Annotated in this window: 49 protein-coding genes (2 of these 49 running past the window's edge); 40 read left to right on the plus strand and 9 right to left on the minus strand. The window is 35.6% G+C overall.

The window, feature by feature from the left end:
* Together ACFSKV_RS16935 and ACFSKV_RS16940 are read right to left on the minus strand one after the other, a co-directional pair.
* Window positions 1–3866: the 5' portion of an AAA domain-containing protein gene (locus ACFSKV_RS16935; RefSeq protein ID WP_380805430.1), read on the minus strand. The gene continues 85 nt to the left of window position 1, outside the view; only the first 3866 of its 3951 coding nucleotides appear in the window; it begins with the start codon at window positions 3864–3866; the stop codon falls past the left edge of the window.
* 5 nt (window positions 3867–3871) lie between these two features.
* A complete protein-coding gene (locus ACFSKV_RS16940) occupies window positions 3872–4684 on the minus strand; it encodes an SDR family oxidoreductase (protein WP_380805432.1) in 813 nt (270 codons plus the stop codon).
* 168 nt (window positions 4685–4852) lie between these two features.
* On the opposite strand from ACFSKV_RS16940, the gene rlmD reads away from it, so the two are divergent.
* From rlmD to ACFSKV_RS17005, 13 genes are all read left to right on the plus strand, one after another.
* The gene (gene rlmD, locus ACFSKV_RS16945) at window positions 4853–6259 is read left to right on the plus strand and encodes a 23S rRNA (uracil(1939)-C(5))-methyltransferase RlmD (protein ID WP_380805434.1); all 1407 of its coding nucleotides are present in this window, start codon (window positions 4853–4855) and stop codon (window positions 6257–6259) included.
* Window positions 6256–6633, plus strand: a complete 378-nt coding sequence (locus ACFSKV_RS16950) for a hypothetical protein (RefSeq protein ID WP_380805436.1) — start codon at window positions 6256–6258, stop codon at window positions 6631–6633. Before rlmD ends, ACFSKV_RS16950 begins: the two co-directional genes overlap by 4 nt.
* A gap of 88 nt (window positions 6634–6721) precedes the next feature.
* Window positions 6722–7324 (plus strand): RNA polymerase sigma factor, encoded by a 603-nt coding sequence (locus ACFSKV_RS16955; protein WP_380805438.1) that lies wholly within the window; start codon window positions 6722–6724, stop codon window positions 7322–7324.
* Between the two features lie 119 nt (window positions 7325–7443).
* Complete coding sequence (locus ACFSKV_RS16960) at window positions 7444–8460, plus strand: FecR family protein (RefSeq protein WP_380805441.1); 1017 nt, start codon at window positions 7444–7446, stop codon at window positions 8458–8460.
* 166 nt (window positions 8461–8626) lie between these two features.
* The gene (locus ACFSKV_RS16965) at window positions 8627–12079 is read left to right on the plus strand and encodes a SusC/RagA family TonB-linked outer membrane protein (protein WP_380805444.1); all 3453 of its coding nucleotides are present in this window, start codon (window positions 8627–8629) and stop codon (window positions 12077–12079) included.
* Window positions 12080–12091: 12 nt separating this feature from the next.
* Window positions 12092–13612 carry a SusD/RagB family nutrient-binding outer membrane lipoprotein gene (locus ACFSKV_RS16970; protein WP_380805445.1) on the plus strand — a complete coding sequence of 507 codons (1521 nt, stop codon included), beginning with the start codon at window positions 12092–12094 and terminating at the stop codon, window positions 13610–13612.
* Window positions 13613–13690: 78 nt separating this feature from the next.
* The gene (locus tag ACFSKV_RS16975) at window positions 13691–14626 is read left to right on the plus strand and encodes an RraA family protein (protein ID WP_380805448.1); all 936 of its coding nucleotides are present in this window, start codon (window positions 13691–13693) and stop codon (window positions 14624–14626) included.
* Between the two features lie 18 nt (window positions 14627–14644).
* Entirely contained in the window at window positions 14645–15931 is a 1287-nt protein-coding gene (locus ACFSKV_RS16980) for a mandelate racemase/muconate lactonizing enzyme family protein (protein WP_380806419.1), read from the plus strand.
* 42 nt (window positions 15932–15973) lie between these two features.
* On the plus strand, window positions 15974–17251 hold the full coding sequence (locus tag ACFSKV_RS16985; protein ID WP_380805450.1) for a mandelate racemase/muconate lactonizing enzyme family protein: 1278 nt from the start codon (window positions 15974–15976) through the stop codon (window positions 17249–17251).
* 133 nt (window positions 17252–17384) lie between these two features.
* Window positions 17385–18317 carry an RraA family protein gene (locus ACFSKV_RS16990; protein WP_380805453.1) on the plus strand — a complete coding sequence of 311 codons (933 nt, stop codon included), beginning with the start codon at window positions 17385–17387 and terminating at the stop codon, window positions 18315–18317.
* A 61-nt stretch (window positions 18318–18378) separates the two neighbouring features.
* Complete coding sequence (locus ACFSKV_RS16995) at window positions 18379–19863, plus strand: mandelate racemase/muconate lactonizing enzyme family protein (RefSeq protein WP_380805456.1); 1485 nt, start codon at window positions 18379–18381, stop codon at window positions 19861–19863.
* A gap of 66 nt (window positions 19864–19929) precedes the next feature.
* Window positions 19930–20361 carry a nuclear transport factor 2 family protein gene (locus tag ACFSKV_RS17000; protein WP_380805458.1) on the plus strand — a complete coding sequence of 144 codons (432 nt, stop codon included), beginning with the start codon at window positions 19930–19932 and terminating at the stop codon, window positions 20359–20361.
* Window positions 20362–20447: 86 nt separating this feature from the next.
* On the plus strand, window positions 20448–21488 hold the full coding sequence (locus ACFSKV_RS17005) for a bile acid:sodium symporter family protein (RefSeq protein WP_380806421.1): 1041 nt from the start codon (window positions 20448–20450) through the stop codon (window positions 21486–21488).
* A 10-nt stretch (window positions 21489–21498) separates the two neighbouring features.
* Here ACFSKV_RS17005 and ACFSKV_RS17010 read toward each other — a convergent pair whose 3' ends face one another.
* The 5 genes from ACFSKV_RS17010 to mce all read right to left on the minus strand — a co-directional run bounded on the left by ACFSKV_RS17010 (window position 21499) and on the right by mce (window position 26079).
* Window positions 21499–22179 carry an ERCC4 domain-containing protein gene (locus ACFSKV_RS17010; protein WP_380805461.1) on the minus strand — a complete coding sequence of 227 codons (681 nt, stop codon included), beginning with the start codon at window positions 22177–22179 and terminating at the stop codon, window positions 21499–21501.
* Window positions 22180–22291: 112 nt separating this feature from the next.
* The gene (gene thiL, locus ACFSKV_RS17015; RefSeq protein WP_380805463.1) at window positions 22292–23320 is read right to left on the minus strand and encodes a thiamine-phosphate kinase; all 1029 of its coding nucleotides are present in this window, start codon (window positions 23318–23320) and stop codon (window positions 22292–22294) included.
* Between the two features lie 208 nt (window positions 23321–23528).
* Window positions 23529–24404, minus strand: coding sequence for an aldo-keto reductase family protein (locus tag ACFSKV_RS17020; protein WP_380805465.1), 876 nt, complete (start codon window positions 24402–24404; stop codon window positions 23529–23531).
* A complete protein-coding gene (locus ACFSKV_RS17025) occupies window positions 24404–25414 on the minus strand; it encodes a Gfo/Idh/MocA family protein (protein WP_380805466.1) in 1011 nt (336 codons plus the stop codon). The genes ACFSKV_RS17020 and ACFSKV_RS17025 overlap by 1 nt, the downstream gene beginning before the upstream one ends.
* Before the next feature lie 263 nt (window positions 25415–25677).
* Window positions 25678–26079: a methylmalonyl-CoA epimerase gene (mce, locus tag ACFSKV_RS17030; RefSeq protein WP_380805468.1), complete on the minus strand. Its 402-nt coding sequence runs from the start codon at window positions 26077–26079 to the stop codon at window positions 25678–25680.
* A gap of 93 nt (window positions 26080–26172) precedes the next feature.
* Between mce and ACFSKV_RS17035 the strand changes: the two genes are divergently transcribed.
* Together ACFSKV_RS17035 and gcvT are read left to right on the plus strand one after the other, a co-directional pair.
* Window positions 26173–26499 carry a HesB/IscA family protein gene (locus tag ACFSKV_RS17035; RefSeq protein WP_380805470.1) on the plus strand — a complete coding sequence of 109 codons (327 nt, stop codon included), beginning with the start codon at window positions 26173–26175 and terminating at the stop codon, window positions 26497–26499.
* A gap of 105 nt (window positions 26500–26604) precedes the next feature.
* A complete protein-coding gene (gene gcvT, locus ACFSKV_RS17040) occupies window positions 26605–27699 on the plus strand; it encodes a glycine cleavage system aminomethyltransferase GcvT (protein WP_380805472.1) in 1095 nt (364 codons plus the stop codon).
* Window positions 27700–27769: 70 nt separating this feature from the next.
* On the opposite strand, the gene ACFSKV_RS17045 is transcribed toward gcvT, so the two are convergent.
* Both ACFSKV_RS17045 and ACFSKV_RS17050 read right to left on the minus strand, forming a co-directional pair.
* Window positions 27770–28459, minus strand: a complete 690-nt coding sequence (locus tag ACFSKV_RS17045; RefSeq protein WP_380805475.1) for a sugar transferase — start codon at window positions 28457–28459, stop codon at window positions 27770–27772.
* A gap of 216 nt (window positions 28460–28675) precedes the next feature.
* A complete protein-coding gene (locus ACFSKV_RS17050; protein WP_380805478.1) occupies window positions 28676–29488 on the minus strand; it encodes a glycosyltransferase family protein in 813 nt (270 codons plus the stop codon).
* Window positions 29489–29771: 283 nt separating this feature from the next.
* Here ACFSKV_RS17050 and ACFSKV_RS17055 point away from each other — a divergent pair, with 283 nt between their 5' ends.
* The 25 genes from ACFSKV_RS17055 to cysN all read left to right on the plus strand — a co-directional run.
* The gene (locus ACFSKV_RS17055; protein ID WP_380805480.1) at window positions 29772–30485 is read left to right on the plus strand and encodes a 2-phosphosulfolactate phosphatase; all 714 of its coding nucleotides are present in this window, start codon (window positions 29772–29774) and stop codon (window positions 30483–30485) included.
* A 114-nt stretch (window positions 30486–30599) separates the two neighbouring features.
* Window positions 30600–31526, plus strand: coding sequence for a ribose-phosphate pyrophosphokinase (locus ACFSKV_RS17060; protein ID WP_380806423.1), 927 nt, complete (start codon window positions 30600–30602; stop codon window positions 31524–31526).
* Window positions 31527–32056: 530 nt separating this feature from the next.
* The gene (locus ACFSKV_RS17065; RefSeq protein WP_380805484.1) at window positions 32057–32842 is read left to right on the plus strand and encodes a polysaccharide biosynthesis/export family protein; all 786 of its coding nucleotides are present in this window, start codon (window positions 32057–32059) and stop codon (window positions 32840–32842) included.
* 21 nt (window positions 32843–32863) lie between these two features.
* The gene (locus tag ACFSKV_RS17070) at window positions 32864–35224 is read left to right on the plus strand and encodes a GumC family protein (protein ID WP_380805485.1); all 2361 of its coding nucleotides are present in this window, start codon (window positions 32864–32866) and stop codon (window positions 35222–35224) included.
* 22 nt (window positions 35225–35246) lie between these two features.
* Window positions 35247–36266, plus strand: a complete 1020-nt coding sequence (locus tag ACFSKV_RS17075; RefSeq protein ID WP_380805487.1) for a DUF354 domain-containing protein — start codon at window positions 35247–35249, stop codon at window positions 36264–36266.
* Window positions 36267–36309: 43 nt separating this feature from the next.
* A complete protein-coding gene (gene rfbF / locus ACFSKV_RS17080; RefSeq protein WP_380805489.1) occupies window positions 36310–37092 on the plus strand; it encodes a glucose-1-phosphate cytidylyltransferase in 783 nt (260 codons plus the stop codon).
* A gap of 28 nt (window positions 37093–37120) precedes the next feature.
* Complete coding sequence (locus ACFSKV_RS17085) at window positions 37121–38170, plus strand: NAD-dependent epimerase/dehydratase family protein (protein WP_380805492.1); 1050 nt, start codon at window positions 37121–37123, stop codon at window positions 38168–38170.
* Between the two features lie 7 nt (window positions 38171–38177).
* Window positions 38178–38705, plus strand: coding sequence for a dTDP-4-dehydrorhamnose 3,5-epimerase (gene rfbC / locus ACFSKV_RS17090; protein WP_380805494.1), 528 nt, complete (start codon window positions 38178–38180; stop codon window positions 38703–38705).
* An 11-nt stretch (window positions 38706–38716) separates the two neighbouring features.
* Window positions 38717–40012, plus strand: coding sequence for an NAD(P)H-dependent oxidoreductase (locus ACFSKV_RS17095; RefSeq protein WP_380805496.1), 1296 nt, complete (start codon window positions 38717–38719; stop codon window positions 40010–40012).
* 132 nt (window positions 40013–40144) lie between these two features.
* The gene (locus ACFSKV_RS17100; protein WP_380805498.1) at window positions 40145–41563 is read left to right on the plus strand and encodes a polysaccharide biosynthesis protein; all 1419 of its coding nucleotides are present in this window, start codon (window positions 40145–40147) and stop codon (window positions 41561–41563) included.
* A complete protein-coding gene (locus ACFSKV_RS17105; protein ID WP_380805501.1) occupies window positions 41560–41982 on the plus strand; it encodes a M67 family metallopeptidase in 423 nt (140 codons plus the stop codon). The genes ACFSKV_RS17100 and ACFSKV_RS17105 overlap by 4 nt, the downstream gene beginning before the upstream one ends.
* 4 nt (window positions 41983–41986) lie before the next feature.
* Window positions 41987–43408 carry a molybdopterin-synthase adenylyltransferase MoeB gene (moeB, locus tag ACFSKV_RS17110; RefSeq protein WP_380805503.1) on the plus strand — a complete coding sequence of 474 codons (1422 nt, stop codon included), beginning with the start codon at window positions 41987–41989 and terminating at the stop codon, window positions 43406–43408.
* 26 nt (window positions 43409–43434) lie between these two features.
* The gene (locus tag ACFSKV_RS17115) at window positions 43435–44346 is read left to right on the plus strand and encodes a glycosyltransferase (RefSeq protein WP_380805505.1); all 912 of its coding nucleotides are present in this window, start codon (window positions 43435–43437) and stop codon (window positions 44344–44346) included.
* Between the two features lie 27 nt (window positions 44347–44373).
* A complete protein-coding gene (locus tag ACFSKV_RS17120) occupies window positions 44374–45780 on the plus strand; it encodes an oligosaccharide flippase family protein (RefSeq protein WP_380805508.1) in 1407 nt (468 codons plus the stop codon).
* Window positions 45773–47050: a hypothetical protein gene (locus ACFSKV_RS17125; RefSeq protein ID WP_380805510.1), complete on the plus strand. Its 1278-nt coding sequence runs from the start codon at window positions 45773–45775 to the stop codon at window positions 47048–47050. The genes ACFSKV_RS17120 and ACFSKV_RS17125 overlap by 8 nt, the downstream gene beginning before the upstream one ends.
* Window positions 47051–47061: 11 nt before the next feature.
* A complete protein-coding gene (locus ACFSKV_RS17130; protein ID WP_380805512.1) occupies window positions 47062–48222 on the plus strand; it encodes a glycosyltransferase family 4 protein in 1161 nt (386 codons plus the stop codon).
* Window positions 48223–48230: 8 nt separating this feature from the next.
* Window positions 48231–49337, plus strand: a complete 1107-nt coding sequence (locus ACFSKV_RS17135; protein WP_380805515.1) for a glycosyltransferase — start codon at window positions 48231–48233, stop codon at window positions 49335–49337.
* 18 nt (window positions 49338–49355) lie between these two features.
* Window positions 49356–50438, plus strand: a complete 1083-nt coding sequence (locus ACFSKV_RS17140) for a glycosyltransferase family 4 protein (protein WP_380805518.1) — start codon at window positions 49356–49358, stop codon at window positions 50436–50438.
* 3 nt (window positions 50439–50441) lie between these two features.
* On the plus strand, window positions 50442–51494 hold the full coding sequence (locus ACFSKV_RS17145; RefSeq protein ID WP_380805520.1) for a polysaccharide deacetylase family protein: 1053 nt from the start codon (window positions 50442–50444) through the stop codon (window positions 51492–51494).
* Complete coding sequence (locus tag ACFSKV_RS17150; protein ID WP_380805522.1) at window positions 51472–52662, plus strand: delta-aminolevulinic acid dehydratase; 1191 nt, start codon at window positions 51472–51474, stop codon at window positions 52660–52662. The genes ACFSKV_RS17145 and ACFSKV_RS17150 overlap by 23 nt, the downstream gene beginning before the upstream one ends.
* A gap of 1 nt (window position 52663) precedes the next feature.
* Window positions 52664–53644: a sulfotransferase family protein gene (locus ACFSKV_RS17155; protein WP_380805523.1), complete on the plus strand. Its 981-nt coding sequence runs from the start codon at window positions 52664–52666 to the stop codon at window positions 53642–53644.
* A 68-nt stretch (window positions 53645–53712) separates the two neighbouring features.
* Entirely contained in the window at window positions 53713–55467 is a 1755-nt protein-coding gene (locus ACFSKV_RS17160; RefSeq protein ID WP_380805525.1) for an SLC13 family permease, read from the plus strand.
* Complete coding sequence (gene cysC, locus ACFSKV_RS17165; RefSeq protein ID WP_465270331.1) at window positions 55464–56063, plus strand: adenylyl-sulfate kinase; 600 nt, start codon at window positions 55464–55466, stop codon at window positions 56061–56063. The genes ACFSKV_RS17160 and cysC overlap by 4 nt, the downstream gene beginning before the upstream one ends.
* Window positions 56064–56082: 19 nt before the next feature.
* Complete coding sequence (gene cysD / locus ACFSKV_RS17170; protein WP_380805527.1) at window positions 56083–56985, plus strand: sulfate adenylyltransferase subunit CysD; 903 nt, start codon at window positions 56083–56085, stop codon at window positions 56983–56985.
* Window positions 56986–57048: 63 nt separating this feature from the next.
* Window positions 57049–57671 carry the start of a sulfate adenylyltransferase subunit CysN gene (gene cysN / locus ACFSKV_RS17175; protein ID WP_380805528.1) on the plus strand. The gene runs 637 nt beyond the window's last position, so 623 of the gene's 1260 nt are visible here — the first part of the coding sequence; it begins with the start codon at window positions 57049–57051; the stop codon falls past the right edge of the window.

The raw sequence follows: 57671 nt of genomic DNA on the forward strand, positions 1-57671 counted from the left end.
TGAATGGGGAGGTAGGCAAAAGCTTCTTTTGCCCCATCTGACATATAAAACCTTTTATCGTCAGTTAATATCGCTTTAAGAAAAAATCCTTTTTTCTTTTCTGCCAGGTCCATGCAACTCGAATCCTGAAATTTTTCGAATTCATGAGATGTCTTTTCCTTCAAAAGGATATTGTTCAAAAACCAAGACCATTCATAACCTGGTATTTTTCTTTCCAAAACATCCAAAGGTTTACCCTCGACCAGATTTTCCACAAAGGCGATATAGTCTCTCAACATCCTAACACCTTCATTTCGAAGCTGATCAGTTTTGAAATCTCTTGAATTCAAACTGGTAATAAGCGTAATGGTCTTTTTGGCTCGGGTAACCGCAACATTTAATCTGTTAATTCCACCATTTTTTGATAACAATCCAAAATTTGCAATCAATTTCCCCACTTTGTTTTTGGCATAACCTATTGAAAAGATTACCCTATCAAACTCATCTCCCTGAACATTTTCAATATTCTTTACAGCAACAGATTTCAAATTGACCTGATGGTCATTTTCAATCATTTCCCGGATTAATTCCATTTGGAAATAGTTAAAGGTAATTACTCCTATACTATCGTCCGGGAACTTCTCTTGGATTTTTATTATTTCCTCCACCACTTTCTCGGCCTCTGCCCTATTCATATGCTTTTCCCAAATACCATTCACTTTTATCAGAAAAAAGGGATTCACTTTATTGTTTTCCAAATGCATATCCGGCAACATACTCAACCTATTTTCATAAAAATGTTGATTTGAAAACTGAATCAAGGCCAATTGAGAGCTTCTATAATGACCCTCAAGCCAGAATTTTTGAAAAAATTTTGAAACAAAATCCAGCAAAGAATCTGTTTCTGTTTCAATCCCCTCCTCTTCCAAATCCAGACGAACCTGATAAAGGTCAAACGGCTGCAATTGTTGGGAATCACCTGCCACTACTACTTGTTTTCCTCTTAACATGGCAGGGAACCCCCTTTCCACATAACATTGAGAGGATTCATCGAAAATAACCAAATCAAAGGATTGCTTCAGCGGAAATAAAGCGGAGACAGTTTCCGGTGACGCCAGCCAACAAGGAACGAGCTTGAAAACTTCATGTTCAAACTCCTCTACAATTTTTTTGATACTCCATAATCTTCTTTGTTTATTGACTTGATGGGACAGCTCTCTATAGGTCAACATATTTCCCAATCTATTGTATTCAATATTTCTGAGCGCAATTTCCCTAACCCTTAGTTCTGAAATAAATTTCGACAATTTCATTTTCTCCTGAATGTTGCGCATCAGTTCACTTTGATAATTTAAAGCTTTCGGGGTACTGATTTCCTTTAGTATGGGATATTTTGTTTCAATATGTTCGATCCACGCAAATTTTAACCCTGTCAAAAATTGCTCTTGGATTTGCTCAAAGGGAACTGTTGCATTTTGATCAAAGAGCTTTTCCATAAGATCTCTATCCTCTAAAGAAAGCCTGTTTCTCAAAGTATCAAATGCCACAAGATCATCAAAAACAAATGGAATCTGAACTTTTATTTCATTGATTTCATTTGAAGTACACTTCATGAACAAATGTTGGATCTGAACTTTGGACAGATAAAGAGTCCATTTGGGCATCAACTCATCCAATTTTCTGATCTCTTGACTAAAAAATTCAACAATATCAAGCAAATTGTTCTTTTCCTTGGACTGCTCCAACAAAAAATCGCCCAGCACACCCCATTCATGAATGATCAATTTAGACTTTATGGCGTCCAAATGGGATTTGGCAAAATGGTTAAAATGAGTGAAATCAAAGGGTTTTGGAGGAAGATGAAGCCATTCCTTTGCAGAAAGCAAGGAATATTGATGATTCATATTCAACCTGTTATCCAGTTTCTGAATTAAAATCTTATTCCCATACTCATCCAAAGGGAGGCTGTTTTTGTCCAATGCCTCAAAAACCTGTTCAAATTTTTTCCTCTTGATCGGCCATGTCAATTTATCCCAAATTCCCTTTCCCCGATTTTGAAAAGCCAATGCTTTAGATAATAGTGGTTCTACTTCCGAATCTTGGGAAAACCATTCCACACCCTCCTCTGACAAAAGCCCTTTAACGGTTTCCATTTTTTGCTCCAACCACAACAGGTCGATTTTTCCTGCTTCCACCTCCCTTATATTCCCAAATATTTCTCTTGTTTCCTCTTTAAGTAAAAAGTGGTATAAGTGCTCTAATTTTTCCTTTTGTTCAAAAAGAATAAATAAGAATGAGCTGTCAAAACCAGCATTCTCTTTAAAACGTAATTCAATTTTTTGTTTGGAATTGTTGATTTCGTCCAAAATCCCCTGAATCCTTTTTGGAACGGAAGGTCCAAAAGAACTGAAATTAATTCTGTGGAGCCAAAATGATTCAGTTTTTTGAAATTTTTTATAATAGTAACTGTACTCTTTTAGGTCGTTCAAAAATCTCTCCACATCGGAAAAAGTGATTTTTTTATAATGTTGGGTCAGGTCAAAAAACTCATCTGACATTTTTGAACTTAGATAAAGTTCTTTTACAGGTACATCGCACTCCTCTGTATTAAATAAGGCTTTTTTATAATCATTAAAAAATTCCGCATGACTTTCTATTGCCCTGGAAACCTGCGAAAATTGCCGTTCAAGTTGGATAGTATCAATTGACCGGTTTAGGTCTTTGAAATTATCCAGGGACAAGATCTGATCATGTATTTTTTTGAAAAGATTTTTCTTATCTGCCCTGAAATCATGGACCAAGGCAGCGAAGGGACCAAAACCCTGTTCATCCAATCTTTTGAAAACCACATCCAAAGCAGCTCTTTTTTGGGAGACTACCAAGACTCTTTTTCCTCTGGAAATAAAATCCAAGGCAAGGTTACAGATCAGTTGGGATTTGCCGGTACCCGGAGGACCTTCCACAACAGCAGATTTTCCCGCTCTGACTGCCTTTAAGACTTGTTCTTGGGAAGCATCTAAAGGAAATGAAGTGTATAATTGGTCCTCTCTTACAATTTGGTATAAATCTTCCCCAGAATTAAAATAATTAAAAAAAAGAGATTCAAGGTCTTCATATTCGCCGTTTTCAATTAATTCTTCATAATCCTGGATCAAGAAACTTGTTTTTTGAGAGAACTGGCCCAAAACAGCATAAGATTTCAATTCAAGTTTTCCTGTTTTGAATGAATTTTCATCTAAGGATTTGGAGGAATCCGGGAAATTTTTTACTGTATTTTCATAAAGTTCAGCAGTAAAATTTACAGAAAATTCTTTTTTCAAATATTGATACAGATCATTTCTGAAACCAATAGAATCCTTGGAAAAGTCTTCCATGGGATTTTCATCATTTACACCTGGCAATTTTAGGCCATATGCTTGTGCATATGCCAATAAAAAAGTTTTGTTGAAAAAAGGCTGATCCCCAACATTTTTAACCAATTGCCAATGGTTTTTTTCTTTTTCCAATTCTACCGGAAAAAAGACCAAAGGACACCTGACTACCTGGCCGTTCAATAATTTACCCTCCACAAAAGGCCATGCTACATAGAGGTTTTTTTCACCTGTTTCAGATTCTGCTGTTTGGACAAAACCCTGCAATCTTCTTAATCTTTGAGATAGAAGGTTTATACTTTCATTTCTGGCATCTGCATAATCTATTAAGGGAAAATGCCTTTTTCTACTAAGAAGATTTTCTATATATTCAAAAGTAGGATGGTGGTTAAGAAAATTCAGATCATTTAAATCCACCATCTGAGAGGAAATCAACCGGGGTAAGTACAAAGACCTGTTCCTACTGGAAAGGTCAATTAGGCGGTTGAGGTAAATCTGAAAAATTTCCTTTGACATAGAATTTATTTAAATGGAGAATCTTTCTCTTTGGCCATATGGTTATAAACGATTCCATCCATCAATCCAGGTATCCATTTGTTTAAAAATACAGCTAATTTCCCTTCTCTTGTCAAAACCAAATCCCTTTTTCTTTTAATTGTTGCACGGAGTATGGCCTCAGCCACCTCAAGAGCAGTCATCATTTTACCCTCCTCTCTCGGTGATTCCCCTTGAACAGATCCATCCGCGGTAAGGGCATTGTTTCGAATATTGGAAGCAGTGAAACCTGGACAGGCTACTAGGATATGCACGCCACGTTTCATCACTTCAGTGCGTAAGGATTCGAAAAATCCGTTCATGGCATATTTGCTTGCGGTGTAAGCCGTTCTTGCAGGTGTTCCCCTATAGCCGTTAATAGAAGAAACACCAATAATTGAACCCTTATTTTTCAGAATTTCCGGAAGACAATATTTGGTTGCATATACTGTACCCCAGAAATTGGTTTCCATGACCTTATGAAAAACAGAAAGGTCCATTTCTTCGAAAAGTGCTCTCATTGAAATACCGGCATTATTGATCAGAATATCAATTTTCCCAAAACAATTCAATGTCTCATCAACAACCTTTCTATTATCTTCTTCTGATCCGGCATTTGCTACCACTCCAAGAGCCTCAATTCCGGATTGATGGAGCAACTGGAGCGTATTTTCAATTTTTTCCTGTGATCTACCCGTAATTACAATCTTAGCACCGGCTTTACCGAACACCAAAGCACAGGCCTCTCCGATCCCGGAAGTAGCTCCGGTTACAATCACCACTTTATCCTTTAATTTCATGAAATTTTATTTGAGATCTAAAGATAAAAATATGCTTGGGATGAAAGAAAAAAATCCTGTTTAGTTCAACATTGTAAGTTCATCTGATGATGAGGAATGATATTTTATTGAACATCTTTTGTATAGTCTTCAAAACCTAAAGTCCTTTTTTTCCTTATTTTTGCGCCCATGTCAAGGAAGATGAAAAATAAGGTTATTCCTAACCTGAGAATAGAAAGGATAGCTGCTGAAGGGAAATGTGTAGCGCATTATGAGGGGAAAGTTGTTTTTGTACAAAATGTGGCCCCTGGAGACCTTGTGGATGTAAGGGTTACCAAGGGGAAAAGTTCTTTTATGGAGGCTGAGGCCATAAATTTCCATGAATTCTCCAAAGACAGGATTGAACCATTTTGTTCCCATTTCGGCACCTGCGGAGGCTGTAAATGGCAACATATCAACTATGACCTACAAAAACAATATAAAAGACAGCAAGTAGTCGATCAATTTACAAGAATTGCCAAGGTAGAAATACCGGATGTGCTTCCGATTATTGGATCTGAAAAGACCCAATATTACCGCAACAAACTGGATTTCACTTTTTCCAATAACAGGTGGTTGACCAGAGAAGAAATCAATTCCGGTGAACAATTCGAGAGAAATGCCTTAGGGTTTCATATCCCTAAAATGTTTGACAAAATCATTGATATACAGCATTGCTATTTACAGGGTAACCTTTCTAATGATGTCCGCAACGAATTGAGAGAATTTGCTCTCAAGGAAGGTTTAACTTTCTTCGACCTCAGGAATCAGGCAGGTCTTCTAAGAAACCTTATTATCAGAACCACAAGTACCGGAGAGTCTATGGTAATTGTTCAGTTTGGAGAAGATAATTCTTTGGATATTGAAAAAGTAATGACCTTCTTAAATTCAAAATTCCCTCAGATAACTGCCCTCCTTTATATAGTAAATTTGAAAAAAAATGAAACCTTTCATGACCTTGATGTAATTACCTACAAAGGAAAGGATTACATAGAAGAAGAAATGGAAGGCCTGAGATTCCGCATAGGTCCTAAATCCTTTTATCAGACCAATTCTGAACAAGCATATGAATTGTACAAAATAGCAAGAGAATTTGCAGACCTTCAGGGAAATGAGGTGGTCTATGATTTATATACCGGAACCGGGACCATTGCCAATTTTGTTGCTAAAAATGCAAAGCAGGTAATAGGCATAGAATATGTTGAGGCTGCCATTGAAGATGCGAAATTGAATTCTTCAATCAATGGGATAAAAAACACCATATTCTATGCCGGAGATATGAAGGATCTTCTCAATGATGCCTTTATGGAAAGCCACGAAAAGCCTGAAGTGATCATCACTGATCCTCCAAGGGCTGGAATGCATGAGGATGTGGTCAGAATGTTGTTAAAATTAAAGGCTCCGAAAATTGTCTATGTAAGTTGTAATCCGGCTACCCAGGCAAGAGATGTGGCACTTTTGTCCGAACTATACATGGTGGTTAAAGTGCAACCTGTCGACATGTTCCCCCAGACTTATCATGTAGAAAATATTGTGCTTTTAACCTTAAAGAAATGATATCAGATTTCAATGACCCCGAATTAAACGGGAAATATTTAGGTACTATCACTAAAGATTTTATAAAAATCTCTGAAATTCTAAAAGAAGCTTCTTATCAAGTAAGGAGCAGAAAATTTTCAGAATACCCCATATTTCCCATCTCCAAAAAAGACCAACCAATTGGCCAATTACTTTTAGGTAAAGATGAAAAAAAATTGGATTGGAATTACTACATTACTTATCTGGATGAATTTTTACAAAGAAAACTAATTGCCGAAGAATTGCTAAATGATTTTATTGCAGCATACAAAGATCCTGATGAATTCTGCTGCTTATTTGTAATAGATGGAGAATTTACCAGCTTTGTTTATGTTCCTTATCCGGAGGATTGAATTTTTTTTCTGTAAATAGAAAAGTTTTTTTAATTGTATAATTAACAATTATTCTCTAAATTGATCGGGAAATTTGTTAATTAAAAAAATGGGAAAAGCCAATATTACCGACATTCCTTGTTTAGTTCTCCGGCTAAGTGATGGTGATGAAAAGGCCTTTTCTGAACTTTATGATTTTTTTAAACCAAAGATTTTTTTTACTGCAAAAAAAATGTGCCTGTGTTCAGAAGATGCAGAAGAAATTGTCCAGGAAGTATTTATGATCATATGGAAAACAAGAAAAAATTTAAATCATGAGTTATCTTTCAATGCATATTTACTCAGTATATTAAAATCTTTAATCATCAAAAAATCTAAAAAAGAAGCAAGGAAAATAGCCTATGAAGTTTATGCAATTTCCCATATGGAGAAAGCTGCCAATGAAACCGAGAGCCAGGTATATTTTAGAGAACTTGAAAAAATTTCCTATTCAGAAATTGAAAAACTCCCAAAGACCCAAAAGGAAATTTTTAAATTAAAAAATGTAGAAAATCTTTGTGCCAATGAAATTGCCGAAAAAATGGGCATCTCCAAAAGAACCGTGGAGAGTCATATTTATGTTGCTACAAAGACAATTAAACATGTCCTGCAAAATAAGTATGATATCTCCATAAAATCTTTGGCATTTTTCCTTTTTTGCCTATTATATTAACAAGCAACCTTACCCATTCATCTCAATATTTTTCCATTTTTATAAAAATGTAATTTTTTTTTCTGTTTAAACTAAGTAAATTCTAGTCGAGAAAGCTATATGACATAAACAGGGGATTAATGTCTTATAGCAAAAAAAATATTGAAGATTTTTTTAATGGCAGGCTCTCAAAAAGAGAGGCTGAAGAATTCATGGTTTGGATAAATTCTCCAAAAGGTCAGAAAGAATACGAAGCTATAATTGAAGAAGTATGGAAAGTTGAGAACCAAACAATGCAAGCAGATCCAGAAAAAAACATAGTTCAAAAGGAATTAAAGTTAAAGGGTGTTGCCAAATCCAAATCTTTATACCAAACCAAAAAGTCTATTCATTTGGGAATATGGTTTGGAATTGCTGCTTCTTTGCTATTGATTTTTACCCTGAGATTTATTTTTTACACGCCTATCCTTATCGAAAATGAAAAAGCAACCCCTATTGAAGAAGAAACTTTTGGTATAGTAAAATCAACGCCAAAAGGAAATAAAAAAATAATTAGTCTACCTGATGGTTCTTCAGTTGTTTTGAATTCAGATAGTAAATTAACCTTCAGTAGTGATTTCATTCATAATAGGATTGTCAGGTTGGAGGGAGAAGGTTTCTTCGATGTGATAAAAGATGAATCCCATCCATTTACAGTAATTACAGGAAATATCTCCACAACAGCATTAGGTACAAGTTTCAATATACGTTCCTATGAGGAAAGCTCAGGCATCCAAGTCAGCCTTGCTTCTGGGAAAGTAAGAGTAGAGAATACAAAAAATAAAAATCTAATCGAAATCAATCCTGGAGAAGCCGTTGATTATTCCCCTCAAAGTGAGACCCTACATAAAAAGCAAATAGACATTTCCAAAATACTCAATTGGAAAGAAGGAATTCTCCATTTTGACAAAGTCCCTTTCTATCAAGTAGTTTTAGAATTGGAGAGATGGTATGGGGTAAATATCAGTATAGCAGGAACAAATAAAATTCCTGATTACAAATGTACAGGAACTTTCAAACAACACGAATACCTCAGCAATGTTCTGAAAGTCCTTAGCTATTCCTTGGACTTTGAATATCAAATCAAAGAAGATAATGTAGAACTCAAATTTAATTAAACCTGCCTATGAAACATCAAACCTTCAAAATCCAGCTTCTCCAAGAGAGCAGCATTTTAAGAAAAAATCATCTTCTGAAGATGTTATGTAATTCAAGTACCATAATAAATTGATTGACACTAATACAACCCAAAATATGTCGAAATCATTACAAAAAAGAAAAATTATGGTCTTCAAAAGCGCACTGTTCAGTGTATTCTTTTTGACCATATCAACTATTGCAGTCTATGCAAAAAGCAATTTGGACCAGATCAAGAGTATTGATGAAGTTTACATCAATCTCGATGTCAGGGAGGGTAATTTAGAGGAAATTCTGAATGCCATAGAGAATAAAACAGATTATAGTTTTTTTTACACAGAGAAAAACTTAAAGGATAAGTCAAAAATTGAACTTAGCAATTCCAGTGGAACCGTTGCTGAGGTTTTACATGAAGTAGCCAATAAAAAGAAGCTTCATTTCAAACAGGTCAATAATATTATCAGTGTAAAGTCAGTAAATGCTGATGATAAAGTAAATAATATTGAAATACAGATCAATGAAGCAGACGTAACCATTACCGGTACAGTGAAAAGTGAATCAGGTGAAACTATTCCCGGGGTTGCCATTTCAGTTATGGGAACTACAATAGGAACAGTAACCGATATTGATGGGAACTATAGGATCACAGTACCGGAAGGATCAACTTTGGTGTTTTCCTATATTGGCTTTGCCACGCAAAACATTCAAATTGGAAGCCGTTCTGTGATAGATGTTGTGATGGTACAGGAAACACAGGCTCTGGAAGAAGTAGTAATTGCTGCTTTGGGTATCCAGAAAACTTCAAGGAGTATTGGCTATGCAGCTACAAATGTGACCTCAGACGAGGTGACAATTAACAGAACACCAAATTTCATGAACGCCCTTCAAGGTAAAATTGCCGGGGTGAACATCACTTCCCTTGGAACAGGGCCCGGTGGTACTTCCAAAGTAAGGATCAGGGGTCAGTCTTCCATTGGGGGGCAAAACAATCCTTTGATTGTAATCAATGGTATTCCTATTGACAATACCAATTTTGGATCAAGACCTGGTAATCAGGGGGCTGACAATTCTTTTGGACAAAGAGGGGGTGGTGTTACCGCAGATGGAGGAGATGGCCTTAGCAGTATCAACCCAGATGATATCGAAAGCATGACCGTTTTGAAAGGTGCAGCGGCCTCTGCCCTTTATGGTTCAAGAGCCAAAGACGGTGTGATCATGATCAACACCAAAACCAAAGGTGATAAGAAAGGAATCGGGATTACTTATAACCTTAACCACACCATTGAACAACCTTTGGATTTCACTGATTATCAGTATGAATACGGACAAGGTGAAAATGGGGTAAGACCTACCACTCCCAATCCAACATCAGGACAATGGTCCTTCGGGGAAAAATTTGCTCCAGGCATGACCCAGACATTGTTTGATGGGGTTGTCGTCCCTTATGTACCGGTAAGAAATAGAATAGATGGTTTCTTTAGAAACGGTCAAAACACTACCAACACCATTACTCTTGCTACCAGCAATGATAAGGGAGGTATGAGTTTTTCATTTTCGGATTTGAGCAGCAAAGGGATTGTTCCCAATAACACCTACAATAGAAAAACATTTAACTTCGGCTTTACACATGAATTCAGTAAAAAATTCAACGTCCGGGGTAATATAAATTATTCTATTGAAAACAACCAGAATCCTCCTAACATCGCTGACCAGGATAACTCGATTCCAACGGCTCTTTACAACATGGCCAATTCAATGCCTTTGGATGTATTAAGGGATAATGCCTTTGATGCACAAGGGAATGAGGCTGTTTATTCTAGGTTTAGAAATAGGACCAATCCTTATTTTACTCTTGAAAGACAGTTCAATGAAATCAAAAGAGATAGGGTTTTTGGAAATGTGGCAGCCGTATACCATTTCACTGATTGGCTTTACATTCAGGGAAGGGTAGGTCAAGACTATTGGTCTAGAACCCAGAGGGTAAACAATTTCCCAACAGGACAGGCTTCCAGGGCTGCAGCACCAGCAGGATTTGTCAACGGTGTCTTAACTGAAGAAGCAAGAAACTTTAGAGAAGTCAATGCTGATTTCATTTTATCTGCTACAAAAGAGTTTGGGGATTTTGGCATTAATGCAAATGTGGGCGGAAACATGATGAAGAGGCTATCTGAGCTACAGAGCACCCAAGTCACTGATTTTGTAATCAGAGATTTATACACTCCTCAAAACGGAAGAGCCAAAGACCCGATATTTGATCGAGTGGAAAGGGGGGTCAATTCTCTTTTTGCTTTTGCTGAATTTTCCTATAAGAAATACCTTTATCTCAATGGTACCATAAGAAATGACTGGTTTTCAACCCTTTCCCCAGAAAACAGAAGTATCCTTTACCCCTCAGTATCTGCGGGTTGGGTATTTACAGAAAATACCGGTACTTCTGACTGGTTCAATTTCGGAAAACTAAGAGTGGCCTATGCTGAAGTTGGTAGTGATTCCGATGTTGCACCTTATTCTAACGTCCTTTTCTATGGCATCAATGCCAACTTGTTCAATGGGCAACCTGTAGGGCAACCTATAGGCAGCACTCTTCCCAACCCAAATCTAAGACCTATGAGGGTTGCGGAGACAGAAGTTGGATTTGAGATGAAAATGTTCCAAGGAAAGTTGATGGTAGATATGGCTGCCTATAACAAAATCACTAGTGATCAGATCGTAAGTGCACAAATTTCAGATGCTTCAGGTTTCATCAATACATCTATCAATAGCGGTCAAAGCCGCAACAGAGGTGTGGAAATGTTAGTAACTGGTGTGCCTGTGGAAACAAGTAACTTTACATGGGAAGTTTCCTTTAATGGAGCTTATAACATTACCAAAGTTCTGAGCCTCCTATCTGACACACCTGGTGAAAGAATTACCGTTGGTAACCACGTTTTCAATGGAGAATTAAGACAGGTTGTGGGTAAAGAAATGGGGCAGGTAACCGGCTTTGGATATTTGAGAGATGATCTGGGAAGAATTGTTTTTGGAGCAAATGGTTTACCACTGAGAACCCCTCAAATGGTTGAGTTTGGAAGTGCCCTGCCTAGATGGACTGGTGGCATTACCAATTCATTTAATTACAAAGGAGTGAGCTTTTCATTCCTTGTAGATTTCAGAATCGGCGGGGTTATGATTTCAGGAACCAATTTCAATGCCACCAGACATGGTTTGCACAAAATGACCTTGGAAGGAAGGGAAGGTGGTGTAGTTGGAGAGGGCGTGAACCAAGCTGGAGAACCAAATACAGTGGTAGCACCTGTTCAGCAATACTGGGAAATTGTAAGGTCCCAAGGTCTTGTAGAACCGATAGTGTATGATGGAGGATTTTGGAAATTAAGGCAGGTTACTGCTGGTTATGACTTCACCAAATTCATTCCTGAAAAATGGCCAATTGCTGGTGTCAGGCTAAGTTTAGTTGCCAACAATGTCCTTATGCTCAAAAAATGGGTGGATAATATTGATCCAGAATCATTTGGGTATAACTCCGATAACCTAGTCGGTTTGGAAGCAACAGGTTTGCCCACAACAAGGGGACTTGGTTTTAACTTAAATGTTAAATTCTAAAAAAGGAAAATCATGAAAAAGATATTTAAATATTTATGGATAGTGCTGTTCTTTGGATATAGCACCTCATGTGACCAAAATTTTGATGAGCTCAATACCAATACGGTATCAGCAACAAATATTGATGCAATGTTCCAAATCAACCAAGCGATCATTTCATCCTCTCCATCATCTTTTGGTATTTTGGTATATGAAGTAGGTGCTGTGCAGCAAGTGATTTCTCCTAACTCCGGGGTTTTAACAGGTGCTAACTTCAATCAGGACAATAGGGCTTCTACCCAGTCTAACTGGCAGCAATACTATAGGAATGTGATCAAAAACACCAAAGATGCTCTTAACAGAATTCAAAATGATCCTTCTAGGACTAATTTGGTGCAGATGGCCAGAATAATTCAGGCATATGCATTTATGGTTTTAACAGACAGCTACGGATCTATACCTTATTTTGAAGCAGGTGCAGGTTATAGCAATCAAGTGTTTTTTCCAAAATACGATGCCCAAGAAGCCATCTACACTGATATTATTAAAGAACTGGATGAGGCATCAGCAGCACTTAGTACCACAGGAAGAATAGAAACGGCCGATGTTTTGTTCGCAGGAAATGTGGATAAATGGAAGAAGTTTGGTTACTCCCTTCTCCTTCGTGCCGGAATGAGATTGGCCAAAGCCAATCCTACATTAGCACAACAGACTGTGGCCAAAGCCTTTGCAGGCGGGGTTATTACCAATAACCTGGATAATGCAATTATCAGACATGATGCCAATTATGCAAATCCTGCAGGTAATACACTCAATGCAACTGAGGCAGCAAACTTCTATTTGACTGAACCTTTTGTTAATTTCTTAAAGAATTCCAATGATCCAAGGTTGAGATCAATTGCTGTAAGGTATGTAGGTGCCACCTCTGGTCCTGAACAAACTCCCGCTATTCAATCCTATGACCCCGCTCTCCAAATCGGGATGCCAATGGGAAATGACAACGCTGGAGCTGTTCAGGCCGCTGCAGAATTGGGTTTGGCTAGCTTCTATGATTTCAGTCAAGTTGATAGAAGAAGGATGATGAAATTAACTTCTCCAAGCTTTGTGGTAACAGCTGCACAATCCCTGTTATTATTGGCAGAAGCCAGACAATTGGGTTGGATTACCTCTGGAACAGTTGAAGGGTATTTCCATGATGCCATTCGTGCACACATGATTCAAATGGCCCAATATGACCCTGCCATGGAGATCCCATTGGCCGATATTGACACCTATATCGCAGCAAATCCAATTGTAGACGCTACTGCTCTTCAACAGATCAATGAACAGTATTGGATAGCCTCATTCATGAATGGACCTGAAGCTTTTGCAAATTTCAGAAGAAGTGGGTTTCCTGTACTTGATCCCAATCCATATCCAGGTAGAGAGGTGTTGTTTATCAATAGGCTTACTTATCCAAACTCGGAGCTCTCTGTGAATGAAGAAAACGTGAATGCTGCAATTGCAGCACAGGGACCAGATAATTTAGATACTAGGGTCTGGTGGCATAAATAATTCCAAAAGCAGGTACTGAAATATCAGTACCTGCTCCCCTTTCTTTCAAAAAAACAATTTACCCTAAATCTATTTCTCATGAACTGGAAAAAAATTCCTGTTGTGGCTCTCCTTTTCTTTTTTTTAGCAGAAGGATTTTCTCAACAAATATCAAAAGAAGAACTTATCTATCTAACAAGGGAGTGGAAAGGTGAAAGGTTTGAGGATGGAAGACCCAAAGTTCCTGAAGATATTCTTAAAAGAATGAAATTGGTCACCCATGACGAAGCTTGGGCAGTAATGAAAAATGCAGGTTACCTCTACCAATACGCGGATGGTTGGCAAACAATTAACCCAGACAGCATTTTAGTTGGTAGAGCTGTCACAGCTACTTTTCTTCCCGGTCGTCCTGACATCCACAATGCTATTGATGAAAGAGGTAAAAAAGAAGGTAAAAAAGGTCAAAACTCATGGCCTGTAGACCTTTTGGTAAAAGGAGATGTCTACGTAGTGGATCAATTTGGAATTCACGTAAACGGTCCTACTATCGGTGATAATGTAGGAACTGCAATCTATTCCAAATCAGGTAACGGTATTGTATATGATGGAGCAATCCGGGATATAACCGGTCTAAAGGAGATGGGCAATTTCACTTCCTATTTTACTAGCTACCATCCCTCCCATCATAACCAACCAGGAAACCTCAATACCATGCTAACTGGTATCAACCAACCTACCAAAATAAGACAGGCAACAGTTATGGCCGGAGATGTGGTATTGGGAAGGGACGGCGCAGTTTCTTTTATTCCACCACATCTGGCAGAACAAGTGGTCATAACTTCCGAGATAGTAAGGCTTAGGGATATGTTTGGACACCAACGCCTCAAAGAAGGTATTTATACGGCTGGTCAAATTGATACAAGATGGTCTGAAGAAATTGAAAGGGATTTTTCCAAGTGGTTAAATGACCATATTGATGAATTGCCTGTACCAAGGGAACAGATTCAAGAAATTCTTAAGAAAAGAACTTGGTAATCATTGAACAAAAAAATAATGAATATGGACAATAAAAGGCGTTCATTTCTCAAAAAGGGAATATTTACAGGATTAGCAACTTCAACACTGATGCCCACTTTTGGTTCAGAGCTCATTGCAGCTGTAGATAGGGGACCAAAATATTCAAACCCCTCTGATCTTAAAATAACAGGAATCAAAACAGCCTTCATGAAGGGTCATGGCACGCATATGTTTGTAAAGTTGACTACAAATCAAGGCATTACCGGATATGGTGAAGCAATGGATGCAGTCAGAGGAACTTACGGAGTGGCGACAGGAACAGAAGGATGGGACAATATGACTCAATTTTTGATTGGCCAAAACCCTTTGGAAGTCAATAAGATTGTAGAACAGATATTAAGAAGAGGTCATTTTGGCGGGGCCCAGGGAGGGATGTATGTAGCAGTGCTTACAGGCATCGAAATCGCACTTTGGGATCTAGCCGGAAAAGCCATGAACCAACCTGTTTATAGGTTAATGGGAGGAAAGTTTAGGGATAAAATCCGTTTGTACTGTGACAGTGCCAGTAGTTCCGAAAGTCCCGAAGACATGGCTGCAAGTGCCATTGAAGTAAAAAATGCCGGATTTTCTGCGATAAAATTTGATATAGATTGGGCAGAAGATCCTGCAAAGCAGGATGAATTTAACCGTACTGCTTCAAATGGGGAAATTGACCGCATGGTGAAACAGATTTCGGCGGTAAGAGAGGCCATTGGAATGAATATGGACTTATGTCTTGATGCACATGGAAGATATGACCTTCCCTCAGGGATTCAAATCGCCAAAGAAATGGAGCAATTCAAGTTGATGTTTTTAGAAGAACCCATTCCTGCTGAAAACCTTGACAGTTTACGTGAAATAAACAGTCAAACAACTACTCCTATTTGCACAGGGGAAAATCAATACCTGGCACATGATTTCAGAAAAATCCTTGAAAAAAAAGCAGCTGATATTGTCATGCCTGATCTTCATAAATGTGGTGGTCTAGGTGAAGGACAAAGAATTGCCAACCTTGCCAATCTGTATTATGTTCCGGTCGCACCACATATGGTAGCCTCCCCTTTTGGAGCCATGGCTGCTTGTCATTGTTGTGCCTCTATTTCAAATTTCCTCTGTTTGGAATGGCATTGGTTTTCAAGATGGAAGATGTGGGATGAACTGATTTTGGAAGCACCTATTATCAAAAACGGATATATCCATATTACAGATAAACCGGGAGTTGGAGTAACGCTAAATGAAGAAGCCATCAGGAAGTATGCTGTTCAGGATGCCCCTTTCTTTTAAAAATTGAACTATAAAAAAATCATTAAAAAATCCAAAAGCATAATGAAAGGAAAAGACACAAGAAGATCATTTATTCAAAAAGGCTTAGTCGCAGGTCTAACTGGCGGAGCCCTTTTTTCAACATTTGGTCAAGGTTTAAGTGCTGCAGTAGAAAGACAATCCCCCTATTCCAACCCTTCCGATTTGGTAATTACAGATGTGAAATGCGGTTACGTACGCGGTGCCCTTTATGTTAAAGTATATACGAACCAGGATGTATGGGGATGCGGAGAGGCAGTGGATGCCATTCACGGAACCTACCATTTGGTCAAAAGATTAGGCAATCAAATCAAAGGCCAAAGTCCGTTGAACCCAAACCGAATTGCAGAACAACTAAGAAAAGGAGCCTTCTTCGGAGGAGCCCAATCAGGCGTTTTTGTTGCGGTACTAACAGCTATAGAAACCGCTCTTTGGGATTTGACAGGGAAGGTGTTCGGAGTACCTGTTTATCAGCTCCTAGGGGGAAAATTCAGGGATAAAATACGGGTATATTGCGATACTGCATTATATACATCGAGAAACCCATCTCCCAAAGATTATGCAGATGCAGCTAAAGGGGCTGTTGCCAGGGGGTATAATGCTGTGAAATTTGATGTAGATGATGGGCGGGATCCAAATAAGTACGATAGATTCAACTGGACTGCTAATCCAATGGAAATTGACAGAATGTACAATGCCATTGCAGCGGTAAGAGAAGCTGTTGGACCTAATATTGATATCTGCGTGGATATGCATGGTAGATATGATGCGGTAACTGGACTGAAAATGGCCAAAATGTATGAAGACCTCAACCTCATGTGGTTGGAAGAGCCGATTCCTGCAGACAATCCAGAAGTATATAAATCAATAACATCCCAAACCAGCACACCGATTTGTACCGGAGAAAACATTTATCTGGCTTATGGTTTTACGCGCCTGTTGTCAGAATCAGCTGTGGACATCATCATGCCGGATATTCAAAAGGCGGGAGGACTTGGAGAAGCACAACGCATAGCAAATTTAGCTAATCTTTATTACGTACCATTTTCTCCTCATATGGTAGCCTCTTTCTTGGGAGCAATGGCAAGTTGCCATGTCTGTGCCTCGGTTCCTAATTTTCAGATTATGGAATGGCAGATTTATATGGATACGGATCAATTATGGAAAGATATTGTAACCTATGATGGTCCAAGAACCGAAAACAGTTTTATTACTTTATCTGAAAAACCAGGTATAGGTGTTGAAATCAACGAGGAAGGTATGAGAAAATATGCAGTAAAAGATGTCCCGTTCTTTGAATAATTTGGTTCAATTGATATGGTTCAAAACAAGTAATCTAAACAGGTATTGAACCAATCTTATAAAAACCAAAGAATTAAAGACCGGAATTTCATTAATTAAATAAAAAGATGTGCAACCCATTTAACCAGCAATAATGAAAAAATTAATTTTATCAATAATGGCAATTTTTGCCATAGCAATTTTCCCTACTGATGCCCAGCAAATTACGCCCACAGTAGATCAGGTTAAGTCCTTAACTTCACAATGGACTGGAGAAAGGTTCCCGGATGGCAGGCCAAAAGTTTCTGATAACCTTTTAAAAAGGCTTGAAAAGGTCTCAATGGAAGAAGCTTGGGGTTATTTAAGAAACAAAGGTTATCACAATCAATACGAAAACGATTGGGTCATCATTGACGATGATCGGGTGATGACTGGAAGGGCCGTTACAGCCCAATATATGCCGCTTAGGAATGATTTAAACGACCTGGTAAAAGAAATCGGAAAGTCAGAAGGAAGGACCCAGGCAGGAGGTACTAACTCCTGGCCAATAGATGTATTGGTAGAGGGTGATGTTTATGTGGCTGACAGTTATGGAAAAATTGTAGATGGAACCTTAATTGGAGATAATCTCGGAAATGCCATTTATGCAAAATCAAAAAGAGGTGTGGTCTTTTATGGATCCGTTAGGGATATGGCTGGCTTATCGAGAATTGAGGGATTCAATGGATGGATAAAAGGTCATGATCCATCCTTTATACAACAAATGATGCTGACAACCATCAACTATCCTATACGGATTGGAAGAGCTACTGTCATTCCGGGAGATGCTGTACTCGCCAACAAATATGGTGTCATATTTATTCCATCCCACTTATTAGCTGATCTGGTAATCAATGCAGAATTTATCATGCTTCGCGACCAATTTGGTATTCAGAGATTGAAGGAAGGAAAATATACTGCAGGAGAAATTGATAGTAAGTGGAGTGAACCCATTGTCAAGGATTTTCTTGATTGGGTAAACAAAAAGCAAGATCTACCAATGAGCAGGGAAGAGTTGAACAATTTCCTTAAGGAAAGAAATTGGTAATATTTTTATTCAACATCCAAATTTATTAATCTAAAAAAATTAACAATTAACCATTAAACCCATGAAAAGTACACTTCAAGAAATCATTGCTAAAAACAAATTAAGGGAGAAAGAATATGCAGCAGAAAGGCTTGCGGAAATAAATAATCCTTTTACTAAAGATAACAGAAGAGAATTCCTTAAAAAAACTGCACTCGGTGGGATTTCACTTTCTGCCTTAATGGGCCTTTCCTTAAGCGATACTTTGGCAGAAACTACCTCAAATGTCAAAAGGGCTTCAGCGCCATCGGATTTAAAAATCACAGATTTAAGATACTGTGTTACCACAGTATTGGGCAGAACTGCGATCATAAGAATCGATACCAATCAGGGTATCTATGGACTTGGAGAAGTAAGAGATGGGGCGGATCCAAGGTATGCCTTGATGCTCAAGAGCCGAATTTTAGGAGAAAATCCATGTAATGTAGAAAAAATCTTTAAAATCATTAAGCAATTTGGTGGTCAGGCGCGTCAGGCCGGAGGAGTTTGTGCAGTAGAAATGGCACTTTGGGACCTTTGTGGCAAGGCTTACAATGTACCAGCCTGGCAGTTATTGGGAGGACGTTACAGGGATAGTGTTAGGCTTTATGCCGATACCCCAACAGGAGATACACCTGCGGAACAGAGAGAAGCGATCAAATACCGGACACAAACGCAGGGATATACCTGGCTGAAAATGGATGTTTCAATAAACCAAGTCAGAAATATACCCGGAACCTTGAATAACACTGATATTATGAAACAAGGTTCTAGTCAATGGCAGGGTGGATATATGTCCTATGCAAACACCAAACATGCATTTACCGGTATACAAATTACTGAAAAAGGATTGGATGAACTTGCCAAAATTGTCCATAGCGTAAGGGAGATGGTGGGCTATGAGATTCCGATTTCTACTGACCATTACGGACATATCGATATGAATAATTGTATCAAATTGGGAAAAGCTTTGGAAAAATATAATCTGGCATGGTTGGAGGATATGGTTCCCTGGCAATGGACTGAACAACATAGAAAAATTACAGAAGCCCTGGAAACTCCTACCACAACTGGGGAAGATATTTTTCTTCTAGAAAACTTCAAAGATTTAATTCATTCCCATGCAGTGGATATTGTCCACCCAGATCTGGCTTCATCTGGAGGTCTTCTCGAAACCAAAAGAATCGGAGATTATGCTGAAGAATTTGGCATTGCCATGGCTATGCATCAGGCAGGAACACCAGTTTCATTTATGGCCAATGTTCACTGTGCCGCTGCAACTCAAAACTTTCTATCACTCGAACATCATTCAGTAGACCTTCCTTGGTGGGAAGATTTGGTCAAAACCACTTGGGGAGGCAAAATGATAGAAAAAGGTTACGCTACAGTGCCATTGGATGCCCCAGGATTGGGTATAGAACTCAATGATGAAGTCGTAAAACAACATCTTCATAAATCTGATTCTTCCTACTTTGCTCCTACGACTGAATGGGATGAAAAAAGATCCCATGACAGAACCTGGAGTTAATTAACTACATTATCAACAAGGAGCTGTGGCATCCAAAGCCACAGCCCTTTTTTAAATTTTCAATCTATGAAATATTTAATATTCCTATTCTTTCTCTATAATCCAGGCAACTTCTATAGCCCTCAAAATGATATAGGAGAAGTAGAAAAAGCTGTAAATGAATTCGCCAAGGCAGTAGTTGAAGCAGATAAGGAAAAATTTGAAAAGATGCTTTCGAAAGATTTGGTATATGGCCATTCCAGTGGAGCTGTTCAAAACAAACAGGAATTTATAGAAGAAATTATTAGCCTCACGCCATTTGATTACCTTTCTGTCAATGTCAGTGATCAAACCATTAAAATCTCAAACAATGTAGCTGTTGTTAGACATATTTATTCTGCGAAAGCAAAAAACAATTCCGGCGAAATTGTTGATATCCGCATCGGCAACATGATGGTATGGGTAAAAAAAGGGAAGGATTGGAACCTTCTTTCCCGACAAGCCTACCGTTTGCCATAATTTCAAATTTGTTTTAAAATTAAAAATAAAACCTAACAAAGACACCCTTGAAATCGATAGTTTACAAATACCTTCTTTGGACCTCCATACCAGTATTATTACTTTCAATTATTTTTATTTTCCAAAATAACAGCTCATGGGTAGGGCCACTGCTCATTCTTTTTTTCATCCTTTTGGGAATAGGATTTAGGGGTTATGATAGCCTCAAAGGATATACATATACCACCATGATTTTTGCTGCAGTGACTGCCTCTATGTTTTATCCTGCTGTATTTACCCAAGTTGGTGATTACAAATTGAGCAATTTGATTGTTCCCTTATTACAGATCATCATGTTCGGTATGGGAACCTCCATGAGTCTAAGAGATTTTTATGGGGTAGTAAAAATGCCAAAGGGAGTTTTAATTGGAGTTTTATGCCAGTTTTCTATTATGCCTTTTATTGGATATTCGTTGGCCAAAGCAAGTGGTTTCCCTCCTGAAATAGCTGCCGGACTGATTCTCATCGGTTGTTCTCCAAGTGGTATGGCCTCTAATGTCATGAGTTTCCTGGCCAAGGCGAACCTTGCGCTTTCCATAACCATAACTGCAATTACAACCATGTTGGCACCATTTGTTACTCCTGTTTTGATGGGTTGGCTGGCCGGTGAATTTGTGGAGGTGGATGTTTTTAAAATGGTCATGGATATTGTTAAAATAGTTATCATCCCCATTGGTGCAGGGCTTATTTTCAACAAGTTCCTAGGCGGAAAATCAAAATGGTTAGATGAAGCCATGCCTTTGGTATCCATGTTGGGAATCGCATTTATCATAGTTATAATCACCGCTGCAGGAAGGGATAGCCTGCTTAATATTGGTCCATTATTAATTTTATTGGTTGTATTCCACAATTTAAGTGGATATACCTTGGGTTATTGGGCTGCAAAACTTTTCAGAATGGATGAAAAGGATTGTAGAACCATTGCACTTGAAGTAGGTATGCAAAACGCCGGATTGGCATCAGGGCTGGCCAAGGAAATGGGGAAAATAGCAACCGTAGGTTTGGCCGCGGCTGTATTTGGTCCTTTAATGAATATCAGTGGTTCAGTTTTGGCTTCTTATTGGCATAAAAAACCCATTAAAGAATAAGGCATTTCATTTACTTCTTTAAAATCTCCTGGAATTGGCTCCAAGTATTGGGGCCAATTCCTTTTATATCAAGAAATTCCTCTCTCCTAGATTGGAAAACCCGACCAAGTGTTTGAAATTTTTCCAATAATGATCTAGCCCTCTCATTACCAATTCCAGGGAATCCCTCCAGGATATGGATTTTATCATGAAAATGCCTGTCTTTCTTCTTTTTAAACTTCCTTCTCCGCGGATGGGACCTATAGTATTGAAAACTCTCTTTTGTCAATTGTTTATATCCCTGCAACATAATTGATACTGTTTCCTCAATTCCTTTTGACCTTAGAATTGGAATTTTAAATCCCACACTTATAGAAATCAAAATACCATTGATGGCTGGAGCTGAAAAATCAGTTGCTTTAAAATCTTTTTGTTTCCCTTCCAAAATCAAAATGCCAGGAATTGTACAATTGGCTAACTTTCCTATTTGTTTGAATAAACGACCGTCTTTGATTGAAGCGCAGAAATCCAAAATCGTTTTTCTTTCAACTATTAATTCATTATCAAACATATAATCTCCGACTTCCAGCCTCTTCCTTTGTACCAATAAATTGCCTTTTTCAAGTAATTTCTTTTCTATAGAAATTGGCTCCCTGTCGTCAATAATTACCTCAAGAGGATAAAATAAAGAAGTTTTAAGAATTCTGGACATAAAAATTAAAAAGTCAGAAATATGATAAATTTAAAAAAATAAGGCTCTAAATCCAATTAAGTTTCCAATAGCTCCTCATTTTCCAAAAAATTAAAAGCTATTGGAAATTTCTTTAAAAATGCTTCCAACCCTGTGCCTTCAATTGGGCAGCCGTTCCACTTTTAGTAACCAAATATTTTCCTTCCTCCTCTTTGGTGACATGCCCAATAAAGTGAATATCCGGATGTTTTTCAATTTTATTAAAATCCTTTTGGTCAATGGTAAACAACAGTTCATAATCTTCTCCCCCATTCAATACGCAGGTAATTGGGTCCAATCCAAGCTCCACAGCCGTATCGTATGTCTGTTTATCAATCGGCAGTTTATCTTCATATATGGTAACTCCTACTTTTGAGGCTTTACAGATATGGAATAATTCCGACGCCAATCCATCAGAAATGTCCATCATACTGGTAGGCACAAGTCCCAATTCCCGAAATTCATGAATGATATCCATTCTGGCCTCGGGGCGTAATTGTCTGGCAGTCACAATCTGATATTTTTCCAATTCCGGTTTCATATCAGGATTGGACAAAAAAACCTGCTTCTCCCTTTCCAATATCTGAAGACCAACCAATGCGCCACCCAGATCCCCTGTAACACAGACAATGTCATTTAATTTTGCGCCGGATCTGTAGACCACCTGTTCTGGTAGGGCCTCCCCTATCGCGGTAACTGAAATCAACAATCCAGATCTGGAGGCTGTAGTGTCTCCTCCAACTACATCAACACCATAATGTTCAGCAGCAGCATTGATCCCTGCGTATAAAGCATCTACGGCTTCTACTGAAAACCTATTGGATAAGGCAACGCTTACCGTTATCTGTTTCGGAACTGCGTTCATTGCTGCTACGTCTGAAATATTGACAGCAACCGCCTTGAATCCAACATGGGTAAGAGGGGCGTATGAGAGGTCAAAATGTACCCCTTCTAATAAAAGGTCAGTAGTAACCACTTTTACATGATCTCCTGAAGCAATCACGGCAGCATCATCCCCTATTCCTTTAAGACTTGATGAATTTTTAAGCTTTATATTTTCATTGAGATGTTCAATCAGGCCAAATTCTCCTATTTCACTGATTTCCGTTCTTTCTTTAGACATGTTTGTTTTTCATTTCTTATATAGAACTGCAAAGATACTCTTAATTCCCAAAAGAGAGATGGCATCTCAATTTGATAGCAAATCTGCATGGAAATGAAAGGATTAAATTAGAGAATTTATTTGGCTATTTCTTGCCGATTTGAAAAGATGAAAAAAAGCTGACCTTGGAATTGGGCCAGCTTGAAAATTCTATTTAGAAAAAATTCATCTATTCATTCAGCACTTTTTGTTTGTCATAATAGGTAATTGTGTCAACAGTATTCTGAATATTCTGTTTAGAAGAAGCTCCGAATAATATAGATTCCACATTCGGTAATTTGGCCACATATTCCAAAGCTTCTTTAGGAGGTATGGCTCCTCCTCCAAGCACTTGCATTGCAATAACCCTACACCTTCCTTGTTTTAAAATTTCCTCATATAGTGGTTTACCACCAGACATTCTAAAATTGACTTTATTGATTGAAGCACAGATAATTGGGTTTTTAACACCACCTTCTTCCAAGACCGGTAATAGTTTGGGTAGGTTCATAGTAATGAAACCTGCTTCTGCATTATATTTTTTTTCAACATGCTTAGCAAATGCGATCAACAATTCATTCATGCCCAATCCCAGTAATAAATCCGTGATCACATTTTGTAAAAATATTACAGGAGTGTTGACTCCTTTGAACATTTTCATCTCTGCATCAACCAATAATTCCATGATAGAAATAAAGTCCTTGTTGACGAATGCAACTCCTCCTTTAAACAATGAACCAAAGAAATTCCCCGGTACATATTGCTTCAATGTTCCAACTATTCCTAATTCTGTAACTGCGTTTGCATATTTGTGGGCATAGGGCATGCAAGGATAAATTTTGAAGTCCTTATATTTTTCAGGATTATTTCTGATTACTTCACAAATATTTGCTATTCTGTCATGCGTGGTACACATAAATGTGTTGATCCCAGCTGCCATGGCATCATCTAGAACCTTAAGTATAGCAGAATCATCTTTAAATTTGATAGCCTGAGCCCTGGACTTTTCATCCGAAATATGGTTTACGGCGAAGAATTGGTTATCGCCAAATAATATCCTTTCCATTACTTTGAATTATTTTTAATGATAGAGATAGACAAATCTGTTTTCCAGGCACTTTCAAAAGTATTGATAGCATTAGGAACTATTCCTTGTACTGCCTTTACGAAATAATCAATCTGTGCTGAATACTCTTCCCCACGTAAATAAAAGTTAACCTCTTCAGTCAGATCGGTTACATATTTAACATTCCAACCTTTACTATATTCTTTTGGATGCTCGTCTGATTTGAAGTAAACTTTTAATTCATTCGCATCTGAAACGATTTTACCTTTATTACCTATTATGGTAACAGAGGTTGACATTTTCCTGTAAGTTTCATCACTCCAGTTTACAGAAATGACTCCGGAAGTACCGGTTTCGATTCCAACAAGGGCATACACCGCGTCATCTACTTGCTTAGAATAAATGGACTTCAACATTGCCCCTTTACAGGAATTGATCGGACTTAGGATATCATTGATCAGGTCAATGACATGAGAGGCATAATCCATCAAGCATCCTCCTCCTTCATTTGGATCTGATCTCCAGGTTTCACTTTTTTTCTTAATTACAACAGGCCCATAAGCTTCTCCCAAAAAATGTTGTATATCTCCGATATACCCACCTTTTACAATTCTTTTAACTTCCTGAAAAGTTCCTACGAATTTATTGTGATACCCCACCTGATTAACCAATCCTTTCTTCTTTGCCAAAAGGAACAGTTCATTACTTTCTGTGGGATTTAAACAAAATGGCTTTTCGGAAAAAACATGGATATTTTTATCCAAAAGATCTTTCACCATCTTATAATGGAATTTGGTCGGAACCGCCACAAAAACCGCATCTGGTTTAGTCGTATCCACCATTTTGATATAATCTGTAAAGCAGTCATAGCCGCTATACTTTTCCAAAACATCAGAAACGATTTTCGATGTATCGCAGACTCCTACAATTTTAACATCAGGGTGCGCCCCCAAAATTGAAAGATGAGAAATACCCATCTTACCCGCACCGATCAAGGCTACTTTTAACATTTTAATATATTATTAATTCAGAAAATATTTAATTTCAAAACAAATGGCATAAGCTCAAATTACTCAAATATTTTAAACATTGTAAAAAAACATATAAATCAGAGTATTTAAGATTTGTGCCAAATTACGTTATTGTTTATTTGAAAAACAAGTTTTTATATTCAAAAATACAAAATTATAAATTTAGCTTTTTAGAAAATCAGATTAAGTGGATACTCATCATATAAACGCAAAATTTAAAAAGAAATTTGAAATTATAAAAATCATCCTCTTTCTTGGCAAAGTTCAACCAAAACACCATTGGTAGATCTTGGATGTAAGAAAACGATCAACTTATTATCAGCGCCTACTTTTGGAACTTCATTCAAAATTTCAAATCCTTCACTTTTCAACCGATCTATTTCTGCATTAATATCCTCAACATCAAAAGCAATATGATGGATTCCTTCGGATCTCTTACTTATAAACTTAGCTATCGGACTGCCTTCACTTGTTGCTTCCAATAATTCTATCTTGGTTTCACCAATCATGAAAAAGGAGGTTTTTACACCTTCTCCTTCAACCAATTCTTCTTTATAGGAGGAAGTTCCCAATAATTTTTTAAAAAGATCATTTGCCTTTTCCAAATCTCTTACAGCAATTCCCAAATGCTCTATTTTTCTCATTTCAATAATTTTTTATCTTTGATATTGAATTATTCCAAAAGTAATCATGTTTATGAAATGCTTGTTTAACTTTGAATTAATTAATTTGAAAATATGATTGTCGTTACTGAAAAAGCAAAAGACCGAATTATCCAACTGAAAAAAGAAGAAGGAAGAACTGAAAATGAAAATATCAGAGTTTCTGTCAAAGGTGGTGGATGTTCAGGATTGATGTATGACCTGGATTTTGATGCCAAGGTGGTTGAAAGTGACCATGTTTTTGAAGATAAGGGAATTAAAATTATTGTAGATAGAAAAAGTTTATTATACCTCGCTGGAACAACACTTGAATTTTCAGATGGACTGAATGGAAAAGGTTTTCAGTTTGTAAATCCCAATGCATCAAGAACCTGTGGTTGTGGAGAGAGTTTTTCGGTTTAAAATAAATGCGAATTAATAATAGTGCCGGATCTCAATCCGGCATTTTTTATTACTGAAAGTACCTGAAATATCTTAGATTTGCTCGCTAAAAAATAAACCCATCTGATGACAGAAGATATAAAAAAAATTACGCTAAACGACCTCCATGTTGCATTGGGAGGGAAAATGGTGCCTTTTGCAGGCTATAGTATGCCAGTAAGATATTCATCTGATCTTGAGGAACACAAAACAGTGAGAGAAGGTGTGGGTGTTTTTGACGTATCCCATATGGGAGAATTCATGGTAAAAGGACCGCAAGCCCTATCTCTGATCCAAAAAGTGACTTCAAACGATGCATCTAAACTGGTTGTTGGACAAGCCCAATACTCTTGTTTCCCAAACGAGTCTGGTGGTATTGTTGATGACCTTATTGTTTATAAGATGGGTGAAAAAAAATTTATGTTGGTGGTTAATGCCTCCAATATTGATAAGGACTGGAAGTGGATCAATAAGCATAATGATATGGGAGCTGAGTTGGAAAATATCTCAGATTCTATTTCCTTATTCGCTATCCAAGGTCCTTTAGCTTCAAAAGCCGTTCAATCTCTCACTCCAATTAATTTATCAGAAATAAAATTTTATCATTTTGAAATTGGCGAATTTGCAGGGGTTAAAGATGTTATCATTTCAGGAACAGGGTATACCGGAGCTGGAGGCTTTGAAATTTACGTTAAAAATGAGGATGCCGAAAAAGTGTGGAATGCAATTTTTGAGGCTGGAAAAAATTGGGGTATAAAACCTATAGGATTAGGCGCAAGGGATACTTTAAGGTTGGAAATGGGTTATTGCCTTTATGGAAATGATATTAACGACTCCACTTCTCCTTTGGAAGCCGGTCTGGGTTGGATTACAAAGTTCACAAAAAACTTCATCAATAGTGAAAATTTAAAAAAACAAAAAGAGGAAGGAGTCAATAAAAAACTAATTGGTTTTATTCTTAAGGAAAAAGGAATTCCCAGGGCTCATTACCCTATAACTAATAAAGAAGGTGAAATAATCGGGGAAGTTACCTCTGGAACAATCTCTCCAACCATGGGTATTGGAATTGGATTAGGATATGTAAAATCAGCTTATGCTTCCACAGGCACTGAAATTGAAATCACTGTTAGAAATAAGAACTTAAAGGCAAAAGTAGAAAAGCTGCCCTTACTTAAAAAATAATCCTGAAACATCTCCTAAATAAAAAAAGCTGCCTTTTAGCAGCTTTTTTCATTAAATCAACCTTAAAAAATCAATAAGCATTTTCATTTTTGAACAATATACTGTGAATGGTGATAAAGATTATTTTTATATCCAATCCTAGACTCCATTTTTCAATATAGAAGAGATCAAGTTTTAACCTGGATTGCATATCAAACTTACTTTTTATTTCACCTCTGAAACCTTTTGCCTGAGCCAATCCTGTAATTCCTGGTTTAACCAAATGTCTCAACATATAGTTATCATATACTTCCCTGCAATTCTGATTCATTTCAACTGCATGTGGACGAGGCCCCACCAAAGTCATTTCGCCAGTGAGGACATTAAACAATTGAGGCAATTCATCTAAACTTGTTTTCCTAAGAAAAGCACCAATTTTAGTAATCCTAGGATCATGTTTAACGGCTTGCTTAAAATTATCTTCAGGATTATAGGTCATGGTCCTGAATTTGAAACATATAAACCTGGAATTGTACTGACCATCCCTAAGTTGTTTATAAAAAACCGGTCCCTTTGAATCCAGTTTTATTAATATCGCGATTATCGGGAATAACCAAATTCCAACCAAGGCTAAAAAAAGGCTGGAAATCAAAATATCCAAAATTCTTTTGAAGAGGATTTGGGAGCTATCCAAAAGATTTTCGGAGTACCGTTTTATTACAAAATCAGATTCGGTCCTAAAAACTTTGGAATTACTGGGGCTTGAGATTAGAGTCTCCATACACTAAAACAAATTTAAATTGTTGAAAACCAGTTATTTACAATCAATCAATAGTTAACCGTATTTTCACTGGCATAAAATTAATATTAAAATCAATAAAACAAAAACAAATTACATTTTTTTTGATTCGAAATACATTTAAATGATTTTTAATCCGGTAATTTTTTATCATCCAAAAACTGCTTTAGATGAACATTTCGGATTGTACTCATTACCTTAATTCACTTCATGATTAACTTCCATTTTCAATTTTTTAACTGTATTAATATCATAATACCAATTGAATTCGGCAGGCAAAACTTTAACTTTTTGGGATCTGGATAATATCACGCATTCCAAACTCTTTTCAGGGATAAGTTCATTTAAAATTTCATTCACAAAGCCCCCACTCTTTTTAAAATGCGCTCTTTTTACGGACTGGAATAATTCAGGTTCAAGGTCTTTCAATTCATCCAAAAAATCCTGTGCCCTAAAACAATAAATGCCGCTATTGACAAGCTTTATATCCATATTTCGGATGTCAAGGTTAGTCTGATGCTGTAAATTTTCATCTGCGGGTAATGCATTTTTGTTAAAATCACTCTTCTTCTGATTCTTAGTGGTCTGTATCAATCCAATGATCACTAAATGGCCATTTTTTGCAATTTTCTTTGCATTTTCAATGACTTCAAAATAGTGTTTATCAGCAATTATTAATTGATCTGAAGGCGTAATCAATAAAATATCCTCAGGATCTGATTCAAAAGCAGCAAAAGCAGCTGCAGAGGCCGTATTCTTAGGACAGGCTTCAATTATTTCATCATAATTGAAAATCTTAAGTTTCGAAAATACATCCCTTGAATGCTTGAAATTATCTAATCTACCAATAACCATTAGGTCATCTGACAAAGACTTATTCCTTTCAATGGTAAGTTCAAAAGGTGATTTACCCTCCACCAAAGGAAGGTATTGAAAAGATTTACTTTTAATTGGATAAGCCCCAATTTTTGACGGCTTTACATCCGAAAGAATAACATTTTTTGTTTTCATAACTCCAACTAATTAAAAACTTGAATGACAACTATGACTTGTTCAAAAAAACTAAAGCATTGAATCCTTATAGGCTTAAGCTTTTCAAGTTGTTTAAACAATTCATAAATCTTTTCACAAGGTTAAATGATATTTTTTTAAAAAACAAATTTTTATATATAAAATACATTTTTTTTATTTCATATAATCAATTATTTGAGAATTGAGTTATTGTAAAACACTTCCAAAATTCAATTATAAATTTTAACAAGATCTATTATTAACTTTGAAAGCAAAAAGTAATATGCGGAAAATTGAAACCTGCTTAAGTCCAGAGTTGATACATCTATATGAGATCAAAGGAAAAAATGTAGTAATTGTTGATATTTTTCGGGCAACTTCCACTATGATTTCTGCCCTGGCAAATGGAGTATTTTCCATTACTCCATTTTACAGCCTGGAAGAATGTATGGGCATGCAGGGTAAAGGCTATATTATTGCAGGGGAAAGAGATGGCAAAACAGCTGAAGGGTTTGAATTGGGTAATTCTCCCATAGAATTTTTAAATGGTCAATATAAAGGAAAGAAAATTGCCATGACAACCACCAACGGAACTCATGCGATTGAAAAGTCAAAACTAAATGCCAGCAGCATTATCATTGGTTCCTTTTTGAACTTGAATGCCACTGCTAAATACCTGAGTTCAAAAGGAGAAAATATATTGATATTATGCGCCGGTTGGAAAGGTAAATTCAATTTAGAGGATTCCTTATATGCAGGTGCTCTTGCCACTGTCCTCAAATCCAATTTTCAGACTGAATGTGATACGACAATAGCTTTGGAAAGTTTATATGAATGCCATCAAAACAATCTTAAGAAATTACTTTCCCGAGCATCTCACACCAAAAGGCTTCAAAATGAAAATATTGAGGCTGATATAGATTTTTGTCTGACTTTTAATAAATACAATACAATTGGTGTTTTCAATGGAGAAGTAATTATTTCCGAGAAACAATAGGTTTTCAAAGGAGTCATTATTTTTATATACGGTTTAAATTAAATCTTAATGCAGCCAAAATTAATTACCTTTGCACAAAGAACTTCTCAAACTACTTAAAGACAATAATAAATGATGACAGAGGTCAAACTCTTCTCAGGCACCTATAGCCAAGCCTTATCTGAAAAAATTGCAAAGCATTACGGGAAAAAACTCGGGGATCTTACTATTTCAAAATTCAGTGATGGAGAAATGTCTCCCAGTTATAATGAATCAGTAAGAGGATGTACTGTATTTTTGATACAGTCAACGATGCCTTCAGCGGATAATTTATTGGAATTATGCTTAATGATAGATGCAGCCAAAAGGGCAAGTGCATATAAAGTATGTGCTGTAATTCCCTATTATGGATATGCGAGGCAGGACAGGAAAGATAGACCTAGGGTTTCAATTGCAGCCAAATTGATTGCGAACATGCTGACTTCAGCTGGAGCAGACAGGATCATGACCTGCGATTTACATGCCGGCCAAATCCAGGGGTTCTTCGATATTCCTGTAGATCACCTAAACGGTTCAGCCATTTTTGTACCTTACCTGGAAAGATTAGCAACAGAAAACATGATTTTCGCAGCACCTGATGTAGGTGGAGTGGCAAGAGCAAGATCTTATGCCAAACATTTTGAAGTCGAAATGGTCGTTTGTGACAAACATAGGAAAAGAGCTAATGAAGTAGCTTCCATGCAGGTAATCGGAGACGTGGAAGGACGTGATGTAGTATTAGTGGATGACCTGGTGGATACGGCCGGTACCTTATGTAAAGCCGCTCAAATCATTATGGATAAAGGAGCAAAATCGGTAAGGGCAATAGCCACTCATGGAGTGCTTTCCGGAAATGCTTATAATAATCTTGAAAATTCAGTTCTTCAAGAGCTTGTTATTACTGATACCATTCCCCTTAAACAAGCTTCCTCAAAAATCAGGGTCCTTACTGTGGCTGACCTTTTTTCAAAGGCCATTCATGCTGTTACAGGAAATACTTCTATAAGCTCCCTATTTATTTAAGATAAACAAACTTTTAGAGACTTTTGAATTTAATTTTAAACTCTAAAAGTTTGCTTTTTCACTTAAGTTTTCTTTATATTTCGACAAAATTTTTACCTAATAAAATGTAAAAACACTTATATTTTGTTCGGACAAAAAATATTGCATTTGCTAATATTTAAATCGGATTTCATTTTGTCAGAAATTCGTAAATTAAATGCAACTTGTTCAAATATAGGTGGAATTAGTGTTCGATGCAGTTAAAATAAAACTAATAAATTAAACGAAAAAAATATTTACATACTTTAAAAAAAGTTTTTTACATATAAATTTTTGCATTATAAATAATTTCCTTATTATTGCCTCAGGAATTCAAAAACAAACTTCCTTTTAATTGGTGATTCAATATATTTACCTTTGATTATCAATTAATTGCAATTTATTTTAACCCAACGGTAGCCTTTAAGCACAAAATTTATTGTGACTGAGCGGGCGAAGCTGTAACTAGAACTGAATTTTGTTTGTATATTCAGTTTTAATTAATTTACATCATGAAAAAATTCTTTATCGTTAGTGTTTTATCCTTATTGTTTTCCTCTTGCGCACAAAGGAACCTTGTTTATTTCAGTGATATTGACCCTTATTCAGATTTCACAGTCCCATTAAGTCAATCCAATGAGCCTAGGATTCAAATCGATGATTTATTAAGTATAACAGTAACCAGTCTCAATGCAGAATCCAATATGTTATTTAATGTGGGGGTGCTTATGCCTTCAGGAGACAGAAATAACACAGTAGTTTCCAATCCAATCAATGAAAACTATTTAGTGGATAAAAGTGGAAACATCAACTATCCTGTAATTGGATTAATCAAATTAGAGGGCCTTACCAAGCAGGAAGCAATTAACAAAATGGCCGGCCTTTTGAATGAATATGTGAAAGACCCTATTATCAATATAAGGTTTATGAACTTTAAAGTGACGGTTATCGGAGAGGTCCAAAGGCCAAATTCTTTTGTTATCCCAACCGAGAAAATAACCGTCCTGGAGGCTCTTGGTCTTGCAGGAGATATGACTGCTTATGGAAAAAGGGAAAATGTCTTGGTTATCCGTGAAATTGACGGAGTCCGAACCGCCTCCAGGATCAATCTAAATGAAAAAGGAGTTCTTAATTCACCTTATTACTATCTACAACAGAACGATATCGTTTACGTTGAACCTTATAAAACAAAGGCAATCCAAGCAGATGCCAACCCACAAAAAATCGCCGTAATACTTGCCGCCATTAACTTAACTATTGTAGTTTTATTCCAGCTAAGGTGGTTGAATAATAATTAATACGATAATAAAAATTTCAAAATGGATATTTCAGAATTATTAAAGGAGCTCGAGGAAGAGGAAAATAAAAAATCTGCAAAAGGACCGGTCAATTTTAAATATATCTTAAAAAAATATACCAAACATTGGCATTGGTTTTTAATCAGTGTTTTGGTCTGTGGAATTTCTGCATATGCCATCGCTTATTTTTCTACCCCACAATATCTTATCAGCAGTAGCCTTGTGATCAAGGATCAAAAAAAGGGATCTGATTTTACTTCCAACATGCTATTGGATGGCTCCGCTGCTTCAAGAAATATGTATGTGGTAGAAAATGAAGCAGAAGTATTCAAATCTGAAAGTTTGATGATCAAGGCCTGTCAGGAATTGAATTTCAACCATGCATTTTGGAAGCCAAACGGCCCATTTAGGTGGAAGGAAATTTATGACTGGGAAGTTCCTGTAGTTTTGACTGTTCACGAAAGAAGAACTGATTTTTTTGAAGAAATTGACGACAATACTGTAAAGATCAAAATATTGAATGATAGTTCCTTTGAATTAGAAACTCCGGAAGGAGAAAAAAAGATAGCGAAATTTGGTGAAAAATTACAGAATTTTTACGGCACCTTTTCAATCGAAAAAAATGAAACTTATGCTACTTTTTTAGATAATCACCTGAATCCTATAAAAATTGCATTTTATGACCCAATAGCTGTTGGAAAATACTTTGCTTATAACTTATCAGCAGATGTGGTCAATAAGCAGGCCAGTGTTATAGAATTATTCTTACACGCTGAACATCCAGAGAGAGGGGTCAAGGTCCTAAACAAACTCATAGAACTCTACAATAGAGAAACTGAGGATGAAAAAAATCAAATTGCTAGAAATACAATTGCATTTATAGATGAACAACTACAGGAATTGGGTTCAGAGCTGAAGGCAATTGAAAAAGAAGCTGAACAATACAAACTCAATTATTCAATTACAGATGTGGGTGCTGAATCTGAACTTTATTTAGAAAGTACAACAGCCAATAGGCAGCAAATCAGTGCTTTGAGCGTTCAAATTGACGTACTGGAATCTATCGAAGATTATATCACAAGAGATGAAAATAATTTTCAAATGGTTCCAAGTACCTTAAATATTGATGATCAAACTTTATCAGAGTTGATTGCAAACTTCAATACTCTACAAAGGCAAAGAGAAGGTATGTTAAGGACAACCCAACCGAACAATCCCATTGTCCAAAACTTAAATCAACAATTAACAAGCTTGAAAATAAGTATACTGGAAAACATCAAAAATATCAAAAACGGTTTAATGATTTCCAGAAACAGCTTAATGGCTACTGCAAGTCAGTTCCAAAGCAGAGCTTCCAAAGTTCCAACCATTGAGCGGGAATTACTGGATATCAACAGGAATCAATCAATCAAGCAGGATCATTATCTTTTGTTGACCCAAAAAAGAGAAGAAGCTATGCTGACTTTAGCGGCTACGTCCAGTAACTCTAAAGTCATTGATCCACCAAGTGCTTATGATAAGCCGGTGAAACCGAAAAAAACATTAATCTATATATTTGGTATCTTCTTAGGGCTTGGTATCCCATTTGGATTTATCTATGTGAAAGATTTGATGGATGATACCATAAGATTAAAGTCTGATGTTCAACACTTAACATCCACCCAAATTTTAGGAGAAATTTCCAATAACAAAGAGAATTTGGGAATTCTCGCACTAAGGCCCGGGAAAAAAACATTAATTGCTGAGCAATTCAGGTTTATCCGGTCTAATCTGGCTCCGATAATTTTTAAAACCAAAGGAAAAGTGATCATGGTTTCTTCAGGAATGAGCGGTGAGGGAAAAACATTTTTTAGTCTAAATCTTGCCGTAAGTTTTGCCTTGACTGGAAAGAAGGTAGCGTTACTCGAAATGGACTTGAGAAAACCTGCTCTATTATCTGCGTTGAAAATTAAAGCAAAACGGGGTATTTCGGATTTATTAAGGGAAAATAAAAGTGATGTGCACTCCATCATCCATAAATTGCATAATAATGAAAATGTAGATCTAATCGGATGTGGATCAATTCCTGAAAATCCTTCAGAATTGCTTGCCAATCCTACTCTTTTCGAGATTATAGAAAAGTTAAAGGAAAGTCATGATTATCTCATCATTGATACGGCTCCGGTAGGATTAGTTTCAGATTCCTTTATGTTATCGGAGATTTCTGATCTCACCATCTTCATGGTGAGATGTAATTACACCACTAAGGCTCAAATCCATACCATTGAAGATATCAGAAAAAACAAACGCTTTAAAAACCCAATGATAGTATTGAATGATGCTGAAATGGAAATTACCTATGGCTATGGACCAAAATACGCCGCAGGTTATTATAAGGCCTAATATTTGACACAATTTTTATTCTATGAAAATCTGGATTGATTTTATTAATACCCCTCAGGTAAGTTTTTTTGAACCATTTATTAAAAAACTGGAAAATGAAGGCCATGAGTTTATACTAACTTGTCGTGATTCTTCAAATACAGTTGATTTGCTTAAACAAAAAGGCTGGTCGCATACCATCATCGGAGACAGAGTAGAGAAATCTTTGCTCAAAAAACTATTTGCATTTCCGATTAGGGTTTTGAATTTAATTAAATTCATAAAAATCACCAAACCAGATGTAGCGATAGGACAAAGCAGTTTTTATTTACCTCTAGCAAGTAAAGTTGTTGGTGTAAATTCAATATATACCAATGATAACGAACATGCTTTGGGAAATATTCCAAGTTTTTTGTTTGCTAGTAACATATTCCTTCCTGAAAATTTATCCATATCGAAAGCAATCAAACAAGGGGCATCAAAGAAAAAAATTAAACAATACCCAGGAATTAAGGAAGGGGTTTACTTATGGGAAAAAGGTATGGAAATCCAAGAGGCAAGGAAGAATACCTCGCAAAAAAAAATTTACATAAGGCCTGAACCTCAAACAGCCCAATATTATTCCGGAAAGGAAAACTTTATGGATGATTTAATCATTGATCTTAAGGACATTTATGAAATCATTATATTAACTAGAGATGTAACTCAAAGAAAACATTACTTAGAAAGTAAATTTGATGGGATTTATGTTCCTGAAAAACCTTTAGATTTTAAATCCATTGCTACCGATTGTTTAATTTTTATAGGTGCAGGAGGTTCAATGACACGAGAAATGGCATTAATGGGCATACCCACCATTTCTGTTTACCAAGGAGAATTATTGGATGTAGACAAATATCTTATTGAGCAGGATCTTATGGTTCATAAACCAGATCTAAACAGGGGATATTTTGAGGATTTTTTAACCAACTCCAAAAATTCAAAGAAAAACCAAGGAGTCCTTCTCGAAAAAGGCAAAGAAGCCTTTGAATTATTTAAGCACACTATTTTAACTTTAAAATAACTAATTCAATTAATTCAAATTTTAAACTAATCTCTTTGTAATAATGAAAGCAGTAATTCTTGCAGGTGGATTTGGCACCAGAATCAGTGAGGAAAGCGGTGTCCGTCCTAAACCTATGGTAGAAATTGGAGGAAAACCAATACTTTGGCATATCATGAAAATTTATTCCGCTAATGGCATCAATGATTTCATCATTTGCTGCGGATATAAAGGACATATCATCAAAGAATATTTTGCGAATTACCATCTCCACAATTCAGATTTTACTATAGATCTTCAGACCAACAACATCAAAGTTCATCATCAAAAATCAGAACCCTGGAATGTCACTTTGGTGGATACCGGTGAAAATGTGATGACTGGTGGAAGAGTGAAAAGAATTAAAGATTATGTTGATAATCAGGCATTTTGTCTAACTTATGGTGATGGTGTGGGAAATGTCAACATCAGGGAAAGTATTGAATTTCATAAGTCCCAAGGTAAAGCTGTGACTATGACAGCGGTACAACAACCTGGAAGATTTGGCGTGTTTACACTTGGAAAAGGCCAAAACCAGGTCAAAGGTTTTCGGGAAAAACCAACTGGTGGAGAAAATGAAAATGCATGGATCAACGGAGGTTTTTTCATTGTAGAACCTAAGGCATTCGAATACCTTGAGGGAGATAATACCGTATGGGAAAAAGAGCCCTTGGAAAAATTGGCCGAAAACGGTGAATTATCAGCATTTAAACATTATGGTTTTTGGCAGCCCATGGATACCTTAAGAGATAAGCAGGTTTTGGAAGATCTTTGGAACAGTAATAAGGCTCCATGGAAAATTTGGTAAAAAGAACAATCATCAATTTTTATAAAAAATGAAAATTTTAATTACAGGAAATATGGGCTATGTAGGCCCTGGAGTAATCCGAAACTTAAGAAGAGCCTATCCTACAGCCCAACTGATAGGATACGATACCGGATATTTTGCAAATTGTCTGACAAATGCAACTTATTTTCCAGATGTTCCATTAGATGAGCAAATTTTTGGGGATGTCCGTGATTTTTCCCCAAGCTTGTTGAAGGGAGTAGATGTGGTGATTTATCTGGCTGCTATTTCAAATGACCCCATGGGTAATAAGTATGAAAAAGTAACTATGGATGTCAACTGTAATGCGGCACTGAAAATGGCTGAAATAGCCAAAAAAGAGGGAGCAAAATCCTTTATTTTTGCATCCAGTTGTAGCATTTATGGGGCGGCTGACGATGCCCCAAAAAGAGAAGAAGATACATTAAATCCTCTGACAGCTTACGCCAGATCAAAGGTTGGGGCGGAACAGGGACTAGAAAAAATTGCAGGTGAAAATTTCTTAGTTACGTGTTTCAGATTTGCTACTGCCTGTGGTTTTTCAAGCAGATTAAGACTGGACTTAGTACTTAATGATTTTGTTGCAGGAGCAATTACTACCAAAGAAATAAGCATTTTGAGCGACGGAACTCCATGGAGACCTCTGATTAATGTTCAGGATATGGCGAGAGCTATAGATTTTGGAGTTCAAAGAACTGCCGCAAATGGAGGAAATTTCTTAGCTGTCAACACAGGTTCTAAATCTTGGAATTACCAAGTTGTAGAGCTGGCGGAAATGGTGGCTCAAATTATTCCAGGAACCAAGGTTTCGGTCAATAAAAATGCTGCTCCTGACAAAAGGTCTTACAAGGTCAATTTTGATTTATTTGAAAAAATTGCTCCAAACCATCAGCCTGAATATGATTTGGAAAAAACTGTAAAGGACCTTTACAATAACCTTACAGCTATGAATTTTACAGATGTAAATTACAGAAAATCAGAGTTTATCAGATTGGAAATCCTAAATAGACTCCAGGAAAAACAAATGCTATCAGAATCATTACATTGGAATTGGAAATAAGAATATTATGATTTTTACAGAAACAAAATTAAAAGGAGCTTTTGAGATTGAAATCAAAAAGCTTGTTGATGAAAGAGGATTTTTTGGAAGATCCTGGTGTGCGAATGAAATGGCAGAACATGGATTAAACCCGAACGTAAGGCAAGCGAATACCTCTTTTACGAAAACAAAGGGATCTATAAGAGGAATGCATTTTCAAGTAGCTCCTTATCAGGAAAGCAAATTGGTAAGATGCACTAAGGGTTCCATTTATGATGTCATCATTGACCTAAGGCCAGACTCACCTACCTTCAAACAATGGATAGGGGTAGAACTTTCCGAGAGAAATTATAAAATGCTTTATGTTCCGGAAGATTTTGCCCATGGATTTATCACATTGGAAGACAATTGCGAAGTAACTTATTTAGTTACCCAGTTTTATACACCGGGAGCGGAAGCAGGAATAAGGTGGAATGATCCTGCGTTTGGAATAGAATGGCCTTTGGACCCCACTGTTATTTCTGAAAAAGATAGAAATCATCCTAACTACTTTTAAATTAATTTGATATGATTATTATAGATACAGCCCTTCAAAAAAGAGCAGAAGAAAACAATCCTGTAAGAGTTGCCATGATTGGTGCAGGTTTTATGGGAAGGGGTATAGCCAACCAAATTATAAATTCAGTTCCAGGAATGGAATTGGTGGCAATATTTAACAGGACTCTCGAAAAAGCCAAAAGAGCATATTCCGAAGCAGGAATTGAAGATTATCACTACGTGGATTCCAAAAACAAATTGGAAGATAACATCAGGACCAATAAATACAGTGTGACTGATAATCCATACATTCTATGCGAGGCCGAAGGAATAGATGCCATTATCGAGGTTACCGGGACCATTGAATTGTCTTCCCATTTAATCCTCAAAGCTTTTGAAAACAAAAAGCATGTCATCTTAATGAATGCTGAAGTCGATGGTACAATCGGACCTATTTTGAAAGTTTATGCCGACAAAGCAGGAGTTGTGCTTACCAATGTGGATGGAGACCAGCCAGGTGTGGAGATGAATCTTTACAGATTTGTAAAATCCATAGGTTTAAAACCGGTAGTTTGTGGAAATATCAAAGGATTACATGATCCCTACAGAAACCCTACTACCCAGGAAGGTTTTGCCAAACAGTGGGGCCAAAATCCGCAAATGGTTACCTCTTTTGCCGATGGTACCAAAATTTCCTTCGAGCAGGCCATTGTAGCCAATGCTACTGGAATGAAAATAGCCAAAAGAGGCATGTTTGGGCCTACTGTTCCAAGTGGCACCCACCTCAAAGATATCGTGCAGGATTTGTATCCTTTAGAAGCTGTTCTAGAAGGTGAAGGAATAGTAGATTATGTTGTTGGAGCAGAACCAGGACCCGGTGTGTTTGTATTAGGAACACATGAAGATCCAAAACAAAAACATTATTTAAACTTATACAAAGTAGGGAAAGGCCCTCTTTATTTGTTCTACAACCCATACCATCTTTGCCATTTTGAAGTTCCTCTTACCGTTGCCCGTGCAGTATTATTCAGAGATGCGGCTGTTACCCCTATTGGAAAGCCAATGGTTGATGTGGTGGCCACAGCAAAAATTGACCTCAAACAGGGTGAGAAAATTGATGGATTAGGAGGATATATGACCTATGGGCTTTGTGAAAACTATGATGTTTCTTTAAAAGAAAATCTTTTACCCATTGGCTTGGCTGAAGGTTGCTTGATTAAAAATGATGTGCCTAAAGACAAAGTATTGACCTATGATGATGTGATTCTACCAGAAAACAGGCTTTCGGATAAATTAAGGGCAGAACAAATCTCCCACTTTGGTTAAGTAATATTTAAAAATTAAATCATAAAAACTGATTTTAAAAATTTCATTTCTTCAAATAATAATTAATCATTCTTTTTTAAGGATTAGCTTTTTATTTGATTAAAATAGTGATAACCTAGTAATATTTTAGCTATGGTAGATTCAATTTTTCAAAAAATCTGGAGCAATTCCCCTTATGTGAAGGAAGAAAATGCTTACAAGCAGTTAGTGGATTTAACCCAAGATCTGATCAAACTTTATGATCAACAGGGAAGATTATCAGAGAATCCCTTTGAACCTTCGAGGAAAAGAACTTTAAGTCTTCCTTTAGAAGAAATTAAGGGGGAGCTTGAAAACAAAATCTGTTTAGTCACAGGAGGTCTCGGTTATGTTGGCAGAACCTTGATAGGAGATTTGTTGAAATTCAATGTTTCCAAAATTTTTATCGTGGACATTAAATCACCCTCTCAACAAATCCAGGCTTTATTTGGAGAAAAAGTCCAATATATTCAATGTGATATAAGGGACGAAAAATTCATAGCTGATTGTATAAAAAATTGCCAACCGGAAATTGTTTTCCATACAGCTGCAATAAGAGACCCTGGATATGCTGAAAATCATATAATAGAGACAGTCCAAACCAATGCTATTGGTACCTGGAACCTCGTAAATGCTTGTGAAAATACCCCTTCAGTGAAAAAATTGGTTTTTTCTTCAACTGGAAAGGCCAGTCGTTATTTAACTGATGAGATCTATGCTTCGACCAAAAAAATCTGTGAAAATATTTTTGACACATTTTCACAGATTGGAAGAATTAATTATGGGATGGTCCGTTTCACGCATATTTATGATAACAGTTTAATGGATCTTGAATTAAGTAATACAGCAGAGACTGGCGATTATGTTCGGATCCATTCCCCTGGAAAATTTGTTACTGCACAAAATTTATCCGAAGCTTCCTATTTGATGCTTAATGCCTTGGTTTACATGGAGCCGAAGCAATGTAATTTTCTCCTGGTAAGATACTTGGAATGGCCTGTTGAAAGTCTTGAAGTTGCTTTATATTACATAAAGAAAAGTGGCAGGAAAATTCCCATAGTATTCAGCGGAAATCCCAAAGGATATAAAGAGAAGTTTTTTAGAGGTCAATTGGATTGGAATAAACCTAGTGAATTAAATCTTTTGATCAACGTTTACGAAAATCAAAAAAGAAAAATCAATAAGGCAGGTGATATCATCATTTCCAGTATAATTCCGGGTAAAAAAGATACTTTATTTGAGTTGATAAAGGATTTAAAAAACAACGAAGATCCAAATAAACTTAAGGAGATTTTATATACAGGTTCTAAAAAATTATTGGAGGAATCCTTGAAAATTGTAAATCCAAAGGACACAGTAAACATTTTAAAATGGGGTATTTCTCCTAAGTTTTTAGAAGCGGAAAAAACAACTATAGATGATTATGGCCATGTTGTCCCGATTTTGGTCAATTCTCTTAAGGATTCAGAATATATTAAAGAGATTCAATCGCTTTTACCTCAACAAAAAGAATTTGTAGAAATCAAAAAATGAAGTTGGTAATTCCCAAAACCATATTGACCAATATTATTTCCCAAGTCGAACTGGTAAATGAAGAATCCTGCGGATTCTTGATCGGGATACAAAGCGAAGATTTTAAATCTATTGAAAATTATATTAAAACAGAGAATATCAGCAAAGAGGATAAAAAAAAACGGTTTGAGATAGCTCCATTAGAATATTTGAAAGCTGAAAACTCAGCTATTTCTAACGGTTGGGATTTATTGGGTATTTACCATACCCATTTGGATTCTGCCCCTATTCCCTCAAAAACTGATTTAAAGTTTGCATTAGAAGGATTTTCATACCTAATAATTTCAATTAACAATCAAAGATTTCATTCCATGAGATCATGGACAATGGATAAGAATAAGTTTTTTAAAGAAGAAAATTTAAAGATTTTAAATGTTTAAAATTATGGCTACAGTTTTTATACCCACACCCCTAAGAAAATTCACCAATAACAATTCAAAATTGGATGTACAAGCAGGTACAATTGGAGAATTATTAGAGAAACTTTCAGAGCAGTACCCGGCCTTAAAAAATTATCTTTTTACGGGTGAAGGTGAAATTCCCTCCTTCTTAAATATTTTTGTGGATGAGGATGACATCAGAAATCTTCAGGAAAAAGATACCTTGATCAAGGAAAACAGTGTGGTAAGCATTGTCCCTGCCATTGCTGGAGGTTCTGATGATGAAATAAGTTTTTCAAAACCCGAGCTTGCACGGTACAATAGACATATAATTATTCCTGAATTCGGATTAGAGGCCCAAAAAAAACTTAAAAAGGCCAAAGTTTTAGTAGTAGGTTCCGGCGGCTTGGGAAGCCCAATGCTTTTATACCTTGCAGCGGCAGGTGTGGGCACTATTGGTATCATTGACTTTGATGTCGTTGATGACAGTAATTTACACCGACAGGTGCTTTTTGGGGTAAATGAAGTTGGAAAACCAAAAGTTGAAGCGGCCAAATGGCGATTGGAACAAATTAACCCCTACATAAATATAGTTGTACATAATGCGCAGCTTTCCTCTCAAAATGCAATGGAAATAATCAAAGATTATGATTTGGTGGCTGATGGTACTGATAACTTTCCTACAAGATATTTGGTTAATGATGCCTGTGTGTTATTGAACAAACCCAATGTCTATGCCTCAATTTTTCAGTTCGAGGGTCAAGTTGCAGTTTTTAATTATACGGATAAAAATGGAGTATTAGGACCTAATTATAGGGACCTATACCCTACTCCACCCCCTCCGGGATTGGTGCCAAATTGCGCAGAAGGTGGTGTTTTGGGAGTATTACCTGGAATCATTGGAAGTTTACAAGCCCTTGAGGTAATCAAAGTAATTACCGGTGTTGGGGAACCATTAAGTGGAAAGCTTTATACTTTTGACGCACTGACATTTCAGTCTAGAACATTTTCTATAAAAAGAAAAGCCTACAATCCACTCAATGGTGAGAACCCTACTATCCATGAATTGGCAGATTATGAACAATTCTGCGGGATGCCTGCTGTGGAGAGAAAAGTGAAGGAAGTCACAGTGGAGGAATTCCAGGATATGAAAAATAGTGGCTTTGATTTCCAATTGATAGATGTCAGAGAAATCCATGAATTTGAGGATTCCAACCTTGAGGGGATATTGATTCCTCTAGCGGAGGTTCTAGAAAAATCACATCTCATTTCAAAAGAAAAACAAGTAATTATCCATTGCAGATCTGGAGCAAGAAGTGCAAAAGCTATCAGAGAACTGGAAGATAAATTTGGATTTGATAACCTTTACAATTTAAAGGGTGGAATATTAGAATACCTTCAGTCTTTTCAGGAAATTAAATCTTGAAAACGCTTATAAATAAGTTTAATATTATGAAGTATACCATAGCTCTTCCTGTGACAAAGACCAGATTCTTAAAAGAAACATTGGAGAGCATTAAAAATCAATCTTTTCAGGATTTTGAATTGATCATTAGGAATAATGGAAAAGACAAAAAAACGAAGGATGAAATAGAATCTATGGTTCAAAGTTGGTTGGAAAAACCAAACGTAAAGTATTTTGTCAGTGAGCAACAGCTCACTATGCCGCAAAATTTCAATCAAATCCTTGATGTTGCCACAGGCGAATATTTTACTGTACTGAGTGATGATGATTTAATTGAGCCTGACTTTCTACTGGAAATTGATAAATTGATTGAACAATACAAAGGAGTTGATGTATTTCACTGTCGGGTGATTATTATTGATGAAAATGGAGAATTTTCAGGTATCTCCGAATTGTGTCCTGAATTTGAAACACAATTGGATTTCGTATATCATAGAATTACCTCAAAAAGACATTTTTATCTTTCGGATTTTGTGGTAAAAACTTCCCCATTAAAAGATATTGGAGGTTTTAATGAAAAATGTAATGGTTGGGGATTAGATGAAATCACCTGGTCAATACTGGCAAAAAAGGGTGTAGCATATGCCAATCAACCCCTTTTAAAATATCGGGTCTTTTCAGGAAATCATACTTTATCAAAAGAAAATTTAAAAAACAGGTTTTTAGATAATGAAATTATTTATGAAACCCAGAAAAAAATAATTGAGGAACATCCATACCCCGCATTATATCCAAAGGATTTCTTATTAGAGCTCAATGAAAAAAGAAAAGGAAAATTGAATGATTTGGTTTTTTCCCAATATTCCCTCTCAGGTTCCTTTTTTGGGAAATTAGGTTTTTATTTGAGGTATCAAAAAAATATTTCAATAAAAAGCCTAATTAGGAACTTAGCCAAATGACTTTTTCAATTTAGAACACTTATTTTCATGTCCTTAATAAGCAAATTACAAAACAACAAAGTATTTAAGAATTTTTCATACCTAACCATAGGCAATGCAGTTTCACAGGTACTTTCCCTGGTCACTGTTCTTAAAATTACCCATTTTTTCACTCCGGATGATTACGGACTTTTTACTTTTATCACTACACAGGGATTACTTTTGCTTGCATTAAGTGAGCTGGGAATCAAACAAATTATCATCAGGGCCATTGCAAGAGATCCTGAAAGAACCAGTGATTTAATTATCAATGGCTCAATCTTAAGATTCCTGTCTGTAACCGGCTTAACTTTAATTTATCTACTTTATAATCATTTTTTTGGCACCCTAGATGCTTTTCAGGTCATTTTGGTGGGTGCATGCGCCATGTCCCATGCTTTCTGGAATATGCTGGAATATGCATTTCTGGGTCATCAAAAAATGCTTTTCCCCTCCCTTCTAAAAATAGCATACAGTATATTATGGTTTACCTCGATTTTTATATTACCGCAAGCCTATTTTTCAGTCAATAATCTAATATATATTTTTATACTTTTAAATGGAGTCCAAGGTGTTGGTTTCGTATTCCTGATCAAGAAGAATAACCTATTAATTGGACCTACCTCAAATTTCTTTAAATCCACGAAAGCCATACTTATTGAAAGTTGGCCTTACTTCAGTGTCATGTTGGTCATGATACCTATCCAATCTTTTCATAATATTTATTTAGAACTCAATTCCACTGTTGATGAAATAGGTTTTTTCAATTTGGCAAGAAGACTTTTAGCGCCAGTTCAAATGGTTTTGGATTATGCGCTGATCGCCGCTTTTCCAAGTCTTTCGGCTCTTTGGATATCGGATAAAAAGAAGTTTTATAGCATCATATCCAATGGCTTTCAATATTTTATGTTAGTAGGATTGGCCTTAACTTTTTTATTTACCTTGTTTGTTGAAGAGATTGTAATTCTACTATTTTCTGAGGCTTATTTGCCCTCAGTTACGGTAACACAAATGCAAGTATGGTTTACCTTTTTAATGGCAGTGAACAGGACTATTTCTATCGTTTTTGGTGCCATCAATGAAGAAAAATTGCTTTTTAAATTATCCATCATCAATGCAGTAATTTCCATTCCTATGTTATATTATGGTAGCCAATTCGGAGCTTATGGCTTATCAGTTGGTTATGTATTATCATTTGCCATTTTGGAGATTTATCTTTGGATAATTTTCACTAAAACAATTCATGTAAAAATAAAGAATGACTTAATAATGTGGTTTTTGGCAATATTATTGTTCATTGTTTCATTCTTTTTCTCTGAATTAAAGTCAATACCTTTTAAATTGTTTTTGGCCATTCTTGTTTTGACTCCAATTTCAATATTTTTATACCGTCAAAAAAAAGTGAAAAATGAGTGAAAGGGTAAAAGGTATTCTATTATTTGTTTTAGTCTTAGTAGCTTTAAGATTTTTTGAAATCCGGTTTGCTGGAGATCTAATTGGAATAAAGATTCCTATTGTAATTCTAACTCTTATTTCTATATATTCCTTAAAGTCTTTTTTTAAATATCAGGGTGGTTTTTCTTTACCCATTCGGTTAATGACTTTTGCAACATTTTTTTCGATAATTATTTCATTATTGGTTTGGGGCCAAAGTATTCCTCAAAGCTTCAGATCTACAGCTATAATTCTAATATATCCTGTATTTTTTCTTCTAAAGGATTACAATTTCAAAACAAGACTAATAGAACAAGTTATACTACTTTTGGGTTTTATTTATGTCGTATTATATTTTTTTCAATTCCAATTTCCTCAGAAAGCTTTTTTCGGATATGCTTTAGGGGCAACAGAGGGAGACTATTCTGACGAAGGTAGAGGTATAATTAGAATAATATTCCCTGGAGCTGGGGTATTTTGGTTAGCAGTATTTATATCAATTTGTAAAATCACTTCAAAAGTAAAAACAGCATATTATCATATAGTCTTTGCCATTTTAGGAATAGTCATCCCTATTCTCCAAGTTATAAGACAACTCGTGGCATTTATAGTTGTACTTTACACTTTCCACTTTGGTGTCCAATTATCCTTAGCAAAAAAGTTATTATTTATAGCTGCTTTTTTTGGAGTAAGTATTTATGTTATAAGTTTAGATTTACCTTTTATCAATTCTTTAGAGGAAACAACAAGAAGAGATACAGAACTGGGGTCAGATTATATACGGGTGGTAGCTGGGAAATATTTTCTTTTTGATTTTTCCGACAATATTTTAAGTCAAATTTTCGGTAATGGATTCCCTAATTACAATAGCAATTATGGTAAAGCTATGTCCAAGTTGACTGGTCAGGGTTATTTTCTTGAGGATATTGGAATCATTGGATTATATACTCAAGCAGGAGTTTTTGCAGTCCTAGCTTGGTTAATAATTTTTTATAAAAGCTTTACAATACCTATTCCAAAGGAATATATGTACTGCAAGTATTATATTTGGATGATTCTTGTCACTTCATTAACATCGGGGTCAATTTTTAATATTCATTTCACTATTAGTAGCGTTTTGGTCTTATACATTTATCATATAGAAAGCCAAAATATTGGAAAAGATAAGTTAAAAAAGTTATTAGTCTATTTGCAAAAGAAAAACATAAGTTTGGAAGAAATCAAAAAAGAATCACCTGCAACTTCAATTTAATATTTTTCCCAATGAAAGTATTGTACTTATCAAGTCCATTTTATTTTGATATGGACTTATCTCTAATCCAAAAATTAAAGGAAAAAACTGAATTGCTTTTTCTTATTGATGTCCCAAGTTATGCTTCAAAATATACAGCATTTGATATTAGCGTTAAAAAAAATGCAGGAATTTATTCAGCCTCTGATTATAAGGAATTAAATCAATATTCTGAATTTATAGATCTTAAAAGAACCTATATAATAAATAGGACTTCAAAAAAGACATATACATTATCTAATTTTTTACTTCAATTTCAAATAAATGAATTTTTGAAAAAATGGAATATTGATGTGATCCATGTTAATGGTCTTTTGAAACCAACCTTTTTATGGTTTTTACTTGTCAATAAAAGATCCAGAATACTTACCGTTCATGATCCATTTCCACATTCAGGAGAGAATTCCAGAAAAGTTCAACTCATTAGAAAACTTAACCTCCGTTTTTTTAAGAACTTTATACTATTAAATGATACGCAAAAACTAGAGTTTGCCAATAAAGAAAAAATCCCCTTAGAAAATATTTTTATTTCCCGGTTAGGTGCTTATACCTACCTTAGTTTATTTAACGCAAAAAAGACCTCTTCTGAAGAAAAAAAGGAAAATAGCCTGCTTTTTTTTGGTAGAGTAAGTCCCTACAAAGGAATTGAAGAACTTTGCAAAGCCATTTTAATTGTAAAAAAAACAATACCTGATGTGGAATTGATCATTGCTGGTAGTGGAAGATATTGGTTTGACATTGAACCTTACAAAGCATATAAAAACTTTAAATTCATCAATAGATTCATCACTACAGAGGAGCTTGTCAAATTAATACATCAGACACAATTAGTAGTTTGCCCATATAAAGATGCCACCCAAAGCGGAGTCATCATGACTGCTTTTGGATTGAATAAGCCGGTAATTGCAACAAATGTGGGAGGACTTAAAGAAATGGTGAAACATAAATACACCGGTTCTCTCCTTGAACCTAATAATGTGGACGCTTTGGCAAAAGAAATCATCCATTTGCTTGAAAACCCTCTTTTGGTGAAAGAAATGGAAAATAATATCAAATTGGAAAATGAGAAAGGGGAAAACAGCTGGGAAATTATAACTAATAACTTGATCAATCATTACAAAACAATTAGCTAAAATTAAGTATGCGGATAGTTCAGGTGATTTATTCTCTTACCCAAGGTGGTGCTGAAAGGTTTGTAGTGGATCTTTCCAATGAGTTGGCCAAAGAAGATGAAGTCTATCTATTGACGTTTAGAAAGGATAGCGAGGAGAATAATGGTTTTTATAAAAGTGAAATAGCTGACAAAGTTAGATACATCAACTTGCCACTAAAAAAAGGATTTCGCTTTGCTGATGTTCTGACAATTAATAAACTAATTTTGGAAATAAACCCAGATGTAATCCACGCCCATTCAAATGCAATTTATTATTTTCTTTTAAAATCCATTTTTTCAAACCAAACAAAGGTTTTTCATACCATCCATAATGATGCATTTTTTGACGGTAGAAAAAAAATACCATCTCTGATTAGAAAATATTTTTATAAATTCAAAAAAGTCATCCCGATTACCATTTCGGATAAAAGCAATGAATCTTTTCGCCAATTTTACAAAATGGAAGTTTCATCCCTGATATATAATGGAAGGATGCGGCCTTCTAAAACAAATCTTTTCAACAATGTGCAACATGAAATTGAGTCAATAAAAAAAACATCGGATGACTTGGTTTTTATTCATATTTCAAGATTTAATGAAACTCAAAAGAATCATCTTCTTTTGTTAAAGGTGTTTAACAAATTATGTCAAAATTATGATAATTTAGTATTGATAATAATTGGAAGGGATTATGATAAGCAAGAAGCTGATAAGCTATTACATATAAAGAATCCACAAACTTTTTTTTTGGGGAACAAGGTAAATGTTGCTGATTACCTGTATTGTTCAAATGCTTTCTGCTTAACTTCAAATTTTGAAGGACTACCCATTTCACTTTTGGAAGCATTGGCCTGTGGAGTAGTACCCATTTGCACTCCTGTTGGTGGTATAGTTGATGTGGTCACAGATGGTAAAACAGGTTACCTGAGTGAGGAAATCAATGAAGAATCATATTATATAGCAATGGAAAAATTCGTAAAAAACCCAAATAAGATTCAAAAAAAGGATTTAATAGAACTATTTGAAACTTCTTTTTCTATTGAATCCTGTGCTAAAAACCACAGACAACTTTATGAAGAAATTTTGAACTCATAAAGCATTATTTCGGTGAATATGAAAATTTTAAAATTGCATGAACATAAAACAAACCCTGGAGGAATAGTTAGTCTTCAAAATGACTTAAAATCATTTTATACCCAATCAAACAATAGATATTTTTACTTTAGAACCGGTAAAATTGTCAATCATCCTGTTTTATCTAACCCTCTAGTGAGGTTTATTGATTTAGCTTTTTCCTATCTTCTTTATCCATTTTATTTGTTGTATTTGAGACCTGATGTTATTGAAATCAATTCATCTTTGGTAAAAAAATCATTTTATAGGGACCGTGTTTACCTAAAGTTAACAAAAATATTCTCAAGAAAATCCAAAACTATCCTTTTTAACCATGGCTGGAATGATGATTTCAAAAATCAATTATGTGGGCAAAATAATTCAGTATTGAAGGACTTCTATAATGCTTTTGATAAAATTATCTTATTAGCAAATTACTTTAAATTGGAGTTAGGTGAAATTGGAGTTGATACCTCGAAAATCCGCATTATAACTACGGGTATCAATTATAAAGATTTTGAAAATTTAAATGTCAAGAAAAAATTTTCCAATCGCCTATTATTTCTATCCAGAGTTGAACCGGAAAAAGGCATTTATCAATTTTTGGAAGCCATACCAACTTTATTGAAGTTCAATAAAGACTTTATATTTGATATAGCCGGAGATGGAGAAGCATTAGAAAGTGTAAAAAATCATGAAATAAGTAAAAATTTTAAAGACCATATCGTTTTTCATGGATATGTTTTGGGCAAAGAAAAAATTGACCTCTTTAAAAACGCAGCAATTTACATTTTCCCTTCTTATCACGGAGAGGGTTGTCCAGTATCAGTTTTGGAAGCAATGGCAGCGGGCCTGCCTGTGATATATACGGAAGTGGGAGCTTTGAAAGAACTTTTAAAAGATGGAGAAAATGGTATTTTGATTCCCCCCCAAGATTCCAAATCATTGATTGAGGCAGTTATTCAACTTCACAATGGACCAGATTTAAGGATAAAAATGGGAAATACCAATAAAGAAATTGCTGAAAAAGAATTTGATTTAAAAAAAATATTTACAGAATTAGAACAAATATATAAGCTCTAATTGATGAACCTTATTATTACATATGATTATGAATTATTTGGTGATGGTTCTGGCCATATATTCAAACATATCATTGAGCCCACAGATAAAATTTTACAAATCTGTGAACAACACCAAATCAAAACTACGCTATTTTTTGAAGTAGTGGAATATTGGTATATAAAAAAAGAATGGGATAAGGGAAATCAAATGGGATATACCCAAAACCCAATCCTAGCCATTGAAAACCAATTAAAAAAGGCCTATAAAAATGGTCATGATATACAATTGCATTTTCATCCCCAATGGCTCGGTGCAGAATTTAAAGTCGGAAAGTGGCATTTGAAAATGCAAAATTGGAGATTGGGAGACTTTGAACCAACGGATGGTATAGACACTTTAAATTTATTTTTGAAGGGTATTGAAACGATAAAACAAATCTTAAAACCCCTCGATTCCGATTATGAACCGACCATTATCAGAGCAGGGGGCTATAATATACAACCTTCTACGTTGGTTGCAGATGCAATGCTTAATACAAGATTAAAAATTGACAGTTCTGTGTATCCTGGCGGTTATGAAAATGGGGCCTTATCCAGATACGATTACAGAAATGTTACACACGATAAGGATTACTGGATACCAGACCTCAATGATTTCAGCAAAGCAAATAGAAATCTAAACACATTGAAGGAAATACCCATTTTTTCATTAAATATCCCTCGTTGGAAGAAATTTACCTTTGAAAGGATTAAATCTATTTTAGTAAACAAGGATTCTGCAATGAAAAGCGTTAAAGCTAAAACAGCGCAAAAAAGTAAAATTGAAAAAATAAAATATTGGTTTGAAAAAGAGGCTGTAACCTGGGATTTTTGTCTTTTCAGTAAGAATCTAAATAAGTATTATATTAAGTTTATTAATAAACAACTTCAAGGTAAGAGGGATACTTTTATATTGATAGGACATCCTAAAAACTTTACCTCCCCTAAAAGCCTGTCTCAATTAATAAAACTGGCAAAGAAAAACGGTTTTGAATTCATTACATTACAAGAATATGCAAAAAGAATTAGTTCTTGATTCCTTTTTAAGACTTAAGCAATATGTAGAAAAAGAGGAATACAAAGGTTGGGATCCCTACGATGGATTAAATTCTAAAGTGTATCAACAAATACCATTCAGTAACTGGAAATACCCACGCTGGTTTTGGATTCAATTGTTCAAAAGAAACCCATTTAACCTAAGGGACTTGTTAAGGGTTCCAAAAGATTATAATACCAAAGGCATTGGTTTGTTCTTACATGGTTATTGCCAGCTTTACAAACTCAGTTTGAATGGAATTCATGAATTTGGAAATCCTGAAGAACTAAAAGAAAAGATTGATTTTTTGGGTAATTTATTAATTGAACTACGGTCTCCTGGATATAGTGGTTTTTGTTGGGGATATAATTTCGATTGGCAAAACCGTGTTTTTTTCCAGCCTAAAGGAACGCCTACGGTGGTAGCTACCTCTTTCGTCGCTAATGCATTACATGAAGCATATTTAGTAACCAAGGAAGAAAAATACCTGAATGGAATCCTATCATCTTGCAAGTTTATCTGTGAAGACCTAAATAGGACTGAATATGGAAATGGCAAATTTATTTTTTCCTATTCCCCTTTGGACAAATCCCAGGTATATAATGCTTCTCTTCTAGGGGCACGGCTTTTGGCACAGGGATATGTGTATACAAAGAATGAGGAATGGTTGGATTTAAGCCAAAGGGCAGTAAAAACCATAATGAAACTTCAGGACAATAAAGGGGGCTGGGTGTATGGTGCGGCTAATAACCAACAATGGATTGACAGTTTCCACACCGGATTCAATTTGGAATGTATTTCAGATTACATGAATTATACCGGAGATAAAAGTTTTGAAAAAGAATTGCAAAAAGGAACCAATTATTATCTCCACAATTTTTTCCTGACCGACGGCACTCCAAAATATTATCACAACCATATTTATCCTATTGATATCCACTCGCCTGCCCAGTTTATCATAACTTTGATTAAACTTAATAAATTAGAGGAAAATATTGACTTGGCAGAAAAAGTGTTGAACTATACTATTCATAATATGCAGGATAAAGAAGGATATTTCTATTACCAACTTAAGAAAGGGATTTCAAGTAAAATTCCATATATGCGATGGGCACAAGCTTGGATGTTTTATACTTTTGCTAATTTTATTCTTATCAAAACAAAATAAGATGAAAATCAACCTATTTGTCTTTGGTATGCCTAGAAGTGGAACTAAATTATTAAGGGAATTACTTAATTCTAACCCTTCAATTTTTATTCCTGAAGCTGAATCTCAATTTTTCCCATTTTTATTTAAAAAATATGGTTCAATCATTGATTTTTCTAGCGAAAAAATAAAAAACCAATTTATTTCAGATATTAAAAATTCTTTATTTATTTTTTATTTGAAGACAGAATTTGATTACAACACTAATCTAGACTATCTAAATAATAAAAAAGAAAAGGAAAAATTAAGTGATATACTTACTGAATTGTTTCTCAATTTCTGTGAAAAAAAACATGTGAAGTATTTAGGAGATAAAACTCCTGAATATTTGATTCATACTGAATTACTTTTCGAGGAATTTCCAAATTCAAAATATATTCATCTAGTTAGAGACCCAAGAGATTATGTCCTTTCCATGAATAAGGCATGGGGCAAAAACATCTATCTTGCAGCCACCAAATGGAATGAATACATAACTAATTTTCAAGCTAAAAAGAAAAAACTCGGAGCTAATTTAATAGAAATTAAGTATGAAGATTTGATTTCCGAAACTGAAAAAACATTAAAGGATATTTGCAACTTCCTTGAAATCGATTTTAATAAAAATATGCTGACACCCAATAAGTCGGTTGAAAATAAAGGAGATGCAATAGGACAAAATAAAGTAAAAAAAGACAACTTTAATAAATTCCTGAATCAGTTAAGTAAAAGTCAAATTTTGGAACTGGAGCAAATTGCCTTTATTGGAATGCAGGAATATGGATATCAAATTTTGAATTCGGATTCAATTACCCAATCTAAGAAACCCCATAAAATAAAGCTTAAACTATATAGGATTCAAGATATTTTTGCTGTTGCTTTCGATGCATTTAAAATCTATGGAATTAAAAATGGTCTAAAAAAACTAATTTTCTCCCAAAAACAATTTGCAACTAAAAACTAACGAATTACTTTTTTCCTAATTATAAAGAAGTTTAAACCAATTAGTTAAATCTTCCTTGAAATTCAGTTATGGAAGCATATTTTACAGCTATAATTGTTATAATACTTATAATAAGCTTATATAAAAACTTATTAAAACCTTCCTTAATTTTTATCTTAGCTGTATTCTTACTAATAATAGCTCAAGTAATAACCGTTGAAGACTTTCTTTTGGGTTTAGCCAACAAACAGATTGTGGTCATCTTTTTGTTGATGATTTTAACTTCTGGGCTGAGAACTGCCCTAGGAAATGATTTTTTTTTCAGGTTATTTAAAAAAAATTTAAGCCCCTTTTCATTTCGCTTAAGGATGATGGCATTGGTTGCCTCTGTCTCGTCCTTATTGAACAATACTCCGGTCGTAGCATTTATGATCCCCTATGTAAAATCATGGACAGATGAGCAAAATTATCCTGCTTCGAAATTTTTGATACCTTTATCTTTTGCCACCATATTGGGGGGAATGATTACCGTGGTCGGTACATCAACCAACTTGGTGTTAAATGGCCTTATTAGCCAACAAAACTTATCACTTTTAAAATTTACAGACTTTTTCTTTTTGGGCTTATTAGTGACAATAACAGGTATTCTTTATTTGGCATTCTTCAGTGATAAGTTTTTACCTGAACACAGAGACAATAAGGAAACTGTAATGGAGCAAATTAAAGATTACATTGTTGAAACTTTTGTTGCCAAAAACTCTCCCCTTATTGGAAAAACTATCCAAGAGGCAGGATTAAGGCATCTAAAAGAACTTTTTTTAGTGGAGATCAAAAGAGGAGATAGATTAATTACTCCTGTAGATCCCAGTAGAATTTTACAGGAGTCAGATCGTTTATATTTTACTGGTAATACCCATTCAATATTAAGGCTCATTAATGAAAAAAATGGATTAAAAATTTCTGAAGATTCCCATATTTCAAAAAACAAATTCTTTAAACTTTCTGAAGCCATCATTCCAACAGGAAGTTCTTTAATTGGACAAACACTTAAATCCTGTGATTTTAGGGACACCTATAAAGGCTCGGTGATTTCAGTATATAGAAACAGGGAAAAAGTAAGTGGTAATCTTGGGGAAATCAAACTGACAGCAGGTGATTTGTTATTGATGCTTGTCAGTGAGGAAAAAGACTATTCCGAACATTGGAAAGATTTGATCTTACTCCAAAAGAAAGGAAATGTTGAAAAAAAAATAGAGTGGAAATCGAAGTGGAATATCATTTTAACCGTTTTGCTGTTACTGTTAGGGATAACAGGTATTTTGGATCTTTTTTTAGCGGTATTGATGGGAATTCTTTTGCAGATAATTGGAAAATTAACCAACCTATCCTCCATAAAAAATGCGCTGGATTTAGACCTTTTGGTAATTCTGATTTGTGCTTTGGCAATCGGAACCGCCATCAGATCCTCAGGAGCCGCTGATCTTTTTGTTAACACTATTACAAATCTAAATCCAAATTTACCGTCTTGGAGCAACATTGCTATATTATTTATCACTACTTTGATCCTAACCTCAATAATCACTAATGCTGCCGCTGTTTCCATCATGTTTCCAATTGCCTATCAGATGGCAGAATTACATTCGCATCATACTACGCCTTACTTTGTGGCCATTGCCTTCGCCGCGTCAGCAGATTTCATAACCCCAATTGGTTATCAAACCAATTTGATGGTCATGGGACCTGGTAATTATGCTTTCAAGGATTATACTAAAATTGGATTGCCTCTTACAATTATCTATTCTATTATTGTATTAACTTTTATTAATTATTATTATCAATTGTGAGCGAAAAAAACATTCATCCTAATATTTTCAAGGTAAAACAAGAACAAAGAATTGCCTTGATGAAACAAAAGCCGAAGTTAATTTGGTTTACAGGACTATCAGGTTCAGGTAAATCTACTTTAGCCAACGGAACTGAAGTACAATTACACGAAAAAGGATTCAAAACATTCCTGTTGGATGGTGATAATGTACGTGCGGGCCTGAACAAAGATTTAGGGTTTTCTGAAGAAGATAGAATTGAAAACATCAGGAGAATTGGTGAAGTATCAAAGTTAATGTTAGATGCTGGTCTAATTGTCATTTCAGCCTTTATTTCTCCTTTTCGACATGATAGAAAGCTTATTGAGCAATTGGTAGGAAAAGACAATTTTTTAGAGATTTTTGTAGATTGTCCACTAGAAATTTGTGAACAAAGAGATGTAAAAGGACTTTATAAAAAGGCAAGACAAGGCATCATCCAAAATTTTACCGGCATCAATTCACCTTATGAAAAACCTTTGAGTCCATTTCTTAGAGTCCAAACAGATCAAATGGAACTTGACAAGGCTATTCAGCTTATAATCAAAAAAGTACAACCCGAATTAAAAAAATATTAATCCTTAAATTATTTTTACCATGCAATATTACCTTACCCATTTAAGGGAATTAGAAGCAGAAGCAATATATGTGATACGGGAAGTTGTTGCACAATTTGAAAGGCCGGCACTCTTATTTTCAGGTGGTAAGGACAGTATAGTCCTTTCTCATTTAGCAAAAAAAGCTTTTTTCCCTGCTAAAATTCCTTTTCCTTTGATTCACATAGATACAGGGCACAATTTTCCGGAAACCATTGAATTTCGTGATGCTCTCGTCCAAAAACTTGGAGTTCAATTGATAGTCGGTTCTGTACAAGAGAGTATAGATAAAGGTAGGGTTAAAGAAGAAACCGGCCTAAATGCGAGCCGTAATGCTTTACAAACCATTACACTTTTGGATACACTTGAAGCTTATAATATTGATGCTGCTATGGGTGGGGCCAGAAGAGACGAGGAAAAAGCAAGGGCTAAAGAAAGATTTTTTTCCCACAGGGATGAATTTGGGCAATGGGATCCAAAAAATCAAAGGCCGGAATTATGGAACCTTTTTAATGGTAGAAAGCAGCACGGGGAACATTTCAGGGTTTTCCCTATCTCCAATTGGACTGAAATGGATGTATGGCAGTATATACAGATGGAAAATATTGAACTGCCTAATTTATACTTTTCGCATGTAAGGGAATGTGTCATCAGAGATGGAGTGATTTTAGCCAAATCAGAGTTTCTCAAACCACAACCAAAGGATATTGTCAAGACACTTACGGTACGTTTCAGAACTTGTGGTGATCTCCCCATTACCGGAGCAATAGAATCAACCGCCAATACACTTTCCCTAATTATAGAGGAAGTTGCCACCACAAGAACTACTGAACGCGGCACAAGGGCAGATGATAAACGTGGAGAAACTGCCATGGAAGACAGAAAAAAACAAGGCTATTTTTAAGTTCATTTAATATTACAGTTGATTTTAAAGAAGATAAAAGATAATCCCTAATTCTTAAGATAAATGAGTATTCAAGATAAAAACCAACTTTTGAGATTTACCACTGCAGGATCTGTAGATGATGGTAAAAGCACTTTAATAGGTCGTCTCCTTTATGATTCCAAGTCGATTTTTGAAGATCAAATGGAGGCTGTTAAAGCTTCAAGTGAAAAAAAAGGATTTGATTACGTGGATCTTTCCTTGCTAACTGATGGATTAAAATCTGAAAGAGAACAGGGAATTACCATTGATGTTGCTTATCGGTATTTTGCCACACCAAAAAGGAAATTCATCATAGCGGATACTCCAGGGCATATACAATATACCAGAAATATGGTAACAGGTGCATCAACAGCAAACCTGGCCATCATTTTAATAGATGCACGAAAAGGATTGGTAGAACAAACCCATAGGCATTCCTTTATTGCATCACTCTTACGCATTCCTCATGTCATAGTCTGTGTCAATAAAATGGATTTGGTGGATTATAACCAAGAAATTTATGATAAAATTGTTGAAGATTATCGATCATTTGCATCAAAACTGCAGGTCAAAGATGTTAATTTCGTTCCCATTTCAGCTTTAAGAGGGGATAATGTGGTGGATAGATCACAAAATATGCCATGGTATGAAGGTTCAACTCTTCT

It is taken from the genome of Shivajiella indica, from assembly GCF_042683085.1.
Lineage (GTDB): Bacteria > Bacteroidota > Bacteroidia > Cytophagales > Cyclobacteriaceae > Shivajiella > Shivajiella indica.

Coding starts and splice junctions, on each gene's coding strand:
- ACFSKV_RS17060 (WP_380806423.1), top strand. CDS start 30,600: ATGACAGAGGTCAAACTCTTCTCAGGCACCTATAGCCAAGCCTTATCT.
- moeB (WP_380805503.1), top strand. CDS start 41,987: ATGGCTACAGTTTTTATACCCACACCCCTAAGAAAATTCACCAATAAC.
- ACFSKV_RS17150 (WP_380805522.1), top strand. CDS start 51,472: ATGCAAAAAGAATTAGTTCTTGATTCCTTTTTAAGACTTAAGCAATAT.
- ACFSKV_RS16995 (WP_380805456.1), top strand. CDS start 18,379: ATGAAAAGTACACTTCAAGAAATCATTGCTAAAAACAAATTAAGGGAG.
- ACFSKV_RS17105 (WP_380805501.1), top strand. CDS start 41,560: ATGAAGTTGGTAATTCCCAAAACCATATTGACCAATATTATTTCCCAA.
- ACFSKV_RS17050 (WP_380805478.1), bottom strand. CDS start 29,488: ATGAAAACAAAAAATGTTATTCTTTCGGATGTAAAGCCGTCAAAAATT.
- ACFSKV_RS16960 (WP_380805441.1), top strand. CDS start 7,444: ATGTCTTATAGCAAAAAAAATATTGAAGATTTTTTTAATGGCAGGCTC.
- ACFSKV_RS17160 (WP_380805525.1), top strand. CDS start 53,713: ATGGAAGCATATTTTACAGCTATAATTGTTATAATACTTATAATAAGC.
- ACFSKV_RS17120 (WP_380805508.1), top strand. CDS start 44,374: ATGTCCTTAATAAGCAAATTACAAAACAACAAAGTATTTAAGAATTTT.
- ACFSKV_RS17065 (WP_380805484.1), top strand. CDS start 32,057: ATGAAAAAATTCTTTATCGTTAGTGTTTTATCCTTATTGTTTTCCTCT.
- ACFSKV_RS16980 (WP_380806419.1), top strand. CDS start 14,645: ATGAATATGGACAATAAAAGGCGTTCATTTCTCAAAAAGGGAATATTT.
- ACFSKV_RS17130 (WP_380805512.1), top strand. CDS start 47,062: ATGAAAGTATTGTACTTATCAAGTCCATTTTATTTTGATATGGACTTA.
- ACFSKV_RS17085 (WP_380805492.1), top strand. CDS start 37,121: ATGAAAATTTTAATTACAGGAAATATGGGCTATGTAGGCCCTGGAGTA.
- mce (WP_380805468.1), bottom strand. CDS start 26,079: ATGAGAAAAATAGAGCATTTGGGAATTGCTGTAAGAGATTTGGAAAAG.
- ACFSKV_RS17125 (WP_380805510.1), top strand. CDS start 45,773: ATGAGTGAAAGGGTAAAAGGTATTCTATTATTTGTTTTAGTCTTAGTA.
- ACFSKV_RS17115 (WP_380805505.1), top strand. CDS start 43,435: ATGAAGTATACCATAGCTCTTCCTGTGACAAAGACCAGATTCTTAAAA.
- ACFSKV_RS17070 (WP_380805485.1), top strand. CDS start 32,864: ATGGATATTTCAGAATTATTAAAGGAGCTCGAGGAAGAGGAAAATAAA.
- ACFSKV_RS17025 (WP_380805466.1), bottom strand. CDS start 25,414: ATGTTAAAAGTAGCCTTGATCGGTGCGGGTAAGATGGGTATTTCTCAT.
- ACFSKV_RS16990 (WP_380805453.1), top strand. CDS start 17,385: ATGAAAAAATTAATTTTATCAATAATGGCAATTTTTGCCATAGCAATT.
- ACFSKV_RS17095 (WP_380805496.1), top strand. CDS start 38,717: ATGATTATTATAGATACAGCCCTTCAAAAAAGAGCAGAAGAAAACAAT.
- ACFSKV_RS17155 (WP_380805523.1), top strand. CDS start 52,664: ATGAAAATCAACCTATTTGTCTTTGGTATGCCTAGAAGTGGAACTAAA.
- rlmD (WP_380805434.1), top strand. CDS start 4,853: ATGTCAAGGAAGATGAAAAATAAGGTTATTCCTAACCTGAGAATAGAA.
- ACFSKV_RS17145 (WP_380805520.1), top strand. CDS start 50,442: ATGAACCTTATTATTACATATGATTATGAATTATTTGGTGATGGTTCT.
- ACFSKV_RS17020 (WP_380805465.1), bottom strand. CDS start 24,404: ATGGAAAGGATATTATTTGGCGATAACCAATTCTTCGCCGTAAACCAT.
- ACFSKV_RS16940 (WP_380805432.1), bottom strand. CDS start 4,684: ATGAAATTAAAGGATAAAGTGGTGATTGTAACCGGAGCTACTTCCGGG.
- thiL (WP_380805463.1), bottom strand. CDS start 23,320: ATGTCTAAAGAAAGAACGGAAATCAGTGAAATAGGAGAATTTGGCCTG.
- ACFSKV_RS16950 (WP_380805436.1), top strand. CDS start 6,256: ATGATATCAGATTTCAATGACCCCGAATTAAACGGGAAATATTTAGGT.
- ACFSKV_RS16970 (WP_380805445.1), top strand. CDS start 12,092: ATGAAAAAGATATTTAAATATTTATGGATAGTGCTGTTCTTTGGATAT.
- gcvT (WP_380805472.1), top strand. CDS start 26,605: ATGACAGAAGATATAAAAAAAATTACGCTAAACGACCTCCATGTTGCA.
- ACFSKV_RS17000 (WP_380805458.1), top strand. CDS start 19,930: ATGAAATATTTAATATTCCTATTCTTTCTCTATAATCCAGGCAACTTC.
- ACFSKV_RS17075 (WP_380805487.1), top strand. CDS start 35,247: ATGAAAATCTGGATTGATTTTATTAATACCCCTCAGGTAAGTTTTTTT.
- ACFSKV_RS17100 (WP_380805498.1), top strand. CDS start 40,145: ATGGTAGATTCAATTTTTCAAAAAATCTGGAGCAATTCCCCTTATGTG.
- ACFSKV_RS16975 (WP_380805448.1), top strand. CDS start 13,691: ATGAACTGGAAAAAAATTCCTGTTGTGGCTCTCCTTTTCTTTTTTTTA.
- ACFSKV_RS16985 (WP_380805450.1), top strand. CDS start 15,974: ATGAAAGGAAAAGACACAAGAAGATCATTTATTCAAAAAGGCTTAGTC.
- rfbF (WP_380805489.1), top strand. CDS start 36,310: ATGAAAGCAGTAATTCTTGCAGGTGGATTTGGCACCAGAATCAGTGAG.
- ACFSKV_RS17055 (WP_380805480.1), top strand. CDS start 29,772: ATGCGGAAAATTGAAACCTGCTTAAGTCCAGAGTTGATACATCTATAT.
- ACFSKV_RS17140 (WP_380805518.1), top strand. CDS start 49,356: ATGAAAATTTTAAAATTGCATGAACATAAAACAAACCCTGGAGGAATA.
- cysD (WP_380805527.1), top strand. CDS start 56,083: ATGCAATATTACCTTACCCATTTAAGGGAATTAGAAGCAGAAGCAATA.
- ACFSKV_RS16955 (WP_380805438.1), top strand. CDS start 6,722: ATGGGAAAAGCCAATATTACCGACATTCCTTGTTTAGTTCTCCGGCTA.
- rfbC (WP_380805494.1), top strand. CDS start 38,178: ATGATTTTTACAGAAACAAAATTAAAAGGAGCTTTTGAGATTGAAATC.
- ACFSKV_RS17035 (WP_380805470.1), top strand. CDS start 26,173: ATGATTGTCGTTACTGAAAAAGCAAAAGACCGAATTATCCAACTGAAA.
- ACFSKV_RS17135 (WP_380805515.1), top strand. CDS start 48,231: ATGCGGATAGTTCAGGTGATTTATTCTCTTACCCAAGGTGGTGCTGAA.
- ACFSKV_RS16965 (WP_380805444.1), top strand. CDS start 8,627: ATGGTCTTCAAAAGCGCACTGTTCAGTGTATTCTTTTTGACCATATCA.
- ACFSKV_RS17010 (WP_380805461.1), bottom strand. CDS start 22,179: ATGTCCAGAATTCTTAAAACTTCTTTATTTTATCCTCTTGAGGTAATT.
- ACFSKV_RS17045 (WP_380805475.1), bottom strand. CDS start 28,459: ATGGAGACTCTAATCTCAAGCCCCAGTAATTCCAAAGTTTTTAGGACC.